We start from the raw sequence: 57,671 nt of genomic DNA on the forward strand, positions 1-57,671 counted from the left end.
ATAGCGCGTGCCTGCTAGCTTGGTGCGTGGGATATACCAGCCATCATTACTTAGCACGATAGTGGGCTTATATGCGCATAGCACTCTCTCTACCTTGTAGGCAAGCAGGGGGCGTAAGAGCTTCTGCCAGAGTTTAGCAAGCTTGCTTAGGTGCTTAGGCGATAGCTTGGGAGATAGGGGAGATTGTGAGTTTATGCTATTTTGTGAGATGTTGTGCGCACGACTTCGAGAGAGAGAGAGAGAGAGAGAGTAGCTCCGCCCTAGAATCTAGCGGATAAATTGGCGCATTATTGCTACTAAAAAGACTTATGACTCTAACCTTAAAGCCGCATTCTATAAAGGCATTTGCTAGATTCACGCCCACGCGCTCGCCTCCGCCTGCTTCTGTGATGTCTTTAGCGATGATGGCTATGCGCGGGCTTGCTTGATGACTTGGCGAGCTTGTGGGGCGTGGCGGTGTCAAAGCCATAGAAGCATCTAGGAGCGTCTTGCCAAAGAGTATGATCGTCTTGCGGTTTTTAGTCAAATGCAAGCAGAATTTATCTGCCCTCCACTCTCTAAAGCTCCTAGTCCTAGCCATAAACTCATCTAGGCTTTTTGCTTGTAGCGCAAGCCTTAGGGGCTTGTTTTGCTCTAGCACACTTGGGCTAAGATCCAAAGAGCGTAAAAACTCCTGCAGCTGCGCAAGATAGCTAGAATCCACTTTTGCGAAGCGATTGGGGCGGAGCAAATCTGTGGGCAAGCGGTAGGACTCTAGGTGTCCGTGTCTCTTAAAAAATTCATACACAAAGCCAAACACTTGGAAAAACTCTTGCGGCGGGTGGGTTGTGCTAGTGAGCGAGCCACTACGCACGCGGTAAAAATAGCGCGCATTTTTGCTTAATGCCACCTTGCTAGCCAAAGCGTGCGCACACACGCTAAAGCCCACATCTTCAGCGAAGCGGTTGGTAGGGAAGCGCAAGTTTTGCAGCAATGCGCGGGTAAAGACACTGCGCGGGGCTTCGATTTTATGCGCGATATTTTTGCTTGTAACCTTGCGGGTAATGCCCTTATCCCTAGGCTGCCTTAGGGCAAACATCGCGCTATCATAGCTAGAATCTAAAAACCGACACACATCGCGCGTGGTCGCCATCTGCGTGGCATTGGACTCTAGGGCGTAGATGAGATTAGCATAGTAATCTACCCCCACCGCATCATCTGGGTCCATAAAGCCGATGTAGCCCACTTGGGGCAAAGCGTCATAGACATACCTAAGCCCTGTGTTTCTAGCAGCCCCTATGCCTTGATTGTCTTGCGTTAAGAGGATAAAGCGTGAGTCGCGCTTGGCATACTCAGCGATAATCTGCGCGCTAGAATCACTGCTGCCATCATCGACACATATCGCTACAAACTCCCCATAGCTCTGCGCACTCAAAGACTCTAAACACTCCGGCAAATACTGCGCGACATTATAGATGGGGATAATTATGGCAAGGGGTTTCATTGGGTCTCCTTTGTGCGTTGGTGGGATTTGGCTTTTCTAAAGAAACCTGCTTGCGTGCCCCGCCTTGCACCGCTGTCGCTGGTTTTGGGCTAGAATCCACTTTTGAAAGCAACCACAGCCTCGCCGCCTTAGAATCGTTTATCTACAAAATTTACTTCAATCCTATAAATCCTTTGCTTGGTATCATAAACATAATTTCTTGCGTTTCTTAGAATCCATTGTTTCAAAAGTGGATTCTAGGCTTGTGCTATGGATCGCCACGCTTTGCTAGCGCAAAGCTCGCGATGACGGAGTTGGGGCTTTGTCGCTAGAATCCACTTTTTCTAAAGAAGCTACGCTTTGTGATTTTTGTGCTTTTCTTTATATGGATTGCCACGCGGATTTTCAATCCGCTCACAATAACAATAAAAAAGCTGACAATTAAAAAGTGGATTCTAGGATTCAGGCTCGCTTGCAAGCGCGATCTAGCCCCTACTACTCAAAATAGCGCAAGATGTTATAGCCATTATCTTGCAAGAACTTTTCCTTTTGCATAAGCTTTATATCACTTTGCATCATATCTTTGACAAGCATTGCTAGATCGTATTTAGGCTGCCAGCCTAAAAGCTTTTGCGCCTTAGTGGGATCACCTAGCAGCAGATCTACTTCTGTGGGGCGGAAGTAGCGAGAATCCACCGCGACCACTTCTTGCCCCTGTGGCAGCTGATATTCACCCCTGCACGCCTTGACTATGCCTACTTCATTTTCCCCCTCTCCGCGAAACTCCACCTCAATCCCAAGCTCCCCAAATGCCAATGCCACAAAGTCGCGCACCTGTGTGGTAACGCCCGTGGCGATGACAAAGTCTTCTGCCTTTGGCTGCTGCAAGATAAGATACATCGCCTCTACATAGTCTTTAGCGTGTCCCCAATCGCGCTTGGCAGAGAGATTGCCTAGATAGAGCTTATCCTGCAAGCCTAGCGCGATCTTGCTCACTCCGCGCGTGATTTTGCGCGTTACAAATGTCTCGCCACGGATAGGGCTCTCGTGATTAAACAAAATCCCATTACACGCAAACATATTATATGCCTCTCGGTAGTTGATCGTGATCCAATAGGCATAGAGCTTGGCGCAAGCATAGGGCGAGCGCGGATAAAATGGCGTGCTTTCACTTTGAGGCACCGCTTGCACTAGCCCATAGAGCTCGCTTGTGGAGGCTTGGTAGATTTTGGTCGTCTCTATCAAATCAAGCAATCGCACGGCTTCTAGGATTCTTAGCGTGCCTATGCCATCGGCGTTGGCGGTGTATTCTGGCGTCTCAAAGCTTACATGAACATGGCTCATTGCCGCAAGATTGTAGATCTCATCTGGGCGCACTTCTTGGATAATGCGGATAAGATTTGTAGAATCTGTCAAATCCCCATAATGTAAGAAAAAGTTGCGATTATCAATATGGGGGTCTTGGTAGAGATGATCGATCCTATCGGTATTAAACAGCGAGCTTCTGCGCTTAATGCCGTGCACCTCATAGCCGCGATTTAGGAGAAATTCTGCAAGATACGCGCCATCTTGCCCGGTGATACCTGTGATAAGTGCCCTTTTCATAAGCTTCCTTAAAAGTAGAGTAGCACGCTAAGGGGCGTGCGTGTGAGGGACACATTATAGCAGACTTCGCATTTTCTAACCCAAATTTAAACCTAGAGAGCCTATAATAACGCCGCCTGAATAATTCGCGTTTCTTTTTTGGTAAGTCCGTTAAATTGTAAGTATTGTAGGCTTGGTAGTGGTTTTTGTGTGTCGGTGTTTTTGCTTGAGCCTGCAAGGGTGAGAATCCGCCGCCTAAGAGAGCTCTCCTGCCTTATTTGTAGCTAGCATTTTGGGCTACACAACACAAGTAGCGGTTATTTGGGTAGTATCTTTTCAAGGGCTTTTATGCAGACACATAATCCACAAGAGAATTTGCACAAGGTTTTACACAAAGTTTTGATTGTAGGGAATGGTGGGAGAGAATACGCCCTAGGCTTGCACTTAAAGCAGGATTCTAGGATACAAGAGCTATTTTTCACCCCCGGTAATGCCGGCACAGCACTGCTAGGCACAAATCTCACACTTCCACACAATCAAGACATTGTAGAGTTTTGCCAAAAAGAGGGGATTTCTTGGGTGATCATCGGCGGCGAGAGCGCGCTTGTAGGTGGGCTTAGCGATGAGCTACGAGCAAGGGGCATTAGCACCTTTGGTCCAAGTCGAGCAGCCGCAGAGCTTGAAGGCTCAAAGGCATTTATGAAAGATTTTGTCGCCTCTTGTGGTATCCCCACCGCACGCTATATCCAAACAAGCGACCCACAAAAAGCCAAAGACTTCGCGCGCTCACTCTCTCTGCCTGTGGTCATCAAAGCAAGCGGACTCTGTGCTGGCAAGGGCGTCATCATCGCACAAAGCTATGAAGAAGCAGAATCCACAATCGATAATATGCTTAGTGGCAAGGAGTTTGGGCAGGCTGGAGAGTGCATAGTGGTAGAAGAGTTTCTATCCGGCTATGAGCTATCTGTCTTTGGGATTTGCGATGGGGAGAGCTTCACGCTTCTGCCCCCCTGCCAAGATCACAAGCAGCTCTATAACGGCGATAAGGGTCCAAACACTGGTGGTATGGGAGCTTATACGCCAAGTCCGCTATGTGATGAAATGCTGCTAGAAAAGATTGCTTCAAGGATTTTTGCCCCTACACTTGCTGGTATGGAAAAGCGCGGCACGCCCTTTAGCGGCGTGCTGTTTGCTGGGATTATGGTCGTGGATGGCGAGCCATATCTGCTAGAGTTTAATGTCCGCTTTGGCGATCCAGAGTGTGAAGTGCTACTGCCACTTTTGCAAACGCCTTTGCTTGATATTTGCCACGCCGTAGAATCTAAGCAAATCGCCGCGCTTCCTATAACTTTCCGCCAAGGCTACTGCGTAGGAGTCGTGCTAGCAAGCCATAACTATCCCTTTGGCAGCTCTACGCCCCACCCTATCACAATCGCGCCTTTTGATAGCACACTAGGGCATATCTGCTATGCAGGCGTGAGCCCAAACAAAGTGGATTCTAGTAAAAAAGTGGATTCTAGCAAAGGGGGTGAAAAAGTGGATTTTAGCAGCCCGCTACTAGCAAGCGGCGGGCGCGTGGCTCTAGCCATAGGAGTCGCCCCCACACTTGCCAAAGCCAAGCACAACGCCTACATAATCGCAAATTGCATAGCATTTGAAGGCAAGGTGCTGCGCACAGACATTGCCGACAAAGCCCTAAAGGCATAATATGGCAAGAGATGAAGCCCTACAAGACACACTTGATAGAGAGGATCTGACCTTAGCCCCACTTGATAAAAGGATTTATGCCTTTTTGATTGACGCGCTGCTGCTTAGCGCGCTTATGATGATGATCAACTTTAGCACCTTTCTTGCCCTAAGCGAGCCGCAAGCACTGCAAGAAATGCGCGATAGCAGCTCAAGTGCCATTATGCTAAAAGATAGTGCCAAAGCCCCACTAGAGCAAAGCATAGAGCAAAAGATACAAGAGCAAATCTCTTCACTCATTATGCAGATTTTCTTGCTAGAGATTATGTATCAAGGGCTTTTTACTTTCTGGTATGGGGCAAGCCTTGGGAAGATTTTGTGCAAAATCCAAGTAGTGAGCATTGATCTGCTGGATTCCCCAAGCTTTTTGGCAAGCTTTTTGCGTGCTGCCTTGCGCACCTTATCGCAAGCGGTGTATTACATACCCTTTATTTTTGCCTTTAGCGATGTCCTTAAGCGCACGCTCTATGACCGCGCCGCACGCACGATTGTCATTATGCAAAAACGCTAGGCAATAGGACAATATGTGTGCAAGCCATCTCCAAAAGACATAGCCAAAGGCACTCGCTACAACGCCCTATCCACAGGGCTTTGCGCATTTGCTTGCTTGCAGCTACTATGCATTACTCTCATCGCCCAGCCACTAGAATCCACTTTTGAAAAAGTGGATTCTAGCACCGCGCAAAAAACGCACAATGAAGCCCCAAAAGCACAAAGCCTAGAATCCACCCAGCCCCACCAAGCAGACCACTCCCTAGAATCCACCCAAGCAACAAACCCCAATCTTGCTCCAAAGCCCAAGCAAACCACCCCAAAAGCAAATACACAAAAAGAAGGCATCGCCCAATACAACAAAGACAATCAAAAAGTCTTTGAGCTACTAGCAAACTCCCTTCATAGCGAGCAAAACACCATACACGCCATAGGCGATGCGATCCTTATCAATCAAGAGCTCTATGTGCTTGCTGATACTATCCGCTATGATATACAAGAGCGGCAAGTGCAAGCAAGCGGTGATGTGCGGATTTATCGCGATGGCAATTTGCTTGTGCGCACTAAAGAGACGCATTTCTCCCTAGATGATAAATACGGCATTATCGAGCCGCTTTATCTCCAAGATACAGAAAGCGGACTATGGGTAAGCTCTGCTCGCGCCACCACACAAGATACTTTCTACACTTTTAAAAAGGCAGTGCTATCTGGCTGCGCTGTGCCAAGCCCAATCTGGCGTATGGAGGCATCTTCTGGCTCCTACTCTGATAGCAAAAAAATCGTATCCCTGTGGAATCCGCGTGTATATATCGGCGATGTCCCGATATTTTACTTCCCTTACTTTAGTGTCTCTACTAATATGTCAAGAAAGACAGGGCTACTTATGCCCTCTTTTGTAACCTCTAGCACAGAGGGCTTTGCCTTTTTCCTGCCCTACTACATCGCCCCAAAGACAAATTGGGACATCACGCTAACGCCACAAGTGCGCACAGAGCGCGGTATAGGAGGGCTGATAGAATTTCGCGCGCTAGATTCTGGGCTAGATCGCACCTATGCAGAGCTTGGGTATTTATACAACTTTGATGAATATATGCAACGCTTTAATCTCAAAAACCAGCAAATCTACGGGCTTCGGCTCTATCACCTAGGCAATCGCCCCTTGCAAAAATACTTCAAGCTAAACAGCGAGCTAGATAATGGTATCTATCTAAACCTTGTGCATATGAATGACCTAGACTACTACCGCTTGCGCCAGATCAATAAACGCGTCTATGATACGACCTACACCTCTAAGGCAAATGCCTTTATCCAAACGCAAAAGCACTACCTTGGGCTAAACTTCAAGTATTTTCTAAACCTTGCCAAGCTTGATAATACAACCACTTTCCAATCTGTGCCAAATTTTCAATACCACAAATATATGGATTCTTTGTTTTTCAAAGAGCTTATGTATGCCATTGATTATCAGTTTAAAAACACCACGCGTCAAACAGGCTATGGCTACATAGAAAATGGCGTGCGTATCCCTGTGGGCTTGCAATTTTCTCTCTTTAAGCAATACTTATCACTTGGCATTTGGAATGAATTTTATGCAGAAAATCTCTTCCTAACCAAAACACAAAACAGCTATATCCCAAGCAACGATGACACAAACAAAAATGGTAATATCTTTTCTGCCAACTACTCCATCTCGCTAAACTCCGATCTCTCCAAAAGCTATAATAAATTTTTCCACACGATCCAGTTTGAAGCCCTTTTCAGCGGTCCTTATCTCTTCTATCATAACGGACTTTTAAGCCAAGCCACCGGCGATCAAGCCGCCCAAATCCGCAAAAAATCTATCGACCTAAGAGAGCAGTTTGGCGCAGCAGCAGACTATCTCAACAAATTCCCCATAGAATCCCCAAGCGGGACGATATATTTCTATGATGATATTTGGGACCCTTCAGGCATTAGTGCCTACACTATTGTCAATCAAACCCTAGACCTAAAGCTCTCCCAATACTTCCTAACTAGCACCGGACGCAATATTGTTGATTGGAAAATCTTTCAGCGGCTAAACTTCGATGAGCTTGCCTATGTGCTAAAAAGCTCACATATAGATTCTAGCGTGATAGCCAAGCGACCTTTGGAAAACAAATTTAGCTTCTCTCCCATAGCTGGGCTAAATTTTTCAGCAAGCTTTTTTTACTCCTTTTATGCTAAAAGAATGTCCGAGCTAGCCCTAGCTACAAGCTTTAGCCGTGGGGCATTTTCTGCTTCTGCAAGCTACTTTTTCAAAGATAAGCAAGCCTATGACTTCTTGTCAAATACCATTCTCTCGCAAACAGGTGCGCAGTATTTGCGCGCTAATGTTTCGCACGATTTTGGCGTGTTTGCTTTCTCGGCTTCTGCGGGCTATGATATTGAGAAAAACACCTTGCTTGATTGGGATATAGGGCTGTATAAAAATATCCGCTGCTTTGGGATCGGGCTGAAGTTTGTCAATCGCCGCCGACCAATTTTGACCAATGATATTAACAATCCTTTCTATGTCCAGCAAGACTACTTTGTGCGGCTTATTTTTAACTTCGCCCCGCTCACAAGCACGGGACTTACGACAAGATTCTAAGCTACCTTAGAATCTAATAAGGCTTTATGCCCTATAATCTCTCATCATTTTACAAAGGATACTTATGGGAAGAGCGTTTGAATACCGCCGAGCTGCCAAAGAGAAGCGATGGGATAAGATGAGTAAAGTTTTCCCCAAGCTGGCAAAAGCCATCACCGCTGCTGCTAAAGAGGGTGGCAGCGATCCAGCGAGCAATGCCAAGCTCCGCACGGCAATCGCCACTGCCAAAGCCCAAAATATGCCCAAAGACAATATCGATGCTGCCATTAAACGAGCAAGTGGGAAAGATGGGGCATTTAGCGAGATGAGCTATGAGGGCAAGGCGGCAAATGGCGTGCTAATCTTCATAGAATGCACTACCGATAACCCCACGCGCACAATCGCCAATATCAAAAGCTACTTCAACAAAACCCCCGGAGCCTCCATAGTCCCTAATGGGAGCCTAGAATTTATGTTTGCTAGAAAGAGTGTGTTTGCCTTTAGCAAGCCAGAATCTATGCCACTAGATGAGCTAGAGCTAGCCTTGATTGACTATGGGCTAGAGGAGCTAGAGTCCTTAGAAGATGGCAGTCTAATCGCCTATGGGGACTACACGGATTTTGGAGCATTAAGCGAGGGGCTAGAGTCCTTGCAGATAACCCCCACAAGTGCCAAGCTCGCTAGAATCCCCACAAGCCCCATAACCCTAGCTGAAACGCAAATACAAGAGCTAGAAAAGCTGCTAGATAAAATCGAAGATGATGATGATGTCCAAGCGGTTTATACCAACCTAGCCTAGATTTACTTTGGAGCATTGTTTGAGACTAGAATCCACTTTTTGCGTTTTTTGTCTTTGCGAGACTTGCGAGCCTTTTTTGTCATTGCGAGCGGACTTGTCAGCGTGGCAAAGCGCAGCTTCTTTAGTATCCATACGCCACGCCAACGCACGCCGAGCAAAGCACCAACGCCAAGCAGCACCCAGCCTAGAATCCACTTTTACCAAGGAGCAATATGCCACGCCCTGATACAACGCCTGATGAAGCCCTAATCGCACGCTTGCGGAAACAGATTGATAGCATTGATGAAAAGCTGCTTGCTCTGCTAGATTCTAGGCTAGAGATTGTCGCCCAAATCGGCGCAGCAAAGCTCAAAAGCAACGCCAGCATTTACCGCCCAGAGCGCGAGCTAGCGATCATCGATCGCCTAAGCAGCCTGCCTGCAAAGCACCTAAGCAAAGATGCCATAGAAGCCATCTACCAAGAGATCTTTGCCATATCGCGCAACCTAGAGCTACCAGAGAAAGTCGCCTATCTAGGACCTGTGGGCAGCTACACCCACCAAGCCGCAGAATCGCGCTTTGGCGCGATGAGCGAATACCTCCCCATAAACACCATTAGCGCGGTTTTTAACGCCCTAGAATCCAAGCAAGCACGCTATGGCGTAGTCCCTATTGAAAACAACACCAACGGCATAGTCGGCGAGTGTATCGACAATCTCGCCAACTCCAGCGTGAAAATCATCGCAGAAATCATTCTACCAATCCACCTAAGCTTTGCCTCACAATGCGAGCATTTATCCCAGATTGAGCGCATTTATAGCAAAGACATCGCCTTTGGGCAGTGTGGCGCATTCTTACACGCGCACAATCTCCTAAATATCCAGCAAATCCCGGTAGAATCCACCGCCAAAGCCGCCCAGCTAGCCACACAAGACCCCAAAAGCGCGGCGATTTGCTCACACATTGCTGCCAAACTCTACCACTTGCCGCTGATGTTTTCCCATATCCAAGACTCCCAAGGCAACAAAACGCGCTTTGTCATCTTAAGCGATTTTCACAACCCCCCAAGCGGCAGGGATAAAACCTCTATTTTCGCTAGGCTTCAGGGCTTTGAAAAGGCAGGGACACTTCTACGCTTTTTAGAGAGCTTCTCTCGTGCTAATATCAATCTCACCAAAATCGACTCCCGCCCGATCCGCTCTAAAAACAGCTTTGATTCTGGATTTTATATGGATTTTATGGGGCATAGAGATGATGAGAAAATCGCCAAAATCTTTGAAGAGTGGGGCGAGCAGATACAATGGCTAGGCAGCTACCCCCACATTGACTCCTAGAATCCACTTTTATGCAAGGACACATTATGCCGCTATCTTTCAAGCCCATAGCCCTAGAATCTAGGAGCGAGATTCTAAGATTTTTGCACAATGATCACTTTTCTATCGCGGATATTAGCTTTGGCAATCTCTACATTTGGAAGCACGCAAGGGCGATTAGCTATGCGATTTGCGGCGACTCACTCATCATACAAACGCGCCAAACGCACAAAGAAGGGCAGAATCCTTACTTTTTCTTCCCCATTGCTGGCGATGAGTCTTCCAAGCTAGAAGCCTTAAAGACACTAGAATCCTACGCGCGTGAAAATGGCTTCCCCCTGTATTTTGAGCGTATAGAAACGCGCAATCTCCCCCTTTTGCGCCAAGCTTTCCCCGCTATCTCCATAGAGGCTACGCCTGATAGGTTTGATTATGTGTATAGCATAGAGGAGCTTATCGCATTAAGCGGACGCAAATTCCATAAGAAAAAAAACCACCTAAACAGCTTTTTGCAACGCTATGAGTGGGAGATTGAGCCTATCACGCAGGCAAATGCAAGCGAGCTAGCCCAAGTAGCTAGAATCTGGCTTGATAGCAATCCTGCTAAAAATGACGATTTAGAGCTAGAGTGGCAGGGGATTTGCGCGGCGTTAGAGAGCTTTGATAAGCTAGGGCTACAAGGCATAGCCGTGCGTGCTAGGGAGAAGCTCGCATTAGGCTCTGGCAATATAGATCCTGCGGAATCTGTGCTGCCTGTCATCGCCTTTAGCTTTGGCGAGGTAATCAGCGATGAAATGGCAGTGATCCACATAGAAAAAGCCGCGCCAAACATCATCGGCGCGTATCAAATCATAAACCAGCAGCTTTTGGCTCGCTGCTTTTCATCGCTGCGCTATGCCAATCGCGAAGAAGATCTAGGCATAGCAGGGCTTAGGCAGGCGAAGAGGGGTTACAACCCTATCTTTATGGTAGAAAAACACCGCGCTGTGTTGTAAAGCGTTGGCTTTGCCGCGCTTTTGCGGGAGTCTGCGCGGTGGGCTTGCTCATTATCGCCTAGATAAATCCCTGCGCCCACCGCTTGACAACCCCCAAAATCATCGGCAAATCCTTCCGCCTGTAAGTTGTTTAGAATCCACATTTGAGCTTTACTCTCCAAAATCCTAGAATCCTTTGCAGGCTCGCTTAGATTTTAAACTTCACTCCTAGAATCCACTTTTTTAAATCCTGCCGCCTGTGTGTTGGTTTAGAATCCACTTTTTTACACTTAACGCCTTTTTCTTGTCATTGCGAGACTTGCGCTAGCAAGTCGTGGCAATCCATTGCTTCACTCCTAGAATCCACTTTTGACACGAGGCGTTTTCTGTCATTGCGAGCGGACTTGTCCGCGTGGCAATCCACAGAAGCAAGGCGTAGCCGTAGCTTCTTTAGTAATCCATAATAAAAAACACAAACCCTAGAATCCACTTGTAAAAACGCTAAAATTCCACACAATTTCTACATAACTTCTGGCGGTGCTGATGAATATGGACAAAAACAAGGATTCTAGGGCGTGTGATTCTACTAGCGCAGTGGCTTGCAATGACAGACAAAACGCCGATAATCAAAAAGTGGATTCTAGGATTTTCACTCAAACCGCCCAAAGTTTAAGTCTAGCCCCCACTCTGTCATTGCGAGCCTTGAAAAAAGGCGAAGCAATCCACAAAGCCACCGCGCAAAAAGTGGATTCTAGCACCACTGCAAATTTAAATGAGCCAGCCAAGGATTCTAAGATTTGCGATGAGAAAACAAGCGATAGCGGTCGGCGAAGCCGATGTTTCTTTAGTAAATCTTTGCTTTGCGAGCGCGTGCAAGGGCGCATACTTGGCGTATGTAACTGCAGCACGCGCGAAGCAATCAAAGATTTATCGCGCAAAACAAGCGAAGCGGTCGGCGATAGCCGATGTTTCTTTAGTAAAGCTGAATCCACCAACAAAGCTGAATCGCCCCAAGCACAAAAAATTCCGCTTATTGATTTACACGCCCAATACCACACCTACAAACACGAGCTAGATTCTGCTATCGCTAGCGTTTTGCACAGCCAACACTTCATCTTAGGCGAGCATTCTCAAGCATTGGAGCGCGAGCTAGCGAGCTTTGTAGGCAGGCGGTTTTGTATCACTTGCTCTAGTGGGACAAGCGCGCTGCTGCTAGCCCTACTCGCGCTTGATATAGGCGCAGGCGATGAGGTCATAACGCCTAGCTTTAGCTTCATCGCCGCGGCAGAAATGGTGGCATTCCTAGGGGCGAAGCCTGTGTTTGTGGATATTTGCCCGCATACCTACACGCTAGATATAGCCCAAGTCAAGCGCGCGATCAGCCCACGCACAAGGGCGATTATCCCTGTGAGTCTCTTTGGGCAGCCTTATGATGTAGCAGGGCTAGAGAGTCTCGCCAAGCCCCACGCAATCCCCATCATCGAAGATGGCGCACAGAGCTTTGGGGCGGCGATTACGCTAGGCAATGAAGCTAAAAGTGCGCGATCTGGGAGCTTTGGGGATCTTAGTGTTACGAGCTTTTTCCCCAGCAAGCCGCTTGGGGGCTATGGCGATGGCGGCGCGGTGTTTTGCGATGATGAAAATCTCGCTACTAAGCTTTATGCCTTACGCAATCACGGGCAAGCCTCCAAATACCGCCATACTATGCTAGGGCTCAATGCTAGGCTTGATGAGCTGCAATGCGCGATTTTGCGCGTGAAGCTAAGGCACTTTGCCAGCGAGCTACACTTGCGCGAGCAAGTAGCAGCGCGGTATTGCACACTGCTAGCCCCACTGCAAAAGCACCTAGCCCTGCCATACATCGCGCCAAATCGCACCAGCGTGTTTGCGCAGTTTTGCCTACGCGTGAAAGATTCTAGGGAGGATTGGGTCGTAGATAGGCATTTGCCTGATTTAGCGCAGCACAATCAATCCTCATCACAAGCCGCGCAAAGTTTAAGCCCTGCCCCCACTCTGTCATTGCGAGCCTTGAAAAAAGGCGAAGCAATCCACAAAGACACCACGCAAAAAGTGGATTCTAGTGTAGAAGTAGATTCTATGGATTGCCACACCGCCGCTCACGCAGCGGCTCGCAATGACGATAAAAAAGTGGATTCTAGCACCACTGCAAATTTAAACGAGTCGCAAGACAAAACCGCCCAAAGCGTGTTTGATAGCCAAGCCGCAGGCGGCAGGATTTTTGATGAAAAAGCGGGGTTGTGCAGCCTTTTGTGCGGAGATAAGACTGATGGTCTATCGCACAAACAAAAGGCAAACTCCCCGCTTTTTCGCAAAAAGCCAACGCCCACAGAACGCCCCAGCGATTCTAAGATTTCGAGGCTAGAATCGGGGCTTTTCAAGCCGTGCAAGGAGATAAGACTTGAGCGTCTATCGACGAAGCGCGGCGAAGAAATCCACGATTCTAGCCCAAAAGCTGAATCGCCACAGCAAAACGAGGATTCTAGCACTACTATAACCCGCACCCACATCATCTCCGCCCTAAACGCCCGTGGCATAGCCACTGCTATCCACTATCCTACGCCCTTGCATTTGCAAGAAGTCTTTAGCCACCTTGGCTACAAAAAGGGCGACTTCCCCATAAGCGAGCAAATCGCCCAAGAGATCTTCTCTATCCCCTTTAGTCCCTATCTCACCGAAGCTGCCCAAGAGCATATCGCTAGGGTTTTACGCGAGATTTTTGCTCAAATTTAAGCAATCCCTGCAAGCCCGATTTTACGCATTTTGCGGGGGGTTCGTTTTTTTTTTTTTTTGTTTTTTTTTTTTTTTTTTTGTTAGGATACGCGTTCATTTTGTCTTTTCAAGGAGTGTGTATGGGGAGGAAAAGTATCTCACAAAAGATCGCCCTAATCATTATGGGATTATTAGTGGCTATTTTTGTAGCCTTTCAAATCATCGGCTACATCTTGGCTAAAAAGGCGATTTTAGAGAGTGTGAGCCACGGCAAGCAAGAGAGTGTGAAAAATGCCCTAAGCTTTATTGATACATATTTTGATGCTAGGCTTGATTTTGTGCAAAGGATTGTGGCAGATATAGGCGATGACCTATCGCAGCAAAATATCGCCCACTGGCTCCACTCAGCCTATACCTTTACTTCAATGGACGCACTCTACCTAGGCTATGCTGATAATGGCTTACTTATAAAAACAGATAAGCAATCTGGCAATAAGCCCTATATCCTAGATAAAAGCAAGGGCTTTGACTCGCGCACAAGAGAGTGGTTCAAAGGTGCGCTTGCCACAGGTAAGCCCGGCTTCACGCGACCTTTCCGCGATATTACGACCAATGAGCTTACTATCTCTGTGTATGCGCCCATTATCCGCGATGGCAAGATAGTCGCAGTCGTAGGGGCAAATATCTTCCTAAAAGATCTGCAAAAAGCCTTTATGAGTCTCAAGACCTCTCCTAGCAACTCTGTCTTCTTAGTAGGCACAGATGATAGAGGCACTTATAATCTCCTGCATTCTGATGAAAAAGTCCTTTTCTCCGAAGATATGCAAAAATACGAAGTCTATGATGATCTCTATGCACGCACGCCCAAAGATCTCAATGTCATCTCTGGGATTTTGCACTATGAGTTTGAAGGTATCTCTAAAATCGCTGTATGTAATATCAACAAAAATGAATGGCTCCTATGCTCGGCAAACTCCGTTACAGACTTTGAAGAAGAGCTACACACCTATCTCATCTCACAAATCAGCTTTGCCACGATAGCGATTGTAATCACTGCTGTCTTGCTGTATTGGATCATCGTCTATCAGCTCCGCCATATCACGCCTATCACCAATGGGCTTATCCGGTTTTTTGACTTTCTTAATCACAAAGCCAGCGATGCGGCGTTGCTGGATATTAAAACCAACGATGAATTTGGCAGAATGGCTCAGGCGATCAATGACAATATTAAGCATACTAAAAAGACTCTAGCCCAAGACAAGCACGCCGTAGAATGCACGCTACAAGTGGTCAAAGCCATAGAAGCAGGCAATATAAGTGCGCGCATAGATGCAGACCCCATAAACCCACAAGTCAAAGAGCTAGTCATCGCGCTAAACAAAATGCTCCAAGTCCTAGAATCCAAAATCGGTGCGGATATGAATGTCATTAGCGCGGTGTTTGCCTCCTACAATCAGCTAGACTTCACCAAGCAAATCCCCAATGCCAAGGGCAATGTCGAGATAACCGCAAACAAACTTGGCGATGAAATTATCCAAATGCTCAAAACCTCTTCAAGCTTTGCCGATGAGCTAACTAGCCAGAGCCAGAGCCTTGAAAGCTCTATGGGTAAGCTGCTTGATGGCACGCAGTCTCAAGCAAGCGCGCTAGAGCAGAGTGTAACAGCAGTGGGACAGATCAATGCTTCTATGCACAATGTCAGCGCACAGACAAACGAAGCCACCGCACAAGCACAGGATATTAAAAATATCGTTAGCGTGATCCAAGATATAGCCGAGCAGACAAATCTGCTAGCCCTAAATGCCGCTATCGAAGCCGCTAGAGCAGGGGAGCACGGCAGAGGCTTTGCCGTGGTGGCTGATGAAGTGAGAAAGCTAGCAGAGAAGACTAGCAAATCGCTAAGTGAGATTGAAGCAAATATCTCTATCCTTGTGCAAAGTGTCAATGATATTTCCGAAGCGGTCAATGAGCAAACCGCAGGGCTTTCACAAATCAATGAAGCTATCAATCAAATCCAATCAATCACACAAGAAAATGTCGGTATCGCTAATGATACTAGCACCATCACCCAGCGCGTGCATACAATCGCCTCTGCGATACAAGATGATGTGCAGAAGAAAAAGTTCTAACACAACAAGCTAGAATCCACTAGATTCTAGCCCACGCACCAAAGAAGCAGCATTTAAGCAATTATCCCCTATAATCCGCGCTTATCCCTAGCCACATAAAGAGAATCTATGCCCCTACTCACTCAATTTAACGCTTTTATCACGCTAATGCGTCCGCACCAATACAGCAAAAATCTCTTCATTTTTGCACCTGCATTTTTTGGCTTTGGGCAGTATGAGCTAGGCGCAGTCGCGCTTGATTTATGTATCGCATTTTGTGGATTCTGCCTTGTGGCTAGCGGGATTTATGCCATAAATGACTGCCTTGATGCCAAGCTTGATGCCTTGCACCCTAGCAAAGCAGCCCGCCCCATAGCTAGCGGACTCATCTCACCTGCTCTAGGCTATGCCTTTGGCATAGCTCTTTTGCTCATAGGGGGGGGGGGGCATATATGATTGTGGGCAGAGATTTAGAGGCAAGCTCGCTGCTTCATCTCTACGCGCCACTGCTTATTTATATCATCATCAATCTCGCCTACTGCCTATATCTTAAGCATATTGCTATTGTCGATGTATTTTGCATAGCTAGTGGCTTTGTGCTGCGGCTTTGGGTGGGGGCTTGTGTGATTGCTATTGGGCTCTCACATTGGATTGTGATCACGACCTTTTTGCTAGCGGTGTTTCTCGCCCTTGCCAAAAGGCGCGATGATATACTCCTGCTAGAGTCTGGCACAAAAGTGCGCAAAAATATCGATGGCTATAATCGCGTATTTTTGGACATTGCTATGGGGATTTCTGCCTCGCTTGTAATGGTGGCATATATCTTTTATAGTATCGATGAAAGCGTGAATGAACGCCTCCACACGCATAATCTCTACCTAACTTCTGTCTTTGTGCTGCTAGGGATTTTCCGCTATATGCAAATCACCTTTGTTTTGCACAAATCCTCTAGCCCATCAAAGATCCTGCTAACCGATCGCTTCTTGCAGCTTGTGATCCTAGCGTGGCTAGCAAGCTTTATCATCATTGGATTTTGGAGGTAAGTATGAGAAATTTTAGAGACAATCTCGCACTCTATGCCCTTATGGCAGTGTGCTTTGCAGTCTTTTGCTATATGGGGTGGCGGTATGTCGATGTGGAGTTTCTAGCTCTAACTAATGGCGATGCTATGCCCCAATTTTTGCAACTACAAAAGATGTCCCAAGGGCTTATCACGCTTAATATTAAGCAGTTTTTCGCCTTTGAGTTTTATAACTATGGCTTTTTCTACTATGTGCTAAATCTCCTTGCCGCCCTGCCCTTTATCATCACAGACAATTACCCCTTGCAGATCTACGCCCCACGCGTGCTAAACGCGCTTTTTAGCATAGCCAATCTTTGGCTACTCTATAAAATAGCTAGAATGTATCTTAGCGCGTGTAACGCACTTTTGCTGGTGGGGGTGTTTGTAGCTATGGCAGGATTCTGGCATTTAGGCTATGTGTTTAAGCCAGATGTCTTTCAAGCCTTTTTCGTGCTGGCTTGTGCCTACTATCTCTTGCGCGATAATTTTAGCTTTGGCAAGCATTACACGCTAGCGTGGATCGCTCTTGGGCTAGGCATTGGGCTGGCGAAGTTTCAGGCGATTTTGTTTATCCCTATGATGTATGCCTATATCTGCCTGCCTGCTCTCTCTATGCAAGCAGGGCAAATACTCCTAGCACTAAAGCGGTGTGCGCTAGGCACGCTAGGAGTTGTCGCGCTATGGATTGCTAGCAATCCTTACCTTTTGCACAAAAGTGGCTTTAACGCGTGGCTTAGTATGTTTGAAGGCAATATGAACTCTAATGCCACTAATCACGGCGCATATACGCAAGTGTCTTTAGGCGATAAGCTTGCGATGATTGATTTCTACTATTTTGAGATGGTTGTGTTTATCGTGCTGCTGGTGTTGTGCTGTTATTTGCTGTGGCTAGGACTTGTGCGCGTTTTTAGGGATTTAGCTTTGGGTGAGATACACAAACAAACAATAGGTCAAAACAAGGATTCTAGTAAAGACTATTATGCTAGCGCAGTGTCTCGCGATGACGATAAAAAAATGGATTCTAGGATTTTTACCCAAAACGCAGAAATTCTACAAAGCAGCAATTCTACAAACGCGACTAGGCGGCAGGATTTGGGTGATAAAAATGGGGCTTTGCAAGGCGAGTCAAGGGCGCATACTTTGGCGTATGTAACCGCCGACTCGCCGCAGCAAAACAAGGGATACCGCTCGCCGCTAGGCGATGTTTCTTTAGAATCGCCATTTTTAGCCCCAAAACAAGCGAAGCGGTGCGGGCGTGAGCTCGCAGGTTTCTTTAGAAAGCCAATGCCAAAACCAAAAAAACCCCAATCTCTCATACCATTTGCCCCACTTGCAGTGGGGTTTTTCATCTCGCTTGCCTACCTGCTCTTTTTTGTCAATAAAGCGTGGGAAGCTTACTACTTTAGCACGATGGCTCTTGGCTGCGTGCTATATATCCCGCTTGCCCTAGCTTGTGCCAAAGCATTTATGAAAACTTCTAAGGGGGGGGGGGGGCAGCACAATGCAAAGCGATCTACACGCTATCAAACCGCTGTGCTATCACTCTTGCTTGCATTGCAGATTCTAGGAGGGTTTATGTCTAGTGCTTATAAACAAGTCTTTACCAAATATCCTATCTCCCTAGATTCTGCGCACGCTCTAGCACAGGAGCTTACTGATCTCGTGCGCCCTTTTATCACTGATCCAAATGCCACCATTTTTAGCGATAATGTGAATTTCTACTACCTATCACTTGGACTAAAGCCCACGCAAATCTATCAAATCTTTGGTCTGCCAAATGCTGATGGCTTTGTCTATGAGCAGTGGAGCAAGAAGCCCCACTCCCTGCCCTTTATCCCCAAAGACTTCATCATCTTAAGCCAAAATTGGTGGCTAGAAAGCTACAAGAAGCGATCCCATAGCGATACAGACACGCAAGCCGTGCTAGAAAAGCTCTTTAGCGGGGCATATCCTTATAAGCAAGTCGCCAAAAGTGCGCATTTCATCATCTTTGCCAATACTGATGAGCAGCATAGCAATATCACTAAACCAAAGGAGTAGTTATGAACCCACAGAAATTTAGCCTTAGAGAATCTATCGTGCTATATGGCATTTTGCTTGGCTGCTTTGCAGTCTTTTGCTATATGGATTGGCGGTATGTCGATGTGGAGTTTCTAGGGCTCGCTAGAGGCGATGAAATGGAGCATTTTTTAGAGCTACAAAGTATTTATAATGGCTTTATCACGCTTAATATCAAAAAGATTTTCACCATTGGTGCATACAACTACGGCTTCCCCTACTATATGCTAAATCTCCTTGCCGCCCTGCCCTTTATCATCACAGAAAATTACCCCTTGCAGATCTACGCCCCACGCGTGCTAAATGCGCTTTTTAGCATAGCCAATCTTTGGCTACTTTATAAAATAGCTAGAATGTATCTCTCTGCTAGGCTTTGCGTGGTTGTCATTGGTATTTTTATCGCGATGAGTGGATTCTGGCACCAAGGCTATATTTATAAGCCAGATGTCTTTCAAGCCTTTTTCGTGCTAGCGTGTGCCTACTATCTCTTGCGCGATAATTTTCGCTTTAGCAAGCACTACACGCTTGCGTGGATCGCCCTTGGGCTAGGTATGGGGGTGGCGAAGTTTCAGGCGATTTTGTTTATCCCTATGATTTACGCTTATATTTTTCTATGTGTGCGAGAGCAGGGCTTTTGGCGCAGTGTCAAGCGCGCGATTGTAGCGAGCTTTGGGGTCTTTGCTATTTGGATTCTCACAAATCCCTATCTCCTGCACCCAAGAGGCTTTAACGCGTGGTATGCAATGTTTGAAGGCAATATGAACTCTAATGCCACCAACCACGGCGCATATACGCAAGTGTCTTTAGGCGATAAGCTTGCGATGATTGATTTTTACTACTTTGAGATAGTTGTGTTTATCGTGCTGCTTGCCGTTGTGGCGTATTATTGCTTCATCGCTGGCAAGCAGGCGTTTTTAGCCCCAAAACAAGCGAAGCGGTGCGGGCGTGAGCTCGCAGGTTTCTTTAGAAAGCCAACGCCCAAATCAAACCAAGTCTCACTACTCCCATTCACACCCATTGCCGCTGGGCTTTTAGTCTCTCTTATTTACCTACTCTTTTTTGTCAATAAAGCGTGGGAAGCCTACTACTTTAGCTCCATAGCTCTTGCTATCCTTGTGCTAAGCACACTTGGCACACTGCGTGTGTCAAAGCTTCTAGGGGGGGGGGGCAGTATTGCTTGCGGTGCTGTTTGTCCAAATTATCGGGGCTAGTATGAGCGGCTCTTATAAGCAAGTTTTCACCAAATACTACGCACAAGCGGATTCCAAAGCGACTATGTATGCCTTAAGCGATGAGCTCATAGAGACTCTGCGTCCGCTGATCCACGATACTCGTGCGACAATTTTAAGCGAGAATACAAACTTCGCCTACCTATCACTTGGGCTAAAGCCCACGCAAATCTACCCGATTTATGGGCTTTCTTATCCTGCTGGGTTTGTCTATGAAGAGTGGGCTAAAGAATCTAGGGCAAATAGCTTTATACCAAAGGATTTTATTATCCTATATAGAGATAAAGATCGCTACGATACGCCCAAAAATGCGCAAGAGCAAGAAGCAAAAGACATCTACCAGAAGCTTATAAATGGCTCCTACCCTTATAAACAAGTCGCTAAAAGTGCGCATTTCATCATCTTTGCCAACACTGACACAGAGCATAGCAATATCCTAACCCCAGCACCAAAGGAGCAGTAATGTCTAAACACCTAGCAAATTTCACCAACACTATCAATGCGCTTATCAAGCGATACCCCAAGACTAGCTTTGTGCTTTTTGCACTTATTATCGCGCGTGCTGCGTATCTTAGCTTTGGCGCAGCGACACTTGGGGAGTGGGCATCACTAGATATGCAGTGGTATCCTACAAAGCAGCTCTTTGGCTTAGGGGAGTTTGAGCAGGCTATAAACCCTTATATCGCTTATCTTAATGGCGATGTATTCCTAGCAAATGGACCTAATTATATGCCCTTGATGTATTATGTGATGTTTCCCTTTGGCTTGCTGGAGTGGGAGGGAGCGAAGATCGCCTTTGCTTTGTGTAATATCGTGCTATTTTGTGGCACGATTTTTCTCTTTATACGCTATGGGATAAATCGCGCCTTTGTCTATGGCGCGGCTATACTTGCGGTGCTGGGCTATTGCTTTGGCAATGTGATTGGCAATGCCCAAAGCGCGATTATGATAGGCTTTTTCATAGCCCTAGCCTACTGCTTTAGGCATAAGCCTATTGTCTTAAGTATCGCCCTAGCTTTTGTGTGCATTAAGCATTCTTTCGGGCTGCCGCTTATGCTTGGATTTTTCCTAGCAGGATATAGGAGAGAAGTCATCGCAGCTGGCGTGCTAGTGGCTCTAGTTATATGTGCCTTTAGCTTACAGACCCACACAAGCCCCATAGACACCCTGCGCCTACTAAGCCAAGTCAATGCCGCCCATTATGCCAGCGGCAGCGCATTAGGCGGTCCAAGCGATCTTTTCTCCCTCTCACAAAAGCTCTTCCACAATCCCATAAGCCCCATAAGTCTTATAATCCTAGTCATTTACGCAAGCTTTGTGTGGATTGTCTATGCGTATAAACCAAGTGAAAGCGCGATCATTAGCGCGAGCATTGTGCTTTCACTCTTCACCCTGCCCCACCTAGGCTATGATGGCTATATGCTCTTTCTCGCCCTACTTATCGCAAAAGACTCTTACAAAGCGTTCAGCCTGCCTATGCTAGCCCTTTTAGCTATCACACTATTCATCTACCGGGGGCAAAAGCTTAAGCCCTATATCGACTCCCTAAGTCAAGCAATTATGCAATTATTGAATGGGGGGGGGGCAGCACACAATACAAGAAACCCACTGGGCTATGAATATGGGCGTGCCATTTTGTATCGCTATGTGTGTGGGCTTTGCGCTTGTGTTTTACCTACTCTTGCTTGGCACGCGCAAAGATAGCAGCGCACAAAGCTAGAATCTAACAGGAGATCCCAATGCTACTGCACCGCACCATATCACTACTGCAAGCCCTAGAATCTAGCTTTGCTAGATTCTATTGTGCTAGGCTTACTTTCACCATAGCTTGCGTATTTCTGGGATTTTTATGCGCACTCTTTATGCTAGCAAGTCTTGGATTTTTGCTCCATATCCCTATCACGCCACTGCATTTGCCCCTTGCCTTTGCCATAAGTCTTATCCCACTATTTTTGGCAAAAAGTAGGGAAATTCTTCTAGGGGGGGGGGCAGCTGTGCTAGGTGGCTTTAGTCTCTCTCTCACACTTAGTGCCCTGCTCTATGACTACTCTTGGGACGGGAGAGCCTACCACCAAATAGGGATTTTATACCTTGCAAATGGCTGGAATCCAGTATGGCAGAAAATGGCAGACATAGAGCCCTTGCTCCCCTACCTAAGCCACGAAATCTGGGTAGAGCACTATCTCAAGTTTAGCGAGGTAGTCGCTAGCTCTATTGTGAGCGCGCTTGCTCCTATCGCTCCTAGTAGCCTTGATACTATCGAGCTAGGCAAGGCACTAAACTTTATCGCCGCATTTGGGGCGTTTTTATATAGTCTCTCTGTGCTAGCCAAATTTATCAGCCCGCTGAGTGCTGCTATCATTAGCCTGTTTGCAAGCTTTTCGCCTGTGGTGGGCGCGCAAATCGCCACTTACTATGTCGATGGGCTGCTTTCTTGCGCGCTTTTGGTGGCATTTTGCGCCATTATTGATAGAGAGTTTTACCGCAGGAAGCTAGTGGATTCTAGCCCTAACGAGATAAAAGCCATATCCCAAGCCCTCTTTGCTCGCTCTTCTATCCTAGCAGGCGCACTGCTAGCAATGGCTAGCATTAAGCTCACAGGCGTAGCGTATGCGGGCTTTATCGGGCTAGGCTATCTTGTCTATCTACTCTGGTTTTATCCCTTCAAAGACTCTAAGCCCATTATCGTGCTAGGACTTATCACAGGCTCTCTTATCATCGCTTGCAATGCCAATCCACTCCTTACCAATCTAGCTAATGGCAAGCATTTTGGCTACCCACTCTTAGGCAAAGAAAAAATCAACATCATCATAGGGCAGCAGCCAAAAATGTTTGATGAGCTAAACTCTGGCACTAAACTTCTCTACTCACTCTTCTCACGCACGCAAAACTGCACCGCGCAATGCACCCCACAGCTTAAAGCTCCCTTTTCACACTTGCACGATGAAGCCCCAAATGTCGATACGCGTATCGCTGGGTTTGGCGCGTATTTTAGCGGGGTGGTGCTGCTTAGTGCGCTTATGCTTGTGCTCTTCCGCCAAGGCTTTAGGCGCAAGGAGATTCTAGGGCTTTTGTTGTTAGTTGCAGGGAGCTTTCTTATCAATCCAGAATCGTGGTGGGCGCGCTATGTGCCACAGATGTATTTCCTCCCACTCCTTGTGCTAGGCGTTAGCTACTATCTATGCAAGAAGCCCCTAGGCAGCTTACTGCGCATAGCTCTGCTAGTAACAATTACGATAAATTTCACCACCTATGCAAAGCAGTTTTACAAGCACGGCTCACACTATAAGCAAGCCACCCTAGCACGCCTAGATTCTGCTAAGACCTACACGCAAGAGCAGACTCTCTATATCTACTCAAATGGCTGGGAGCACTCATTCCTACACAAGCTAGAATCTGCAAAAATCCCTTTCACTAGGCTTATTAGCAAGGATAATGCCCCTACCCCACTCTATGTCGTGCCTAATAGCCTAGGCGAAATCTATTGGAGTATAGAGAGCCTATGAGCAAATCCCCCTTGCAATCACCCTATCAAGCCTTCTTAAGCTTGCTTGCACGATATGCGACATTTTTGCGCTATTGTGTAGTGGGTGCGCTTGCAAGCGGGGTATTCTATGGCGTGGCAAATCTCTCAGCACTGCTTTTACAAGTGGATTCTAGGGGTAGCTATTCTGCTAGCGCAGAATGTATGGATTGCCACGCCGCTAACGCGGCTCGCAATGACAAAAACAATCCTAGTAAAAAAGTGGATTCTAGCGACAACGCCCAAGCCCTAAAGCAGCTAGCACAGGATTCTAGTGCTTTTACTCAAAATGCCCAAAATTTAGAAACGCCAGAGGCGACTAACAGACAACTCCAAAATGCAAGCAAGCAAGCACAGGATTCTAGGATTTTGGAGCTACAAATCGGGGTTTTTCAAGGCTCGCAAGGAGATAAGACTAGTGGTCTATCGACGAAGCGAGCCGATGAAATCCACGATTTTAGCCCGAAAGCCGAATCCTCCAACCAAATATCCACTCAAAACCTAGCTACTCTGCTAGGCTCTCTTGCTAGCTTCATCTTCGGCTACTTCGCGCAAATGCGCCTAGCATTCCGCGCCTACCCCAACCACAGCACAATGCTGCCGCGCTATCTCATCGTGCTAGCTCTAATCGCCCTCTACGCCCAGATCATCGCCTATCTTGGCGCGTTTTTCACGCTCTCCTACTATCTTATAAGCGCATTTATCGCCCTAAGTGTGCCACTCTTCTCCTATCCGTTGCAAAAGTTATGGGTGTTTGCGGGAGCTTCTAAGGGGGGGGGGGGGGCAACAACTTAGGCGCGTAGGCTTTGGGGCTAAAAATGGTGATTGCGGCGCGCGTGCTGCAGTTACATACGCCAAGTATGCGCCCTTGCACGCGCTTGCAAAACACCATTTTTATCACCCAAATCCAACCGCGAGCGACTTTACGCCAAAACACACGCAAAGCACCGATTCTATCTCCAAAATCCTAGAATCCAAAAGCGGTAACAAAAGCCATAAAACAAGGCGCAGCTGCAGTTTCTTTAGTAAATCCACCGCGAGCAAGTTTAAGCTAGAATCCGCGTTTTCTCTGTCATCGCGAGCGAGTGAAGCCTTTTTCCTGTCATCGCGAGCCGATGAAGTCGGCGTGGCGATCCATACATCACGCCTAGAATCCACTTTGACAAAACTAGATTCTAGTATCTCCGCATTCTTAAACCTTATTTATTTCACACAAGCGCATTTTCTAGCGGTCTTTTTCTCTCCGTTTTTGTGGCTCATTGGGCTTACTCCACGCTCCTTTATGCGCCCCTTGCTCCTTGCACCTTGCGGCGCGATTGAAAAAATGGATTGCCACGCGGATTTTCAATCCGCTCGCAATGACAGAAATAACGCCACCACGCAAAAAGTGGATTCTAGGAATAAAGCCCAGCCAACCCTCCACGATTCTAAGCATTGCAGTGGGGCTGTGGTTGCTTTGCGTGATTTTGGGGGCAGAGCTAGACTTGAGGTCTGCGGTTGTCCCCAAAATCGCGCAATCAATCGCATTGCTTACCCAAGACTGAATCGCCGCCAACGCCAAAAACACTTAATCTCATTTTTAAAGGAGTCCCTATGATCGCCTTTATCCCTCTCATTCTTTTTTCCGTCCTACTCAATGCCACAGCCCAGCTGCTATTAAAGCGCGGTATGAGCGAGCTTGGCGAGCTAAGTCTAAGCCTTAGCTTTATCCTAAAAGGCGTGCTAAATCCCTTTATCCTAGGGGGCTTGGCGATTTATGCCATTAGCATTGTGAGCTGGCTTATCGTGCTAGCGCGTGTGAATGTCTCTATCGCTTATCCTTTCCTTAGCTTGGGCTTTATTTTTTCCGCTGTGGTGGCGTATTTCGCCTTTGGCGAGCCGCTCACTTTGCAAAAGATCCTAGGCATTGCGCTTATTTGCGCTGGGCTTGTGTTTTTGACTTTTAGCAGGGGGTAGATATGCGCTATATTGTCCTTGGTGGGAGTGGATTTGTGGGCTCCTACACGATTGCCGCCCTTGCAGAGTCTATGGCTAACAACCGCATACAAAAGGCAGAGATTTTCTGCCTAGATCGCGTGCCAAACCCAGCCCTAGATGCTTTCAGCACCTTTGTGCCTTGCGATTTGCTGCAGGGCTTTGATTTCGCGCTAGATTCTAGCGACATCATTATCCACCTAGCCGCTAGAGCTTACGCGCCAAAGCCGCCTTTAAAGCCCTTTGGCTTGAAAGCTTTAAAGCAGTATTTCTATGAAGTCAATGTCGCTGGCACGCAAGCCCTGCTTACATCAATGCTAGAATCTAGGGCGAGCAAGCTTATCTACTTTAGCACCGATATGGTCTATGGCACGCCAAATTACTTGCCTGTGGATTCTAGGCACAAACGCACGCCCTTTGGCTACTATGGCGCGAGCAAGGTGCAAGCAGAGGATCTCATCACCAAAGCAAGAGAGCAGGGCATAAATGCAAGCATTTTCCGCCCTAGGATCATCGTAGGAGCTGGGCGGTATGGGATTTTGACTAAGCTTTTTGCGCTTATTTCCCACTCTTTGCCCGTGCCACTTATCGGCGATGGCAGCAACTGCTATCAAATGATTAGCGTGCAAGACTGCGCCCAAGCCATCATCTGTGCCATAGAAAAAAGCTTCCCCAACAACGCCTACAACCTAGGCTCGCACAATCCCCCCACGATCAAAGCCCTTTTAAGCGATCTCATCACACAAGCAGGATCAAAAAGCAAGCTTATCCCCACCCACGCAGGCAGTGTGAAGCTAGCCCTAAGTGTGCTAGAGACTCTTGGAGTGCCACTTATGTATAAAGAGCAATACGCCATAGCTGACTGCCAATACATTGTCGATATTCGCAGCACGCAAGCAGAGCTAGGGTGGAGTCCGCAGTATAGCGATGGCGATATGCTCCTAGCGGCGTATAAGCAGTATTTACACACCAAGCTATAAGTGCATTAGCTTTTGAAGTCTCTCTGTCATTGTGAGTGAGTGAAGCCCTTTTCCTGTCATCGCGAGATGATAAACTCCCCTATCGTCATCGCGAGCCAACTCTCCTGCCCCCTCTCTGTCATCGCGAGCCTTGCGCCAGCAAGGCGTGGCGATCCATAAAGGTGCGCAAGCGGATTCTAAGAAAAACGCCCAAAAGGCAACCCCCCTAGAATCCACTTTTGAAAAAACGCAAATGGATTGCCACGCGGATTTTCAATCCGCTCGCAATGACAGAAATAACGCCACCACGCAAAAAGTGGATTCTAGGACAGATTGCCGCACAATCGCTATCGCGTGGGCTTGTAATGACAACAAAGAGTTTGATAAACAAAAGCAGATTCTACTTTAACTGCACTAAAGCCTAGCGCGATATAATGCGAGCCTTAGACTTCTTTACCTTTGGAGATATTTATGGAGACACAAACTTCTAGCAATGCCGCTAATACTTCTGCTAGCAGCGCACTTTGCCCCCCCCCCCCCCGTTTTAGCCAAAGCTCTTACCAAGTAGCCCTAGCCTTTGGTATTTTTCTCTTTCTCTACGCGCTAAACGCGCTCTTTCCACCCCAAAGCGATGACCTAGGCAGGGGCTTAGGACTGCTGCAAGGCGCACTTAGTGTGTATATGAATTGGCTAGGGCGTTTGGGCGAGCTGCTAGCGGCAGGCTTTGGCAGCCACTTTGCTACCACGCCCTACTTCGCCCCGCTAAACGCGCTTGTTGGCACTTATGTGATCTATGCCTTTTTCTTTATCGTCTTTGGGAGAAAGCCCAGCGATACCCTGCAAGATCTAGGCACAATCGCGCTTATATTCTTTATCCTTATGGTTGATGGCTCTTCATCATTTGGTGGGATTTTTATTGTCGTATTTGGTGCATTTAATTACCTCTGGGCATATATGCTTATCTTTAGCTTCCTTATCCCTTATAGAATCTTGCTTAGCTACATTCTAGGCAGGCGATCTACCCCACCAAAGCTCTCATTTATCTGCGGGGCGGGGCTCTTTGTGCTAGGGATTCTAGCTGGCTGGAGTAGTGAGTTTATCATCGTGGCTATTGCGTTTTTGCTAGGGCTATTAGTGTATATGCTCTATCAAAAGCAGCGAGTCCCACTTTGGTATATCGCTGGGATCGCTGGGCTTGTGGTGGGGTTTCTCATCGTTTTCCTAGCCCCGGGTGCGCTAAAGCGTATCGCAGTGTTTAGGGAGCTTGGCATTCCCTTTCATAGCTTTAGCGAGCTGCTATCTATGAATCTAGGCGAGCTAAAGGCGTGGCTGAAATTTGTCTATGGCAAGGCAAATATTTTTCTCACACTAAGCATTATCCTAGCAAGCACACTCTATCTCCTAGAATCTAGTAAAGCGCAAAAGCTCCTTTTCATCGCGCTTGTAGCTATTGCCGCGCTCATCTTGCGCCAGCACACAAGCGGAGCATTTTTCCTGCTAGCTCTTGCGTGGGCGTGGTATTTGAGCTTCCTAGCCCATAGGCAAAGCAAGCTTCCTTTGCGCAATATGCTTTTGTGCATTGGCTTTTGCTTTTTTGCTGTATTTATGTATAAAAGTGCCAATATCCAAATGGGCTGGCTACCTAAGCGCACTTCGCTGCCTTTCACACTTTTGCATATAGCTATGGTGCTAGCGTTTTTACACTATCTTACTTCACGCTATCCGCATTGGCGTAAGCCCATTGCGACACTAGGGATTGCAAGCTGCATAGCCTATGGGAGCTTCGTGCTTATCGCGTATGTGGATATGCGGATTAAGTGGCATACAATGCTTTCATCAATCGCCACGCAAAAAGCCCTAGGGCAAGTGGATATAGTCGTGGATTCTGCAACCTTCGCTTTCTACTACAAGGGCTATGGCGACTTTGGCAATCCGGGCGAAGACCCAAAAGTGTGGCCCAACAACACCTATGCTAACTATTTTGGGGTCAAAAGCTTTACCGCCAAGCCTATGCGCCCATAATACGCTATAATCGCTCCTTTTAATCCAACACTAAGGAGCATTTATGGGCTTTAGCAATAGCTATGTAGAACGCTTGCGCAAAAAGGCGCGAGGCGTGATCCTCCCTACCCAAGAGATCTGCGCGATCTTAGAATCCACTTTTGACCTTCGCGTGCCTCGCACTATCGCAGACTTTGGCGCAGGGACGCTGTATTTTAGTGAGTATTTTGCTGCAATGATGGCTAATAATGATATTTCTATGGGGGGGGGGGCAGACAACTAAGGATTCGGCTTGTAGCGATAAAGGCTTGATTGCTTCACGCTCGCTGCAGTTATATACGCCAAGTATGCGCCCTTGCGAGCGTTCGCAAAACAAGGGATACCGCTCGCCGCTAGGCGATGTTTCTTTAGAAAGCAAGCCTTTCTCATCTACAATCCTAGAATCCCAGAGCAGTAGTGAAAGCCACAAAACAAGGCGCAGCCGCAGTTTCTTTAGTAAATCCCACCGCGAGCAAACTTCCCTAGAATCCACTTTTCAAAAAGTGGATTCTAGCACCGCCACAAATGTAAGCGAGCCGCAAAAGGATTCTAGGATTTTGGAGCTAGAATCGGGGTTTTTCGAGCCGCGCAAGGAGATAAGACTTGAGCGTCTATCGACGAAGTGCGGCGATGAAATCCACGATTCTAGCCCAAAAGCCGAATCCATCGTTATAGCCATTGACTCTATCTACACCACCCTAACCCCCACCACCACCTACCCCAACATCACCCTAGAATCTAGCCTAGATTCTGCCCTTGCACACTACGCATTTGACCTATTTTTCGCAAGCGATGTGCTGCACCACTTATCCCCAAACTTCACGCAAAAGCTCCTAGAGTCCATAGCCCATATCCCCATAATCATCATCAAAGATATAGATTCTAGGCATATCTTTGGGCATTATGCAAATGCCCTGCACGATCTAGTGTTTAATCAAGAAAAAGTTTGCAAAGTCTATCCAAACAAGCTAGAATCCACCCTACAAGCTCTAGGCTATACCACGCGCTACCACTACCTACCAAAGCTCTGGTATCCGCACTTTTTACTCCTAGCCTACAAAGCCACCAAATAACCCCAACCACCACAAAGGATACAAATGAGAGATGATGCCCTAGATATATTGCGCGGACTATGCGCGCTTGGCGTGGTATTTATCCACACGACATTTTGGAGTGGCGGAAGCTATGTGCCACAAGCGGTGCAGAGTCTCTCGCTGCTTATTGATGTGCCCGCCTTTTTCTTTATCGCTGGAATGGCTCTAGCATATAGCAAAGCTCCAAACCCCCTGCCCGCTTTATGGAAGCTTATTTTCTACTTTGGTGTGTGCATTGCTATTTATGATCTATGCGTAAGTATTGACACTAAGCACATAAGCTTTATGAATACCGCAGCGGCGATCACACTGCACGGCTTTAGCACAAATGCGCTACCTGTGCTTGGGGGGTCGTATTGGTTTGTGCCTGTGTTTTGCGTGGCAATGATTGCAGGCGCACTTATTATAAGCTTTGTGCGCGTGCCGCTGGCTTTGCTAGCGAGCTTTGCGCTAGGGCTTTATATCGCGGCGTTTTTTGGGATCTTTAGCTGGCAGGGTTCTTTCCTTGGCGTGGGGCTGCAGTATCTGGTGTTTTATACTGCTTTGATTGTGCTGAGCTACTACTTTATCCGCTCTCAAAGGCAAAGGCTCATCATCATAGCTTGTGCGAGCGTGGGGGTAGGAGGCTTTGCTATGCTTATAATCTTGCACTCTAGCGGCTCTCTTGCGCACTTGCCTAGTATCTTTGATCTCCAAGCGCATAAATTCCCCGTATCTCTGCCCTATGTGCTTGCTTCTTGTGCGATCTTGGCGGGGCTTTTGGTGGTGTATGTAGCCCTTGCAAAACGGGGGGGGGGGGGGGAAGCTAGAGCGCGTTAGCTTTGGGGCTAAAAATGGCGATTGCTGCGGCGAGTCGGCGGTCATTACCACTCAAGGTAACTCCCTTGACTCACCTTGCAAAGCACCATTTTTATCACCCAAATCCCACCGCGAGCAAGCTTCTTTAGAATCCAATTTTACGCAAAGCCCCGATTTCTCATCTACAATCCTAGAATCCAAAAGCAGTAGTGAAAGCCACAAATCTTTCCGCGAGGAAGTTGCACCAAAAAGCACGCGCTCCCGCCTTGAAAACCGCAATTTCTCATCTACAATCCTAGAATCCTGCGCCAATAGTAAAAATCATAAATCCCTCCGCAAGCAAATAGCCCCAGATAACAACCTAGATTCTAGGCAAATGCAATCGGTGCGAGCTTATGCTTGCGGTTTAAAAATAGCTTGCTGCGATTGTGCATTAAGATTCTTGCGCTTTGCTGGGGTCAATGCGATTTACTTCTACATCGCGCAGGGCATCTCATCAAGCCTGCTCTTCCCCATACTGCGCCACTTTCCGCCGCTTGCGTGGTGGGTGAAGCTACCGCTGGCATTTTGCACTAACCTTGGCTTATGTGTGGTGTTTGTGTGGATTTTGATCGCTCTTTTTTGGGCGATTAGCCATCTAGCGCGCAGACTCTCACGCCAGATAGGCGCAAGCTCTAAACACCTTTAAGCCACAACCTGCTATACTTGCGCTAAAGCCATCTTAGATTAAGGATTGCTATGCGATTTGGCAAGATCCAATACCTAAACCTTATACCCTTTGATGTGTTTTTGAAGTCCTACCCTATCCCCACGCGCTACAAAAGTGCGGCATTTGCTAATCGCTCCTATCCCTCAAAGCTCAATCAGTCCTTTTTGTTTCACCGCATTGATGCGGGCTTCATCTCTACTATCGCTGGAGCTACCGCCCACCGCAAGCACAAAGCCACGCAAGCAGGTATCATCGCAAAAGGTGCGGTATGGAGTGTGCTAAGTCTAGAATCTAGCTTTGCAAATGGAGATTCAGCTTTACTAAAGAAACATCGGCTATCGCCGAGCGCTTCGCTTGTTTTGGGTAGTCATTCCCTAGAATCCACTTTTGAAAAAGTGGATTCTAGGGTGGATTGCCACGCCACAGCTCACGCAGCGGCTCGCAATGACAATAAAACAGCCCAAAGTAAAAACGCGGATTCTAGCCCACAAGCCCAATCGCCGCAAAAGGACTATCAGTCTGACACTTCCAACGCCCTAAGCACCGTGCTAAACCTACACGGACGCGTGCTTATCGGCGATCGCGCCTTACAATATCGCTTCAATGGCGGCAAGGCTATTGATATGGGGCAAGTGTGGTGGGAGAAGCATCGCCTGCCCTTTGTCTTTGGCAGGCTCTGCTACAACAGCTATGGAGAGTTCTACAACAATATCGCGCGCGCCTTTGTGAAAAAGCGCGTTAAAATCCCGCACTACATCTTGCAAGCACGCGCCAAAGCCTGCGGTATCCCGCCCCACTATATCCGCGAGTATTTAGCCCATATCCACTATCATATCCACGCTAAAGAGCGCGTAGGATTGGAGCGATTTTATCGAGCATTACGGCTAAAGGCGATCAAGCCCCCAAGTAGGATCTACCCGCGCAATGTGGATTCTAGTAAATGCACACCAAATACGCCCTACAAAAGGCAGCTCTAATGTATAAAAAAGAATTTGACGCCCTTTTGCGCACGCACACACCGCGTGCGTGCCTACTCTATGGCGAGAGTGAATATCTCATAGAATCCACTATTAAAAGGCTTTTGCAAGCAAATGCCCTAGAGCCTAAAGTCTTTAACTTTGGAGAATATGCCCTAGCCCCCACGCTAGATATTTTGTCTCAAAGTAGTCTCTTTGGCGATGCGCAATGCGTGGTGCTAAAGCTTGAGAAAAAGCCTAGTGATAAAGAGATCAAAGCTCTTTTAAACGCCCTAGCTCATAATCCTGACCACAGCCTAATCGTGGCGTTTTTCCGCGCTGAAAGCAAGACCCCTAGCCAATATGCACGCGATTGCAAAAGCCTAGGCGTGCATTTTAAGCATAAAGATATTTATGCGAGAAAAGCAAGTGATAAAAGCATTGATGAGAAGAAAAATGGCGTGATAGAAGTGCGCTTTTTCAAGCCAAGCCCCACTGAAGCAAAGGAGCTTTTATCCCAAGAGGCAAGGGCTTTGGGGCTTAGTATCGCTGGCAATTTACTAGAGCCGCTGCTTGCTATGCAAGGCTATGATGTCGCCCTAGCAAAAGCCGAGCTTAGTAAGCTTGCCTTGCTAGATCGCGCCATTACGCAGCAAGACATAGCCCAGCTGTGCTATGGGCTAGGGAGCGTGGAGATAGGAGAGCTTTTGCAAACGCTCTTTAGCAGGGGCGATATAGCAAGGGCGTTTGAGTGTATGCTAGATGGAGGGCTAAGTAGTGAGCTATCACTTGTGGGCGAGCTTGAGCAGTATTTTTATAAGATTTTTTTGTTTGGCGTGTATATCCGCTTGCACGGCAAGCCAGATAGCAAGGAGATTTTAGGCTATGCCCTGCCATTTCAAGAGGCAAACACTCTCTCCCAGCGTGCGATGAAGATTAAAGAGGGGGTGTTTGTAGAGATTTTTAGCCTGCTAGGTGCGTGGCGCAATGGCATTATGCAAGGGCAGAAGTCCATATCTCTGCGCTGCTTAATCAAATTGCAAGCTTTAGTAAGCTAGAATCGCGCCTTTATTTCTTGCTCTTGCCTGCCTTGCAGCCTAGATCTAGGTGTATATGGCAAGGGCTATACCACAAGGAGTATGTATGAAGCGTTATGAGACGATGTTTATCCTAAAGCCCACACTGACGGAAGAAGAGATTAGACAAAAAATCGACTTCTACAAAGATGTCATCACCAAAAATGGCGGTAGTATCGAGACTTGCTTAGATATGGGTATGCGCAATCTCGCCTATGAAATTAAAAAGCACAAGAGAGGCTACTACTTTGTCATCTACTTTACCACACAGCCGCAATCTATCCTAGAGCTTGAGCGACTCTATCGTATCAATGAAGACATTTTGCGCTTTATTGTGATCAAGTATGAGAGCAAAAAGGAGCAAAAGCAGTGGCAAGCCCTTGTCGATAGGGCAAACAAAAAGCCAGAGCCAAAGGCTAAAAAGATAGAATCTAGCGTAGAAACAAACGCGGATTCTAGCCCAAGCCCAGAATCCAGCGCAGAGCAAGCGCAGTAGCACAAGCCCGATAAAGGACATAAAATGTTTAACAAAGTCATCATCGTAGGCAATCTCACCCGCGATGTAGAGAAGCGTTATCTGCCATCGGGCACGGCGATTTCGACCTTTGGTCTTGCTAGCACACATCGCTTCAATAAGCAAGATGGCAGTAAGGCAGAGGAGACTTGCTTTGTTGATGTGAAGATATTTGGTCGCTCTGCAGAAGTAGCAGAGCAGTATCTCCACAAAGGCAGCAGGGTGCTGATTGAAGGGCGGCTTGTGTATGAGAGCTGGGTGGATCAAAATGGCGCGAAGCGGTCTAGGCACTCAATTTTATGCGAGAGTATGAAAATGCTTGATAGAAAGGGAGACTCTCAAGGTGGGGGTGAGTATGGAGAGCAAAATCAAGGCTACTACAACCAAGCCCCAAGCCAAGGCTACGCCAATCAGCCCTACCCCAATCAATCCTACTCGCAGCCACAAAGCCAATTTCAAAGCAAGCCCTATCAGCAAGCACCACAGGGACAGAGCAACGGAAACGGATATGAGCAAAATATCCCAAGCATTGACATCAATGATGATGATATACCATTCTAGGAGAACACAATGGAAAGAAAAAAATACTCAAAACGATACTGCAAATACACAGAGGCAAAGATCGAGTTTATTGATTATAAAGACATCGATATGCTTAAGCACTCTCTATCAGAGCGATACAAGATTATGCCGCGCCGCCTAACAGGCAACACAAAAAAGTGGCAAGAGCGAGTCGAAGTAGCGATCAAACGCGCCAGACATATGGCTCTAATCCCCTATGTCATCGACCACAAAAAAGTCGTAGAAAATCCTTTCAAGCTCTAGGTCCTTTAGGCATAGCTGGTCCTGCGATAAACTTTTACCTAGAGAAAGCTAGGGTCTAAAGTTTATAGCCGCCTATTTTGGCAATGTTTAGAAATGTGGATTCTAGGGCTTAGAGATTTTAGGGGTTTTAGAGTGCAGCTAGAATCCACTTTTACAAAAGTGGATTCTAGCCTTTGCGCGTTTTTTCTGCTTGGGATTCTAAGATTGCGTTTGGATCGCCACGCCGTGCTAACGCAAGCCGATGATAAGGATCTGTCATTACGAGCGAGTATAACGAGCGTGGCAATGCAATGCAAGCGAAGCGATGTTTCTTTAGAAAACAAACGCAGTGCAATTTCTTTAGAAAACAACAAACGCGATGAGTGCAACTCTAATAACGCCAAGCCAAACATAAAAACCACTACCGAAAGGGAAAAATGCATAGCATACCACGACTTAGCCTGCTACTTTGTGCTAGCTATACCTGCTGCTTTGCCTACCTTGACCCAAGCACGGGATCACTGCTTTTATCATCATTTATCGCGCTTATTGCCTCAATCATCTTTCTCTCTAAAAGTATCTTTTATAAGGCTGTTCAAATCGTGGTAGGGGGGGGGCGGAGTCTCTAAACCCCTTGCGCAAGCGCGATACCCACACGCTTGTCTTTTATAGCGAGGGTAAGCAATACCACAATGTCTTCTCACCCATTCTTCTTGCCCTAGATCAATTTGACTATCCCTACACCTATCTCACCTCATCACAAGAAGACTACGATCTCTACCACATTAGCCCACCCAAAAATCCAAATGCCACATTTGCCTACATAGGCGATAGCAATAGCAACGCCGCCATAGCCCAGCTAAACAGCCTAAAAGCCGATCTAGTCGTGATGACTACCCCTCAGCTAGATGTGCTGCAAATCAAGCGCAGCAAGGGTGTCAAGCACTACTGCCACATTATCCACTCGCTTCCACATATCGATATTTATGAGATTTTCGCGCTAGATTATTTTGATAGTGTTTTGACAAACTCCCCTATACACACGGATTTTATCCGCCAAGTAGAATCCAAACGCGCCCTTAAACACAAGCAAGTCATCATCACAGGCTGCACCTACCTAGATGTCCTAGCCCAAAAGCTCCAAGACTATCGACAAACACAGGAGAAATTCGCCTTTTTCCCACAGCAAAAAGCCGCCCAAAACCATAATCAAAAAGTGGATTCTAGCCAAAGCCCCAAAGCCGCCCTAGAATCCACTTTTTCAAAGGATTCAGCTTGCGGGCTAGAATCCCAAAGCGGTGATGAAACAAGCCTAAATCTCCTAGAATCCACTTTTGCCACCTCAACCACCCCCACCGCTCCCACTATCCTTATCGCTCCTTCGTGGGGGCGTGAAGCCCTGCTTAGTAAATATGGCTTTGCTATCATAAAGCCCTTTATCAATACAAGATTCCAGCTCATTATCCGCCCCCACCCACAAAGCTACCTAAGCGAGACTAGCATTTTGCAAGAGTTACAAGAGCACACCAAGCAGTGCAAAAATATCGTATGGGATAGCAATAGAGATAATATCTATGCCCTAGATGCTGCTGATGTGATGATTGGGGATTTTTCTGGGGTGTTGTTTGACTTTGTGTGCTTGTTTGAAAAGCCTGTGCTAACGCCAGAATTTACCTTCTGCAACATCGGCTATGATTTAGAAGACATCTACCCTACTCCGTGGGTGCAAAGCGCGCTACCTCGCATAGGCAAGCAATTCCACCCAAAAGATCTCCACCACCTCCCCACAATCATAGAATCTATGCTTGGTGATAAAGACTCTATGCAAGAAAGCTTGCGAGCGATGAAGCAAGAATTGTGGCATTTCCAAGGAAGCGGAGGTAAGCAGAGTGCGCGGGCATTGCTTGCGATAGAGAGCCAGATCCTAGAATCCAGCCTAGGACACAATCTCCCCTTACACAAAAGAATCCTAGCCATACAAAAGATCCTAGCCACACCAGCCCTAGAATCTAGCACACAAATAAGCTTAGATCCTATCCCCCTCTCCGCACACCAAGCCAAAGTATCCAAAGCACATAAGCCTAATAAGCAAGGAGCATAGATAATGGGCGAGTATTTGTATTATCTCTTCATTTATCCTTTGCAGCAAGTGCTTAGCTTTGGGCTAGATCAGCTCTATACTCTTACACATAATTATGGACTAAGCATTATTGCTCTAAGCCTGCTTGTCAATCTCTTTTTACTCAAGCTCTTTCTCTACACTGATCAAAAGGCAAAAGAAGAAAACGAGCTAAAAGCTATGCTAGATACTAGGATCAAAGCGTGGAAGCGCGTGTATAGTAGAGCCAAGCTCTATGCCTTTACGCGCACGCTTTACCGCCAGCATAGCTACCACCCTATCTACGCGCTAAGGGGGCTTTTGGGCTTGGGGCTGCAGCTGCCATTTTTCTGGGCGATGTATGAGGTCATCAAGTCTGCTAGCTATTTAAATGGCGTGGGCTTTTTGTGGATTAGCGATTTAAAAGCACCAGATAGCGTGGAGATCTTTGGGCTTAGTGTGCATATTTTGCCACTGCTAATGACCCTCCTAACGCTTATCAACGCCCTATATAGCGCGAAAAGTCTAGGCGCAAAGATTCAGGGCATAGCCATAGCCTTGCTTTTTTTACTGCTGCTTTATGATATGCCTAGCTCTTTGGTGCTGTATTGGACTTGTAATATGGGCTTTGCCCTATTAAAAGAGCTATACAAATCCGCCAAAGCAAAGAATCCACCAGCTAAAAGCACACCAAGAGTGCTTGACACACAAGCCCTAGCCCCCTATCGCAGCACTATCGCCCTAATCCTTAGCAATCTCTGCTTGCTCGCGTGTGTTTTCACGCCTTTTGGGCTTTATACAAGCGATCTAGGGAGCTTTAGTCTAGCGGATATACTCCCCACGCTTCTTAGTCTCTGTGGATTCTACTTGCTCGCTAGCTTTGTGCTTATTTATCTATGCAATCACATCTTCTCTCTCCCAATGCTTGCTGTAAAGACTCTAGCCACACTGCTGCTAGCCCTGCTTTTGCTAGCTCTTAGCTATACCTTTATTTTCGTGGGGGATTATGGGGCGATGAGCTTTTTTATCTTCGATCGCCCAGTGATCGCCACAGATACTCAAAAGCTCATCGACTATATCGCAATCCCCACAACCATTATCTTAGCAATCTTTGCCATACGCTATCAGCGCGCCATCATCTCTGCCAATAAGATTCTAAGCATAGTGCTAGTAGTTAGCGCGCTTTTTTATGCAAGCAAGGCAGCTCTTTATGCGCAGAAAAACGCCGCCTTTGCTACCCTTGCTACAAAAACCAGCGATAAGATTTTGGACTTTGCTAAAGAGCATAGAAATATCTTAGTGCTATTGCTTGATCGCGCCGATGGCTACACGATACACAAGCTTCTAAATAATGAGCTACGCTCGCACTTTAGTGGGTTTGTTGATTTTAGCAATGCCATTAGCAGTGGGGAAGATACCCTACCCACCCTTACAAGCGTGATCGCAGGGGAGTATTATGCAGCATATCATATCAACGCCCGCCAAGAGCCTTTAGCCAAAGCCATAGCCCAAGGCTATGCCAGCACGCTAAATAGCTTCCATAAAGCAGGCTTTGATACACGCGCCTTGCTTGATTTCCCCACAGACCCAGCCCACCTCTACCCGCTCCTTGATAGCACGCAAAATATTCTCTTTGATAGCCCATATCGAGGGCTATATGCCACCCAAGAGAGCCAGACTCTCCCGCTGAATCAGCTCATCTCCTTTGGGATTTTCCGCTTATCGACTTTCAAGCTACGGCGCGATGTGTATCGGCGTGGGGCGTGGCTCTTTATCCCAGCGCATTTGCAGACCAATCACTCCCAGATCTACTACGCGCTTCGCCCAATTAGCGAGATGAAAGCCCTAGCAGAGCATAGCAGTGCCAATGCCACAGCCCCGACCTTTACCTTTATCCACAACTCTATCACACACAATCCCTATGCCCTAAATGCGCAATGCAGCTTTGACTCCACAGACTTCATCTCGCCAAATGATGAAGCTTTTGGGCTGCCACAAGGGCATTATAATAGTGAAAAATGCGCGCTTATGTGGGTCGCGCAAATGCTAGATCGCCTAAAAGAGCTAGGCGTATATGATAATACAGAGATTTTCATCACAGCCGATCACGGCGCGCAAAAAACCTTTCTCCCCACTAAAAGCAAGCACCATATCCCGCTTTTTTATAAACCTTTTAATGCCAAGGGAGCTATGGCACAAGACTCTAGGCTCATTGCTAATTATGATATTCCTACGATTTTTTGCGCCAATCTTGAAAAAGGCTGCCCAAATGTCGCCCCAAATATTTTAGAGCATTACCCAAATGATAGAGAGATCATCACATTTAGCACACAAGGCTGGCGATTTGAAGACCATAAGCCTAATGCCTTTATCCTCTATAATTTCCATAAAGTTAGAGGCGATATGTATAATCCACATAATTGGCAAAAAGTGGATTCTAGCCCCACAAGCCTAGAATCCACTTTTCACTCCCATACTCCAAAAAAGCGCGAGCGATGAGAGCCATAATCCTAGCAGCTGGCAAAGGCACGCGCTTAAAGCCTATGACACTCACCAAGCCAAAGCCACTTTTAGAGATCCGAGGTGTGAGCCTGCTAGAAAATATGATTATGCACCTAAGACAAAGCGGTGTAAAAGACATTATCCTAGTAAGCGGCTATAAACACGAGCTTTTTGCCCCCATAGCAAAAGCACAGGGCTTGACACAGCTTGTCTTCCCAGACTATGAGCTATGCAACAGCTCTAAGTCCCTACTCTTTGCCAAAGACTATATATGCAAGGGGAGCATTATCCTAAATGGCGATCTCTACATCACGCAAGGATTTTGCCACTTGTTTAAGAAAAACGCCTGTCAATTCCTAGCGCAAAAAATCCCCCCAAACACCACCGCGTGGGGCTATATCACTGATGAAAACTACAAAATCCTAGATATAGATACAAATGCCAAAGAGGGCTATGGCGATGGGATCGCGTATTTTGATAATGAGCGCGATATAGGTATTTTTACTCACGCCTTGCAGCAATGCCACAAAGATGACTATTGGGAGCAAGCGGTGCTAGATACACTAGGGGCAATCAACTACTACGCCTTTTGCCACGATGATCTCTACACAGAAATCGATAGCTTTAGTGATGCACTCTACCACGCCTTGCTAACCCCAGAGGAGATCGCCTGCCAATGCGCCGATGATGGCAGAGCCACGCGACTTGCTGGCATTACTAATACCAACTACCTAATACACTTCCAAAACACCGCCCAAGTGATACGAATCCCCGGGCTACACACCGAGCAAGTCATCAACAGAGACAAAGAAGCAAAGATTTTAGAGCTTATCGCGCCCTTGCACATCACACCAGAATCCAGATTTTACGGCAGTGGGATAAAAATGAGTGATTATCTAAGCGATCATAAGCCCCTAGATTTTGCGCAAATTAGCGATGAAATTTTAGAGCAAATCGCAAGCAAGCTCCTAGCACTGCATAGTATAAAGCACACCACCTACCCGCATTTTGAGCCTATTTTGCTCTGTGATGAGATCGCTAAATATCAAGCCCTAGCCCATATCAAGCTCACCACCCCACAAGAGCATAAAAGGCTTATGACTATCGCCAAGACTCTTGATAAGCGCGAGCTAGTGCTATGCCACAGAGATTTGCAGCTGCCCAATATCCTCTATAACGCCAGCAATGGCGAGCTACTTTTGATTGACTTTGAGTATGCTGGATTTTCTTGCATAGAGTGGGAGCTTGGGAATCTAGCCGCCGAGCTAGAGCTTAGTCAAAGCCAGATTCTAGCCCTTTTGCACCACTACAACACTAGCGCAAAAAGAATTATCACCTACACAGATGTGCTATATGGCAAGCTAATGGCTAATTATATCTGGGCGTTATGGGGCTGGGTGTATCACAGGATCGATCTAGGGCGAATGTATCTTGCTAGATTCTCGCATAATCTTGCAGAACTTGAAAGCCTAGAATCCACTTTTGAAAAAACGCCCTGAATTGTCATTGCAAGCGAGCTTTGATACTACACAACGCAAAAGTGGATTCTAGTATGAGATACATTGCAAACAATTCTGTGGGCAAACAATCTATGGCGGGGTTTAATGCTATTTTAAGACTAAAGCCCATAAAGGAGTAGCGATGATAAAGGGACATATTTTTGCGCTAAGTAGTGTGTTTTTCTGGTCGGCTTTGTATGTATGTGTGAAGATCCTGCTAGGGTATTTCTCACCCTTTGAGCTGCTGATTTTGCAATTTGGACTAGGCTATTGCTTCTTGCTACTCTATCGCCCAAAATACTTGCATTTGCCACTTCAAGATGAGCTAAGGATCGCCTGTGCTGGGCTATGTGGGATAGCTATATATAACTTATTTTTAAATCTTGCTATGGAGCAAACGACCGCTTCAAATGTGAGCATTATCATCGCTACTGCGCCGCTATTTACGGGGATATTTAGCTTTATCTTGCAGATAGAAAAGCCTTATATTAACTTTTTCTTAGGCTTTGTGCTGTGTATCGCTGGGGTAGCACTGCTTAGTCAGGGCTTTAGCATTAACCCTGTGGGCGATGTGCTAGCACTGATCTCTGCGCTGGGCTGGGGGGCATACTCGGTGCTAATAGTTAGGATCTTAGCTAGAGGGTATGATTTGGTGCTTATTACAAGGCGTATGATTTTTTATGGGATAGTGTTTTTGCTCCCGGGGTTTTTGCTCTTTGACTTTTCTCCAAACCTAGCAGCCCTAAGCGATCCAAAAGTCTCTATCAATCTTTTGATAGTCGCTTTTTTTGCCTCTGGGCTGTGCTTTATCCTGTGGAATCGCGCGACCACGCTCATTGGCGCGATACAGACAAATATCTATGTCTATCTAACCCCCATTATCACCATCTTTGTGGCGATGATCTTACTAGGTGAGCGCATAGGGCTTATGGGCTTTGTGGGAGTCGCGCTTACCTTGCTTGGTGTAGCCCTTAGCGAGTGGCGCAAGAAACAAGCTTGCTAGAATCTAGATCTAGTGGGATGCAAGTTGGGTGGATTTAGATTATTTTTAGTTTATAAAGCTAGAATTACGCCTAAGTTATCACTTGTGATAACACATTTCACCCAAAGGAGTTATTATGGGAAAACGCGTAGAACACGATTTTATAGGAGAGCTAGAAATTGCTGATGATGTGTATTATGGAGTGCAAACTTTTAGAGCTTTGCAAAACTTCAACATCACAGGTGATAAACTCAGTGGCTACCCAAGCTTTATCAAAGCTTTTGCACAGGTAAAAAAGGCAGCAGCTCTAGCAAATAATGAGCTAAAACTACTAGATGATAAGAAAAAAGATGCTATTTGCAAAGCGTGTGATAGGCTTATCGCTGGGGAATTACGCGATCAATTTGTCGTAGATATGATCCAAGGGGGCGCAGGGACTAGCACAAATATGAATACAAATGAAGTGGTAGCAAACCTAGCGCTAGAAATTATGGGGCATAAAAAGGGTGATTATCAACACTGCCACCCAAATGACCATGTCAATCTCTCTCAATCTACAAATGATTCTTACCCAACAGCTATCCATGTAGCCCTGTATGATGAGCTTTCAGCCCTTGCAAAAGATATGGAAGTGCTGAAAAAATCCTTTGAAAATAAATCAAAAGAGTTTAAAGATGTGCTAAAAATGGGACGCACACAGCTCCAAGACGCTGTGCCTATGACTTTAGGGCAGGAGTTTCACACTTTTGCAGTGATGATGGGCGAAGATATTACTAGAGTGCTAGAAGCAAGAAGCCTTGTAACAGAAATCAATATGGGCGGCACAGCAATCGGCACAGGGATAAACTCTCACCCAGACTATCCAAAAATCGTGCAAAAACACCTTTGCGAAGTTACAGGACACCCTTTCAAAACTGCTGATGATTTGATTGAAGCCACCCAAGATACAGGCGCGTATGTGCAAGTAAGTGGTGTGCTAAAAAGAGTAGCGGTAAAACTCTCTAAAGTATGTAATGACTTGCGTTTATTAAGCTCTGGACCGCGTGCTGGGCTAAATGAGATAAATCTACCTAAAATGCAACCCGGAAGCTCCATTATGCCCGGAAAAGTAAATCCGGTAATTCCAGAAGTGGTCAATCAAGTGTGCTATGCGGTTATCGGTAATGATGTAACTGTGAGCTTTGCAAGTGAAGGCGGGCAATTGCAGCTCAATGTATTTGAGCCAGTTATCGCCTATGGGCTCTTTAACTCTATCTCTATGATGAGAAACGCAATGCTTACTCTTGCGAGTAAATGTGTAGATGGAATCACAGCAAATGAAAAAGTATGTAGTGATTTTGTGTATAACAGCATAGGTATCGTTACTGCGTTAAACCCATATATCGGCTATGAAAACTCTGCGTCTATCGCTAAAGAATCTTTGCAAACAGGCAAACCGGTAAAAGAAATCGCATTAGAAAGAAAGCTTTTAAGCAAAGAGCAGTTAGATGAGATTTTCCAACCAAAAAATATGCTAAACCCTCATATGAGTGCGGAGGATAAAGCGAAGTTTCAAAAGAATTCGCCATTTGTGTAAAATCTCAAGCATAAAGGTGAAGCCTAAATGTGCCCTTGTGCTTTAGGAAACTCTCACGCTATAAGCTTTAAGCAGCTTGTGCGTGAGAGCCCAATGCACCAAAAGCAAAATTATTAAAATCTGGATTCTAAAACACTTGTCATACTTAAGCGCAGCGAAGTATCTTAATGTAATCTAAAACAGATTTTCGCTTTTTCAAAAGCTCAAAGACAAAGAGACAACGCAGTTAAATAAGATTCTAGATTTTAATCAAATGGCGTGGGCTACGAGATTAGGGCGTATTTTAGAATCTAGGGCTTTTCAATATAAAATAACCAAAGGATTACAATGGAAATGTTAGTGCTTATACTTCAAGTTGCCGTGCTACTTGGAGCTATTTTTATCGGTATTCGGCTTGGCGGTATGGCGATAGGCTATGCTGGTGGATTTGGTGTCGTTGTGCTTTGTCTCTTTTTAGGTATGAAGCCCGGAGCCATTCCTTGGGATGTTATCTTAATCATTATGTCCGTTATTGCAGCTATTGCAGCTATGCAGCTTGCTGGTGGGCTAGACTATATGGTGCAAGTAGCTGAAAAGATTCTAAGAAAGAATCCAAAATATATTAACTACCTTGCCCCAACGGTTACCTACTTTTTGACATTTTTGGCAGGGACTGGACATACGGCATTTTCTATGATACCTGTGATTGTAGAAGTGGCAAAGGAGCAAAATATTAAGCCCTCTGCCCCGCTTTCAATCGCTGTGGTTTCTAGCCAAATCGCCATTACCGCAAGTCCGGTAAGTGCGGCTGTGGTGTATATGACCGGTGTGCTAGAGCCACTTGGCTGGAGCTATCCTACTTTGCTTTTAGTGTGGCTTATCACAACCTTTAGTGCGTGTATGCTGACTGCTTTTGTAGTAAGCAAGTTTTTCCCACTTGATTTGAGTAAAGATCCTGTATATCAAGAGCGGCTAAAAGCTGGGCTTGTGAAACCCACAAGCGGTGCAGCACATATTGAGCTAAGAAAGGGTGCGAAGCTAAGTGTTGGGATATTTCTTGCAGGTGTGCTTTGCGTGGTGATTTATGCGACTTCAATATCAGATGTCGTGCGTAAGCCTATGCTAGATTTTGTAAGTAAAAATATCCCTGTGTATGTCAATAAAGAGCTAGATTCTATAAAGAATGAAGCAACTTCACTTTTAGCGTTCAAAGATAGTGGGCAACTAAAGCTAGAAAAGCAAAACCTTGTTGCACCGCTAGAATCTTTGAAAAAAGCTTATGTGGATTCTATCCCTGCGATTAAGGCAAATCCAAGTGATACACAAAATTTACAAAATGCCTTTGTTACGGCAAAAGATGAGATTGCTGCCATTACTAAAAATGAGCAGAATGAAAAAGCCCTTGAGCTTATAGAATCTAAGCTAGATTCGCTCAAGAATGAGCTAAACACTATCTTGCCTGATTTCGCACAAAAAGATGGAATGTTGGCAAACTTATCGGCAATAGTGAAAAGCTACATTGACCCTGTGCGATTGCCACGCGATGGGGCGATTATGAGCTTTATGCTGATGATTGCGACTTTGATTGTGATTTTCTGCAAGGTAGAAACGGGCAAATTGCTTGATGCAAGCACATTTAAAGCGGGGATGACAGCGTGTGTGTGCGTTTTAGGCGTGGCTTGGCTTGGCAATACTTTTGTTGATGGTTATAGGGCAGAGATTGGTGATTTAGCCGGTAAGCTTGTGGGCGATTATCCCGCACTTTTAGCAGTAGCCCTTTTCTTTGCGAGTATGCTGCTTTACTCACAAGCAGCTACGGCTAAGGCGATTATGCCGGTGGTGATTGCTGCACTTGGTATCACCGCTACAAACGCAGATTCTGCGTATATTTTGGTAGCAAGTTTTGCGGCTGTATCGGCATTATTTGTGCTTCCTACTTATCCAACGCTTCTTGGTGCGGTGCAAATGGACGACACCGGCTCTACTCGCATTGGCAAATTTGTCTTTAACCACAGCTTCATACTTCCGGGCATTATAGCCATAGTATTTGCTGTGGCTTTAGGCTTTGCCATAGCTCCGTTATTCTAAAATCTTTGCATAGAATCTTTTTAGATTCTATGCGCCTTTTTTATGCTATTTTGCACTCATATCTCCGCTTCTTATTCACTCAAGCAGATCCCCAATCTCACTTAAGCTAGAATCCACACCAAGCCAAACCCCAGCCCACTCACAAGCACAAAAAGCAATAGCCCAAAGCCAAACACCCCCTTAGCACTGCCCATAGTTTTTATATCAATCTGCAAGCCAAGTGCGCACATCGCCATACTCAAGCACAGCATACAAGCAAACTGGGCAAACCCCACAATAGCCTCTGGGATCGCGACAAAAGAGTGCAAGATCACCACCGCCACAAAGCCTAGCGCGAAATAGGGGATATAGAGCTTTTTAGCACTTTTGCCTTGCCCATATCTATCAAACAAAAACGGCACGATAAACAGCACAGGAGCCAGCAGAGCCACGCGGATCATCTTTTCAATAAGAGCGATATTCGCACCCTCTTGCCCTAGCACATCACTTGCTCCCACGACATTTGCCACTTCATACAAGCTAGCCCCCATATATAAGCCCATTTGCGAGACACTAAAGGGCAAAAGCCCAGCACTATACACAATCGGGTAGGCAAACATCCCCAAAAGCCCAAATACCACCACACTGCCTATGGCTATCGCGCTTTTTTGGGCATTAGCACGCAAGGCGGATTCTAGAGCTAGCACCGCAGCTGCCCCACAAATCGCACACCCAGCACTCATCAAAATCGCTAGCTCCCTATCAAGCCTAAAGATTTTCACCCCTATGACAAAGCCTGCTACAAGTATCCCAGCTACCACAGCTACCGCCACGCCCACGCCCGCAAGCCCCACGCTCTGTATATCTGCTAGAGAGACAAAAAACCCATACAAGATAATCCCCAAGCGCAAAAGCTTTTTACCGCTAAAATCCACTCCACTCCTACACTCATCAATGATCCTAACCCCAAAGCCACGCAGCACACTTGCCACAACAATACTTAGCACGATCCCCAAAATAAGCGGCGAAATATGCCACGCACTAAAGAAGCTAGTCTTTGCCAATGCGATGCTACACACTGCTAACACCAAAGTAAAAGTGATCCCTAAAACAAACGAGGTATAAGCTTTTTTCATCATTGTCCTTTATAATTGTTCTGCCACCACCAAGCCAAAGGCAAAGCGCGATTGCAATTTGATTAAGCGCGGCATTGCAAGGCGCATTGTAAGTCAAAAGTTATAAAGCTAGCATAAATACCGCGCATACATACACTAGTTTAAGGGCTAGATAGCTATAATGCACTCTTTACTTACTTAAAGAAGGTTTAGGATTTATGGATTCTACACTTGCGCCAATCGTGCTTTTTACCTACAATCGCCCACGGCACACTAAAGCCACGCTAGAAGCCCTAAAGGGCAATCTCTTAGCCAAGCAAAGCCACCTATATATCTACCAAGATGCACCTAAGCAAAATGCCCCACAAGAGCAAAAAGACTCCGCCCTAGAGGTTACTAAGCTTTTGCAAGAAGTCATTGCTAGCAATGAAAATGGCATATACTTTAAGACAATCACCCTAATCCAACGAGAGCGTAATTTCGGGCTAGCGGATTCTATCATCGATGGTGTTACAAGCATTATCAACAAACACGGCACCATTATTGTGCTGGAAGATGATATTGTTGTCTCTCCTGTGTTTTTAGACTATATGAATACTGCCCTTAAAGTCTATGCAAATGAAAAAAAAGTATGGAGCATAGCAGGCTGGGGATACCCCATTGATACCCAAGGCTTAGGGGATTGCTACTTTTGGAGAGTCCCTCACTGCTGGGGCTGGGCTAGTTGGGGGGATCGATGGCAGTATTTTAAGCGCGATATGTCTTTGAATTTTAAAAACTCTTTTAGCAAGAGTGATATTGCTTATATCAATCTTGATAGCGTGGCTGACTACTTTAGCCACTTTACGCTCAATCATAAGGGCAAGATAAAAACTTGGGCGATATTTAATTATCTTATCGCTTATAAGCACAATGCCCTAACACTCTGCCCAAGCCTTTCATACATCAAGCAAATAGGTTTTGATGGAAGTGGGGTGCATTGCGGTGACAATGGCAATATTTTAAATGCTTCCAAGATCAATACAAAATTCCCCATTCTCTTCCCTGATACAATCGTAGAATCCACTTTAGCACTACAGAGGATAAGGGATTTTGAGCTAACTCACAAAACAACTATAACAAAGCGCATAGCACACAAAATACAAAAAATCTCCACAATAATGCAAAAAAGCTTATCTGTGATAGCTCATAGGGGGGGGGGCAGCATATAATCTAAATTATGCACTCATACACACAAATACCGCTTATTGTAATAATGTGTGTGCAAGTAGGGCAGCATAATGCAGCCCCCTATCTATCGCTGTCAAAATGCTGTATTGCTACTCTTTTTCAATCGCCTAGACACCACGCTTGCTGTGCTAGCACAAATTGCCAAAGTCCAGCCCAAAGTCATCTATCTAGCCCAAGATGGTGCTAGAGATGATAAAGAGCTAGCGCAAGCTGCGCTATTGCGCAGACGCGTTATAGAGCATATTACTTGGGAGTGTAAAATCCACACGCGATTTTTGGATACAAATTTAGGCTGCAAGCTCGCTGTAAGCTCGGCTATATCGTGGTTTTTCTCGCAAGAAAAGCAGGGTATTATCCTAGAAGATGACTGCTTGCCTAGCATAAGCTTTTTTAGATTCTGTGATGAGTTATTAGAGCGATATAGCAATGAACAGAAAGTCTTTATGATAAGTGGCTGGAGCGGACTTGATTTTGCTAAAAATACTTCGGTAGAAACATTGCACCCAAAGGCACAGCTGCAAGAAGACTACTTTTTTTCTAAATACCCACATATTTGGGGCTGGGCTAGCTGGGCTAGAGCGTGGCAAAAGTATCAACTAGAATTTAGCGACTTTGAAGCAGAATTTAGATTGCTTGATAATTTCTACTCCGTTAAAGAAAAACGCTATTGGTATAAAATCTTAAAAGCCTATGCACAAGGCAAAATAAATACTTGGGACTATCCTTTGGCATATAGTGTATGGAAACACAAAGGGCTTTGCATTTATCCTAAGAATAATATGATCAAAAATATTGGATTTAATAGAGATGATGCCACGCACACCACAGGAGAATCTAAATTTGCCACAATGCCAAGCTATGAGCTAGCTTTCCCCATCATACACCCAAGCTCTACCCAAGCCCACGCCATAGATACCACAGCTTTCCACATAGCCTTTCATCAGCCATCTATATATGCAAGAATCGCAAAAAAACTTACCAAACTCTTCAAAGCTTCAACAATCCCCAAACATTAGCCTAACGCACGCCCATTGTGCTATAATCGCACAAATTTATCAAGAAAGCCCACTATAATGGATACAAGCACGCAAGCACAATCCCCGCTTATTTCTGTCATCACCATTGTTTATAATGATATAGCCCATATTATAGAAACAATGGATTCTGTCATCGCGCAAGACTATCCGCAATTAGAATACATCATCATCGATGGCGCAAGCAGTGATGGCACAAAAGAAGCAATTATGCGCCACATACAAGCGTGCGCAAAAGTGGATTCTAGGGGCAAAGGGGTAGCGAAAACAACCCACGCGCACAATGAAAAAAGTGGATTCTACCTTGAAGCCACGCATAAAGAGAAAAATCTCACTTTTAAATTCCTAAGCCAAAAAGACAGCGGGATCTATGAAGCGATGAATAAAGGCACAGAGCTTGCCACAGGGCAGTGGTGCAACTTTATGAATTGTGGGGATAGATTTTATAGCCCAAATGCATTAAAGGAGTTTTTCGCTTATTTTTCTCACCAAAGCACGCAAGGTTCGCTACAAACACAGCCCCAAATCACTCCCCAAATCCTTTATGGCGACTCCCAGCTTATCTATGATGACACCCACTCTAAAATCCTCTATGCCTCCACCAAATCGCATAAATACCGCCACCACTTTATCCATCAATCCGCCTTTATCGCCACCCCCCTTATGCAAGCCTACCGCTATGATACAAGCTTTAAAATCGCAGGAGATACGGACTTTTTCGCCAAGGCTTACAATAATGGCGTGAACTTCTATCATATCCCGCTTGTGGTCTCAAGCTTTAGCCTAGAGGGCGTAAGCTCACATCTCTCGTGGCAGATGTTTAAAGAAGACTGCCAAATCGGCTATAAATACAACCGCCTTTTCCCCTTGCTCCACGCACTCAAATATCTTTTTTGGATTATTCCGCGCGTGTGTATCCGCGAGCTTATCCCAGCAAGATTCCGCAGCCAAGCTAGAATCCTACTAGGTAAAAAGACAAGCTAATCCCAAACTACAAGGAGTTTTTATGTATCTTGACACCCCTGCAAAAAAGCCCACGCTTAAAAGCATTTTACGCAAGTGCTACCGCAAAGCCCAAGCTATCTTTGGGCAAGTAGATTTTGTCCCAAGTGGGCATTTCTACTCGCCCATTGCCAATGCCAAAGAGATAGAAGAAGGCATTGCCAATCGCTCCTATGATCCACGCGATTTAATCGGCATAGACTTAAAGCTAGAATCCCAAAGGACATTACTGAAAAAATTTGCTACGCTTTATGCAGAAATGCCTTTTAGAGATTCTAAGCAGCCGCATTTGCGTTACTATTTTGACAATCAAGCCTACTGCCACAGCGATGGAATCTGCCTCTATGCGATGATACGCCACTTGCGACCACAAAGGATTATAGAAGTAGGCTCTGGCTTTAGCTCCGCGCTTATGCACGATGTAAGAGAGCTTTTCTTCACAGGTAAGAATCTAATGGGGGGGGGGGCAAAATAAACTCTCTGCACATTACCCACATTGAGCCCTACCCCGCCCTTCTCCACTCTCTCTTAAAACAAAGCGATATAGATTCTCCCCTCACACGCATTTTGCCTCACCGCCTACAAGAGATAGATGAAAAGCTTTTTGAAGAGCTTGAAGCCAATGACATTTTATTTATAGATTCTACACACATTGCCAAAATCAACTCCGATGTCAATAGAATCTTTTTTGAGATTCTCCCTAGGCTTAAACGCGGCGTATATATCCACTTCCACGATATTTTTTATCCCTTTAGCTACCCAAATGATTGGCTAAGGGACAAAAACTCGTGGAATGAAGCCTATCTCTTGCGTGCATTTTTAAGCTTCAATCCTGCCTTTGAAATTGTCTTTTTCAACACTTGCTTAAATCATCTCTACAAAGATGAGTTTGCCGCCGCACTGCCCCTAAGCCAGAAAAATACCGGCGGAAGCTTATGGCTTAAAAAGCTATAAGCCAAGCTGCCTGCCCTGCAACACAATGTGGAGCAATTATGCAGACTCTATGCCAGCCCCCTACTCCATAGAATCCATTAAATCCACTTGCCCTAGAATCCACTTTTTATCGTCATTGCGAGTGGTGCTTGGCATCCAAACTAGAATCCACTTTTGCAAAAGTGGATTCTAGTCTTTGCGCGTTTTTTCTGCTTGGGATTCCAAGATTGCGTTATGGATCGCCACGCCTTTTTCAAGGCTCGCGATGACAATGGGGAGCTGTCATTGCGAGCGAGTATAACGAGCGTGGCAATCCAATGTAAGCGAAGCGGCGCAAGAGCAATCCACAAAGCGAAGGTTTTTTAGAAAACAAGTAAAACGCTCGGCGTTAGCCGATGTTTCTTTAGAAAACAAGCGATAGCGGTGCGAGCGTGAGCTCGCAGGTTTCTTTAGAAAACAAGCGAAGTGCAGTTTCTTTAGAAAACAAGCGAAGCGATGTTTCTTTAGAAAACAAGTAAAATGCATTCTTAGTAATCCATAGGTATTTTGCTAGAATCTACAATGTCTTAAAAAGCTCTTCCCACTGCTGCAAGACCGCAGATTTAGAAAACTGCTCTTCCACGCGCTCTCGCACGCTAGCCCCACACTCTTCGCGCAAGCTGCTTGATCGCATAAGCTCCTTTAGGCGCGTAGCATAAGCTTGCATATCATTATCGTGTATCAAATTTTTAGGACAAGGTATCACATCGCTAGGTCCGGTATTGACATCAAAAGCGATGAGAGCAAGCCCAATAGAGCCTGCTTCTAGCAGCACCATAGGCAGGGCTTCATAGTAGCTAGTCATCGCGTATATGCTGGCTTTGGCGTATTCTTCTTGGATTGTTTTGCTAAAGGGCTTTAGGATAATGCTAGATTCTAGCCCTTTTTGCGCGATTTTTTCTTCTAGCTCACACTTAATCTCGCCATCGCCTATGACACAGAGCTTCCAGCTAGCAAACTCTCCACTACACTGCACCATCTCCCATATATCAATAAGCCGTGAAAAGCCCTTTTGATCGCCCTCTTCCATACGCCCCACAGATAGCACCACCTGTGCGGAGCTATCACACTCCTTTTTGCTAGCAAATTCTGTGATGAAATTTGGGATCACGCTCACGCGCTTATAGTGCTTGCGCCACAAGTCATACTGCTTATTTGATAGCACTACAATGCCATCAAAGCTTTTGGCACGCGAGCGTGGGCGAGAAAATGGCAGATGAAAGACTTTGATTGTCTTTGGAAAGGCATTAAAACGCAATAAGGGGGGGGGCAGATAGATATGATCATTGTCAATAAGAAAGTCAAAGCCCCTAGCAAGTGCGCAAACCTTATGGCTTAACACACGCTCAAAGATATTGCGATAGTAGAGTTTATAGAGCTTGCTTTTTTGGGCTTTTTGGTGCATTGGCGCACCGCTAAATTCATAGATATAGCTAAGGCGCACGCGAGAGTCTAGCACATAAGGCAACTCATCATACCGCTTAAAACAACTACAAACCCCAACCTCATAGCCCAGAATCTGCACAAAGGCATTAGCAAGATTTACCACCACGCGCTCTATGCCGCCTTTGCGCGTGATGTCGCCTATGACAAAAAGCACTTTAGTTGTGGTGGATTCACCAACCCTAGAATCCACTTTCACACTAGAATCCTTTTTTGCGTCTTTGGCATTGCTTTGGGCTACATCTGTGTCTTTGCCTCTATGCCAAGCAGATCTAGGGCTTGGCATAGGGCTTGGCTTACCAGCATAGAAGCTTTAAGAAGCGGGGCTTGAAAAGTGGATTCTAGGATTTTATGCGCATTGTAGAATGCGTGGAACTCTCCAGCAAGGGATTTGGCGTATTCGCAGATTTTCTGCAAGCTTTTCTCCTCCCACGCCATTTGCGCCACTCGCGGCAGTAGCAGAGCTTCAAAGACTAGCTCCCTAGCCGCCACTAAAGCCGCACTAGAATCCACTTTTTGAGCCAAATCTGCTTGGAGTATGGCACTAGGCTCTAGGGGGGATTTTTTCAGCAAAGTGTGGATTCTAGCATTGGCATAGTTGATATAAAAAATAGGATTGCTAGAATCCTGCTTGCTTAGTGTGGCGACATCAAATTCTAAATGCGTATCAGGCTTTTTAGAGAGAAAGACAAAGCGCAGCGCATCAGCTCCAATATCCGCTAAAACATCGCGCATAAGGATAAAATTCCCCGCGCGCTTGCTCATTTTATAGGGCTTGCCATCTTTAAGCAGGCTTACCATTTGGGCTAGAAGCACTTGTAGCTTTGAAGAATCATAGCCCAAATACTCGATACTCGCCTTTACTCTAGCGATATAGCCGTGGTGGTCAGCTCCCCAGATATTGATATAGCGCGAAAAATCGCGGGAAAATTTATCGCCGTGGTAGATAATATCTCCCGCCAAATATGTCGGCTCGCCATCTTCACGCACGATCACGCGGTCTTTCTCATCGCCCTTTGTGCTTGAAGCAAGCCAAAGCTTACTATCTTGCTCATAGACGCCTTGATGAGCCTTGAGCCGCTCTAGCGTGCTATCCCAGCGTGTGAAAAGCTCTTTTTCACTCACATAGTTATCAAAGTGGATTCCACACGCCGCGAGATTGTCCTTGATCTCTTGAAGCATTAGATCCTTGCCAAAATCACTTAGGACAGGGATTTGCTCCTTGGTCATTATCTCTTGCCCAAAATGCGCGATAGCAGACTTAGCAATATCGATGATATATTCACCCTTGTAGCAGTCATCATCGTATTCCACGCTATCGCCCAGCAGCTCCCTGCCCGCTAGGTAGATCGATTTCCCCAGCTTGCCAATCTGCGCGCCTGCGTCATTGACATAGTATTCACTGCTAATGCTATGCCCAAGATAGCTCCCTAGCCTCTGCAAGCTATCGCCTAGCACCGCCCCACGCGCGTGTCCTATATGCAAAGGACCTGTGGGGTTTGCGCTCACATACTCAAGCAAGATTGTCTCGCCCTGCGCCAAAGGCACGCTAGAATCTATATGCTTTTTGCCCAAAGCAGAGCTAGCAAAACTCTCTAGCAACGAATCTTTCAACAAGAGATTGATATAGCCCCGAACTTGAGTAACTTTGGCAAACGCGCTATGCCCTTCTAGCTGTGCGCATAGCTCTTTTGCGATCACCTCTAGAGATTGCTTGCGTGCCTTAGCTAGCGTAAATGCCACAGGCGTAGCAAAATGCCCAAATTCTCTGTTTTTAGGTCGCTCTAGCACAATCTCGCAATGCGTGATTTGCGAGATAATGGACTTGACATATTCATACATTTCTTGCCTTGCTTTATGATCTACTTGGTGCTTTTTGCTGATTTTGCTTTGGTTGTTTCGCTAGATTTTTTGGCTTTAGTTTGTGTGGATTTCTTAGGCTTGGCTTCTTTGCTAGATTTTGGGCTTTTGGAACTTTTGCTCGATGTATCTTTGGGTTTGTTTGTAGAGCCTTTAGGGCGTCCGCGCTTTTTGGGTGCTTCTGCTGTGCTTACTTCAAGGCGCACCACTTGTGGTGCAGGCGCACTCACAGGCGCATTTATAGAAGCCTGACTTGCTACGACTTTAGCTTCTACGATCTCTTTACTATCACTTTTTGCGATGGTTTGCTGCGTGGGTTGCGCGGGCGTTGGCATATCGCTTTCATCATCATCGCGCACGGCTTTTTTGAAGCCCTTAATCCCTGTGCCAAGCCCTTTTAGAAGCTCGGGGATCTTTTTCCCTCCGCCAAATAGCAACAACACCACGAGTAAAACAATCAGCCAATGCCACCAACTAAAACTTCCCATATTTGCTCCTTGTGTAAAATAGGCGGTATTCTAAGGTGTTTTTATTTAATTGTAAATATCTATCCTAGACTACTGCTTCATATCTTCGCCAACATCTTGCCACAGCGACTGATAGATACTAGGCTGCGGGATAAACTCCAGCGAAGTGGCAATGCCAATAATCGCGCGCTTAGAGCTTTGCAAATCATCATTGACGATAAGATAGTCAAAATGCGAGAGCTGCTGCATTTCATTATAAGCGTGCAATAATCGCAGCTCGATATTTTGCGTAGAATCTGTCTGCCTACTCTCTAGCCTCTTGCGCAAAATCTCCTTGCTCCTAGTTGTGATAAACACTGATCGCGCGAGATTCCCATAATACTCCTTGATACTTTGATGTCCTTGCACATCAACATCAAATATCACAAGCTTACCCTGCTCTAAAGCCAGCGTGATAGGTGATAACGCTGTGCCATAGTAGTTATTATGCACTTGCGCCCACTCTAGAAACGCACCCTGCTTAATATCTGCTATAAACTGCTCTTGACTCACGAAGTGATAATCCACCCCATCGCGCTCACCATCTCTAGGGGCTCGCGTAGTCGTAGAGATAGAGAAGTAAATATCACTAAAATGCTCTTGCAAAATCTTGCACAAAGTAGATTTGCCCGAGCCGGATGGTCCAGATAGGATCAGTATCCGCCCAAACAACGCCCCTTGAGTCGCTTGAGATGCTGGCATACTATTTGTCATATGTATCCGCGAAGCTGATATTGATAGAGATTTTCGCGCCATTGAGCAAAGAGCGGATTTCTTGAGCGGATTTATTTGCCAAAAGCTCACTAAAAAGCTGGGCTTGTGTTTGATTGGCTTGGGTGGAGCCGCCAGAGCGGTTATCTGCGTGGGTATTTTCTGTGCTACCTAGCGCATTATCCCTGCTTTTTCTTTCATTGCTTTTTGCAAACGGATCCAAATCGCCAAGTGATTGCATTTCATCACGCAAGGCATTGATAGCTTGCAAGCTTGAGCCAAACTCACCTAAATCATCAAGCGTGGCTTGATCTTGGATCTCCTCTTGCTCCTCTTGCGCTTCTTCTAGCTCCTGCAAATCGTGCGCCACCATAGAATCTAACGCCCCTGTCAAAGCACTAGAATCTTGCAATGCACTAGCCCCTTCACTAGAATCCTCCACGCCAAACTCTCCCAAATCCCCAGCCAACTCGGAGTTTTGTAGCATAAGATCTTGCGACTCCTGCGCCAAAGCACTAGAATCTTGCATAGATTCTAGCTCGGCTATATCCTCTAGCCCCTGCCCTATTAGCTCTTCTGCTAGATTCTTATCTATATCCTTATGGCTTGATTCATCGCTAGATTCTAGTGTGCTTGCCTGCAAATCGTGCTCTTGCATATCTGCTTCTTCTTGCACGCCTTGCAAATCCTCTTGCACACTCTGCTCTTGCATATCTGCTTCTTGCAAGCCCTCTATATCCGTGCCAACTTCCAAAGATATAGGCAAGTCATCTTGCACGCCTTGCTCTATACTATCTAGCACACTCTCTTGCGCGACAAGATCCTGCGCGCTAGAATCTAGCTTGCCTTGGCTAGATTCTATATCTGCGGATTTTACAAGGTCTGCACTTGGCTCATCTTGGCTAGATTCTAGCTTGAGATCATCACTCATATCACTAAGTGGGTCTTGAAGTGGATCTTGCGGATCTGTAGATTCTGCTAAGCTAGATTCTATGGCTTGCTCGCTAGTAGGTAGATCTTCGCCCAATGCCTCGCAAATCTCACTCTCACTTAGCTGCAAATAATCCTCTTGCATATCTGCGCTAGATTCTTCTGCCTGCTCCACTTGCGCAAGATCATCAAGCTCAATATCAGCAAACTCTTCTTCACCCAAAGCCATATCGTGATCTGTGGCTGTGGCTTCTTGATTAGATTCTAGCTCTTGCATATCTTGTGGCTGCTGTGTCTCTTGCTCTTGCAATGAGTCCTTTGCATCCGTATCTTGCTCTTGTGTCTCCACATCTTGCGTCTCCTGTGCTGCCGTAGAATCCACTCCCTCCTTGCTATCATCAAGCAGAGTTTTGACAAGCTCAACCTCATCTTGCGGGAGGATCTCGCACTCCTGATTAGATTCTAGAGAGTCCTTACCATTTAGCTCGCTAGCTTCTTTAATATCCGCACTATCTTCTTCTGCTAGATTTTGCGCCTGCTTATGTGAAGAATCTTGATCAATCTCTGCGATCACTTCTTGTGTTTGAGTCTCTTTAGACTCTGTCTCTTGCTCTTCATCAGCCTCCAAAGAGTCAGCAAATCTCTCATCTATATCTACACCAAATTCTAGGATCTCATCACCTATGATCTCATCATTTAGCTCTAGATTCTCTTGCATATCCGCTTGAGTATCGCCTTTTTGACTATCGCCATTATCTAAGGCAGTGTCGCTCACAAGATTATCTACCATACCTAAGTCATCTAAGTCGCTCTCTTTGCTACTTGACTCGCTGGATTCTAGAGATTGCACTTTGTCTTGCTCCAATGTCTTAGCACTAGAATCTGCAATAGATAAATCCAAAGGATCTGGCGTATTTTGTGCTATCTCATCACCGATCTTATCTACTGCCTCGCCCGTATCTTTTGCTACATTTGGCTCTAAATCATTGGATTCTAGGATGTTTTCAAGCGTATCTTGATCTGTCTCTTGCACATCTTGTGCTTCATCGCCTAGATCGATCGGCTTGGCACTATCTGCTGCACTCTCAGCTAGATCTTGTCCAGAATCTAAACTCAAATCACCCAGATTACCCAGATCTAGCGGTATTTCATCACTGCTATCATTTGCAGTCACATCAGCACTAGGTTTATCCCCACCCAGCTCATCTAATGCCCCTACATCAAGATCCTCCATATCTCCATCTTCTAGGAGATTAACCTCATTGCGCCCATTACTCATCTCATCTATCATTGCACCTACATCACTAGCACTGCTACTCTTTGTATCTTCCCCACTATCTTCTTGCCCTATATTTTGTTCATCAATTTCTTGCGCAGCTTGTGTTGTGGATTTCTCACTAACACTAGAGAGATCTAAACTATCTGGGAGTGATGGAAGCGCAGAGACATCATCAAACTCCTGTGTAATATCAAAATCCCCCAATTTATCTAGCGCATTCATATCTAGCTCCGGCATTTGCACACTATCATCAACTTGGGCAATCTCATCTTGTGTAACTTCAGAAGCATTGTGCAAATCCTGCCCAACTTT

At 46.1% G+C, this 57,671-nt stretch carries 55 protein-coding genes and 3 pseudogenes (2 of these 58 cut by a window edge); 46 read left to right on the top strand and 12 right to left on the bottom strand.

What is annotated here, in order from left to right:
* Both NYG90_RS04940 and NYG90_RS04945 read right to left on the bottom strand, forming a co-directional pair.
* Positions 1-84: the beginning of a glycosyltransferase gene (locus NYG90_RS04940; protein WP_285264771.1), read on the bottom strand. The gene continues 735 nt to the left of window position 1, outside the view; 84 of the gene's 819 nt are visible here — the first part of the coding sequence; the start codon lies at positions 82-84; its stop codon lies beyond the left edge, outside the window.
* A 112-nt stretch (positions 85-196) separates the two neighbouring features.
* A complete protein-coding gene (locus NYG90_RS04945) occupies positions 197-1,483 on the bottom strand; it encodes a glycosyltransferase family 2 protein (protein WP_285264772.1) in 1,287 nt (428 codons plus the stop codon).
* Here NYG90_RS04945 and NYG90_RS04950 point away from each other — a divergent pair.
* Positions 1,483-1,695, top strand: coding sequence for a hypothetical protein (locus NYG90_RS04950; protein WP_285256856.1), 213 nt, complete (start codon positions 1,483-1,485; stop codon positions 1,693-1,695). The genes NYG90_RS04945 and NYG90_RS04950 overlap by 1 nt on opposite strands.
* 262 nt (positions 1,696-1,957) lie before the next feature.
* Here the strand turns inward: NYG90_RS04950 and gmd are convergent, their stop codons facing one another.
* Positions 1,958-3,067 (bottom strand): GDP-mannose 4,6-dehydratase, encoded by a 1,110-nt coding sequence (gene gmd / locus NYG90_RS04955; RefSeq protein WP_285264773.1) that lies wholly within the window; start codon positions 3,065-3,067, stop codon positions 1,958-1,960.
* Positions 3,068-3,394: 327 nt separating this feature from the next.
* On the opposite strand from gmd, the gene purD reads away from it, so the two are divergent.
* From purD to NYG90_RS04975, 4 genes are all read left to right on the top strand, one after another.
* Positions 3,395-4,753 carry a phosphoribosylamine--glycine ligase gene (gene purD / locus NYG90_RS04960; RefSeq protein ID WP_285264774.1) on the top strand — a complete coding sequence of 453 codons (1,359 nt, stop codon included), beginning with the start codon at positions 3,395-3,397 and terminating at the stop codon, positions 4,751-4,753.
* Between the two features lies 1 nt (position 4,754).
* Positions 4,755-5,303 (top strand): RDD family protein, encoded by a 549-nt coding sequence (locus NYG90_RS04965; protein ID WP_285256853.1) that lies wholly within the window; start codon positions 4,755-4,757, stop codon positions 5,301-5,303.
* Between the two features lie 15 nt (positions 5,304-5,318).
* Complete coding sequence (locus NYG90_RS04970) at positions 5,319-7,895, top strand: LPS-assembly protein LptD (protein ID WP_285256852.1); 2,577 nt, start codon at positions 5,319-5,321, stop codon at positions 7,893-7,895.
* 64 nt (positions 7,896-7,959) lie between these two features.
* A complete protein-coding gene (locus tag NYG90_RS04975; RefSeq protein WP_285256851.1) occupies positions 7,960-8,673 on the top strand; it encodes a YebC/PmpR family DNA-binding transcriptional regulator in 714 nt (237 codons plus the stop codon).
* Here NYG90_RS04975 and NYG90_RS04980 read toward each other — a convergent pair.
* Positions 8,665-8,892: a hypothetical protein gene (locus tag NYG90_RS04980; protein WP_285256850.1), complete on the bottom strand. Its 228-nt coding sequence runs from the start codon at positions 8,890-8,892 to the stop codon at positions 8,665-8,667. The two genes, NYG90_RS04975 and NYG90_RS04980, sit on opposite strands and share 9 nt — an antisense overlap.
* On the opposite strand from NYG90_RS04980, the gene pheA reads away from it, so the two are divergent.
* The gene (gene pheA / locus NYG90_RS04985) at positions 8,886-9,986 is read left to right on the top strand and encodes a chorismate mutase (RefSeq protein WP_285256849.1); all 1,101 of its coding nucleotides are present in this window, start codon (positions 8,886-8,888) and stop codon (positions 9,984-9,986) included. The genes NYG90_RS04980 and pheA overlap by 7 nt on opposite strands.
* 26 nt (positions 9,987-10,012) lie before the next feature.
* Complete coding sequence (locus tag NYG90_RS04990; protein ID WP_285256848.1) at positions 10,013-10,960, top strand: DUF2156 domain-containing protein; 948 nt, start codon at positions 10,013-10,015, stop codon at positions 10,958-10,960.
* Here NYG90_RS04990 and NYG90_RS04995 read toward each other — a convergent pair.
* Positions 10,915-11,121, bottom strand: coding sequence for a hypothetical protein (locus tag NYG90_RS04995; RefSeq protein ID WP_285256847.1), 207 nt, complete (start codon positions 11,119-11,121; stop codon positions 10,915-10,917). The genes NYG90_RS04990 and NYG90_RS04995 overlap by 46 nt on opposite strands.
* Positions 11,122-11,246: 125 nt before the next feature.
* Positions 11,247-11,456, bottom strand: a complete 210-nt coding sequence (locus NYG90_RS05000) for a hypothetical protein (RefSeq protein WP_285256846.1) — start codon at positions 11,454-11,456, stop codon at positions 11,247-11,249.
* Positions 11,457-11,482: 26 nt separating this feature from the next.
* Here NYG90_RS05000 and NYG90_RS05005 point away from each other — a divergent pair, with 26 nt between their 5' ends.
* The 32 genes and pseudogenes from NYG90_RS05005 to NYG90_RS10535 form a co-directional block, all read left to right on the top strand.
* Positions 11,483-13,690, top strand: coding sequence for a DegT/DnrJ/EryC1/StrS family aminotransferase (locus NYG90_RS05005; RefSeq protein ID WP_285256845.1), 2,208 nt, complete (start codon positions 11,483-11,485; stop codon positions 13,688-13,690).
* A 119-nt stretch (positions 13,691-13,809) separates the two neighbouring features.
* Complete coding sequence (locus tag NYG90_RS05010) at positions 13,810-15,798, top strand: methyl-accepting chemotaxis protein (protein ID WP_285264775.1); 1,989 nt, start codon at positions 13,810-13,812, stop codon at positions 15,796-15,798.
* Between the two features lie 108 nt (positions 15,799-15,906).
* Positions 15,907-16,233, top strand: a complete 327-nt coding sequence (locus NYG90_RS05015) for a UbiA family prenyltransferase (protein WP_285264776.1) — start codon at positions 15,907-15,909, stop codon at positions 16,231-16,233.
* Complete coding sequence (locus NYG90_RS05020) at positions 16,230-16,820, top strand: UbiA prenyltransferase family protein (protein WP_285256842.1); 591 nt, start codon at positions 16,230-16,232, stop codon at positions 16,818-16,820. Before NYG90_RS05015 ends, NYG90_RS05020 begins: the two co-directional genes overlap by 4 nt.
* A 2-nt stretch (positions 16,821-16,822) precedes the next feature.
* Positions 16,823-18,880, top strand: a complete 2,058-nt coding sequence (locus NYG90_RS05025) for an ArnT family glycosyltransferase (RefSeq protein ID WP_285264777.1) — start codon at positions 16,823-16,825, stop codon at positions 18,878-18,880.
* Positions 18,881-18,882: 2 nt separating this feature from the next.
* The gene (locus NYG90_RS05030; protein WP_285264778.1) at positions 18,883-20,109 is read left to right on the top strand and encodes an ArnT family glycosyltransferase; all 1,227 of its coding nucleotides are present in this window, start codon (positions 18,883-18,885) and stop codon (positions 20,107-20,109) included.
* Between the two features lies 1 nt (position 20,110).
* Entirely contained in the window at positions 20,111-20,590 is a 480-nt protein-coding gene (locus tag NYG90_RS05035) for a hypothetical protein (protein WP_285264779.1), read from the top strand.
* Positions 20,590-21,831 carry a glycosyltransferase 87 family protein gene (locus NYG90_RS05040; protein ID WP_285264780.1) on the top strand — a complete coding sequence of 414 codons (1,242 nt, stop codon included), beginning with the start codon at positions 20,590-20,592 and terminating at the stop codon, positions 21,829-21,831. The genes NYG90_RS05035 and NYG90_RS05040 overlap by 1 nt, the downstream gene beginning before the upstream one ends.
* Positions 21,832-21,866: 35 nt before the next feature.
* The gene (locus NYG90_RS05045; RefSeq protein ID WP_285264781.1) at positions 21,867-23,633 is read left to right on the top strand and encodes a hypothetical protein; all 1,767 of its coding nucleotides are present in this window, start codon (positions 21,867-21,869) and stop codon (positions 23,631-23,633) included.
* Positions 23,630-24,445: a GtrA domain-containing protein gene (locus NYG90_RS05050; protein ID WP_285264782.1), complete on the top strand. Its 816-nt coding sequence runs from the start codon at positions 23,630-23,632 to the stop codon at positions 24,443-24,445. Before NYG90_RS05045 ends, NYG90_RS05050 begins: the two co-directional genes overlap by 4 nt.
* Positions 24,405-25,247, top strand: a complete 843-nt coding sequence (locus NYG90_RS05055; protein WP_285264783.1) for a hypothetical protein — start codon at positions 24,405-24,407, stop codon at positions 25,245-25,247. Before NYG90_RS05050 ends, NYG90_RS05055 begins: the two co-directional genes overlap by 41 nt.
* On the top strand, positions 25,244-25,606 hold the full coding sequence (locus NYG90_RS05060; protein ID WP_181814211.1) for a DMT family transporter: 363 nt from the start codon (positions 25,244-25,246) through the stop codon (positions 25,604-25,606). Before NYG90_RS05055 ends, NYG90_RS05060 begins: the two co-directional genes overlap by 4 nt.
* Positions 25,607-25,608: 2 nt before the next feature.
* On the top strand, positions 25,609-26,604 hold the full coding sequence (locus NYG90_RS05065) for an NAD-dependent epimerase/dehydratase family protein (protein ID WP_285264784.1): 996 nt from the start codon (positions 25,609-25,611) through the stop codon (positions 26,602-26,604).
* A gap of 130 nt (positions 26,605-26,734) precedes the next feature.
* Complete coding sequence (locus tag NYG90_RS05070; protein ID WP_285264785.1) at positions 26,735-26,992, top strand: hypothetical protein; 258 nt, start codon at positions 26,735-26,737, stop codon at positions 26,990-26,992.
* Between the two features lie 62 nt (positions 26,993-27,054).
* Complete coding sequence (locus NYG90_RS05075; protein WP_285264786.1) at positions 27,055-28,605, top strand: DUF6056 family protein; 1,551 nt, start codon at positions 27,055-27,057, stop codon at positions 28,603-28,605.
* A gap of 43 nt (positions 28,606-28,648) precedes the next feature.
* A complete protein-coding gene (locus tag NYG90_RS05080; protein WP_285264787.1) occupies positions 28,649-28,867 on the top strand; it encodes a hypothetical protein in 219 nt (72 codons plus the stop codon).
* The gene (locus NYG90_RS05085; protein ID WP_285264788.1) at positions 28,833-29,696 is read left to right on the top strand and encodes a hypothetical protein; all 864 of its coding nucleotides are present in this window, start codon (positions 28,833-28,835) and stop codon (positions 29,694-29,696) included. Before NYG90_RS05080 ends, NYG90_RS05085 begins: the two co-directional genes overlap by 35 nt.
* A gap of 24 nt (positions 29,697-29,720) precedes the next feature.
* Positions 29,721-30,536 (top strand): acyltransferase family protein, encoded by an 816-nt coding sequence (locus NYG90_RS05090; RefSeq protein WP_285264789.1) that lies wholly within the window; start codon positions 29,721-29,723, stop codon positions 30,534-30,536.
* Positions 30,496-31,203 (top strand): hypothetical protein, encoded by a 708-nt coding sequence (locus NYG90_RS05095; protein WP_285264790.1) that lies wholly within the window; start codon positions 30,496-30,498, stop codon positions 31,201-31,203. Before NYG90_RS05090 ends, NYG90_RS05095 begins: the two co-directional genes overlap by 41 nt.
* 50 nt (positions 31,204-31,253) lie before the next feature.
* On the top strand, positions 31,254-32,201 hold the full coding sequence (locus NYG90_RS05100; protein ID WP_285256826.1) for an MqnA/MqnD/SBP family protein: 948 nt from the start codon (positions 31,254-31,256) through the stop codon (positions 32,199-32,201).
* Positions 32,201-33,238: a hypothetical protein gene (locus tag NYG90_RS05105; RefSeq protein WP_285256825.1), complete on the top strand. Its 1,038-nt coding sequence runs from the start codon at positions 32,201-32,203 to the stop codon at positions 33,236-33,238. The genes NYG90_RS05100 and NYG90_RS05105 overlap by 1 nt, the downstream gene beginning before the upstream one ends.
* 85 nt (positions 33,239-33,323) lie before the next feature.
* On the top strand, positions 33,324-33,752 hold the full coding sequence (rpsF, locus tag NYG90_RS05110; protein WP_285256824.1) for a 30S ribosomal protein S6: 429 nt from the start codon (positions 33,324-33,326) through the stop codon (positions 33,750-33,752).
* Positions 33,753-33,776: 24 nt separating this feature from the next.
* Positions 33,777-34,331, top strand: coding sequence for a single-stranded DNA-binding protein (locus tag NYG90_RS05115; RefSeq protein WP_285264791.1), 555 nt, complete (start codon positions 33,777-33,779; stop codon positions 34,329-34,331).
* Positions 34,332-34,340: 9 nt separating this feature from the next.
* Positions 34,341-34,595 carry a 30S ribosomal protein S18 gene (gene rpsR / locus NYG90_RS05120; RefSeq protein ID WP_023930631.1) on the top strand — a complete coding sequence of 85 codons (255 nt, stop codon included), beginning with the start codon at positions 34,341-34,343 and terminating at the stop codon, positions 34,593-34,595.
* 93 nt (positions 34,596-34,688) lie between these two features.
* Positions 34,689-35,183: a hypothetical protein gene (locus tag NYG90_RS05125; protein ID WP_285256822.1), complete on the top strand. Its 495-nt coding sequence runs from the start codon at positions 34,689-34,691 to the stop codon at positions 35,181-35,183.
* Positions 35,184-35,208: 25 nt separating this feature from the next.
* The gene (locus NYG90_RS05130; RefSeq protein ID WP_285264792.1) at positions 35,209-36,675 is read left to right on the top strand and encodes a CDP-glycerol glycerophosphotransferase family protein; all 1,467 of its coding nucleotides are present in this window, start codon (positions 35,209-35,211) and stop codon (positions 36,673-36,675) included.
* A 3-nt stretch (positions 36,676-36,678) separates the two neighbouring features.
* A complete protein-coding gene (gene yidC, locus NYG90_RS05135) occupies positions 36,679-39,171 on the top strand; it encodes a membrane protein insertase YidC (protein WP_285264793.1) in 2,493 nt (830 codons plus the stop codon).
* Entirely contained in the window at positions 39,168-40,673 is a 1,506-nt protein-coding gene (locus tag NYG90_RS05140; protein ID WP_285264794.1) for a sugar phosphate nucleotidyltransferase, read from the top strand. The genes yidC and NYG90_RS05140 overlap by 4 nt, the downstream gene beginning before the upstream one ends.
* Positions 40,674-40,815: 142 nt before the next feature.
* Positions 40,816-41,676: a DMT family transporter gene (locus NYG90_RS05145; RefSeq protein ID WP_285256818.1), complete on the top strand. Its 861-nt coding sequence runs from the start codon at positions 40,816-40,818 to the stop codon at positions 41,674-41,676.
* Between the two features lie 115 nt (positions 41,677-41,791).
* Positions 41,792-43,231, top strand: coding sequence for an aspartate ammonia-lyase (gene aspA / locus NYG90_RS05150; RefSeq protein WP_285256817.1), 1,440 nt, complete (start codon positions 41,792-41,794; stop codon positions 43,229-43,231).
* A 327-nt stretch (positions 43,232-43,558) separates the two neighbouring features.
* A pseudogene (locus NYG90_RS10530) lies at positions 43,559-44,323 on the top strand (anaerobic C4-dicarboxylate transporter family protein); the annotation flags it as partial.
* Between the two features lie 402 nt (positions 44,324-44,725).
* Positions 44,726-45,298: pseudogene (locus tag NYG90_RS10535) on the top strand (anaerobic C4-dicarboxylate transporter family protein); the annotation flags it as partial.
* A 101-nt stretch (positions 45,299-45,399) separates the two neighbouring features.
* On the opposite strand, the gene NYG90_RS05160 reads toward NYG90_RS10535, so the two are convergent.
* Positions 45,400-46,413 carry a YeiH family protein gene (locus tag NYG90_RS05160; RefSeq protein WP_258552217.1) on the bottom strand — a complete coding sequence of 338 codons (1,014 nt, stop codon included), beginning with the start codon at positions 46,411-46,413 and terminating at the stop codon, positions 45,400-45,402.
* 197 nt (positions 46,414-46,610) lie between these two features.
* Here NYG90_RS05160 and NYG90_RS05165 point away from each other — a divergent pair, with 197 nt between their 5' ends.
* The 7 genes from NYG90_RS05165 (at position 46,611) to NYG90_RS05195 (ending at position 50,957) form a co-directional block, all read left to right on the top strand.
* Positions 46,611-47,603: a glycosyltransferase family protein gene (locus NYG90_RS05165; RefSeq protein ID WP_285256815.1), complete on the top strand. Its 993-nt coding sequence runs from the start codon at positions 46,611-46,613 to the stop codon at positions 47,601-47,603.
* 69 nt (positions 47,604-47,672) lie between these two features.
* On the top strand, positions 47,673-48,638 hold the full coding sequence (locus NYG90_RS05170; RefSeq protein ID WP_285264796.1) for a methyltransferase FkbM: 966 nt from the start codon (positions 47,673-47,675) through the stop codon (positions 48,636-48,638).
* 57 nt (positions 48,639-48,695) lie between these two features.
* Positions 48,696-49,640, top strand: a complete 945-nt coding sequence (locus tag NYG90_RS05175) for a glycosyltransferase family 2 protein (protein ID WP_285256813.1) — start codon at positions 48,696-48,698, stop codon at positions 49,638-49,640.
* 22 nt (positions 49,641-49,662) lie between these two features.
* A complete protein-coding gene (locus NYG90_RS05180; protein WP_285264797.1) occupies positions 49,663-50,133 on the top strand; it encodes a hypothetical protein in 471 nt (156 codons plus the stop codon).
* A gap of 20 nt (positions 50,134-50,153) precedes the next feature.
* Positions 50,154-50,612 carry a class I SAM-dependent methyltransferase gene (locus NYG90_RS05185; protein WP_350338548.1) on the top strand — a complete coding sequence of 153 codons (459 nt, stop codon included), beginning with the start codon at positions 50,154-50,156 and terminating at the stop codon, positions 50,610-50,612.
* Between the two features lie 49 nt (positions 50,613-50,661).
* Positions 50,662-50,784, top strand: coding sequence for a hypothetical protein (locus NYG90_RS05190; protein ID WP_285264798.1), 123 nt, complete (start codon positions 50,662-50,664; stop codon positions 50,782-50,784).
* A gap of 41 nt (positions 50,785-50,825) precedes the next feature.
* Entirely contained in the window at positions 50,826-50,957 is a 132-nt protein-coding gene (locus tag NYG90_RS05195) for a hypothetical protein (RefSeq protein WP_285256809.1), read from the top strand.
* A 190-nt stretch (positions 50,958-51,147) separates the two neighbouring features.
* On the opposite strand, the gene NYG90_RS05200 is transcribed toward NYG90_RS05195, so the two are convergent.
* The 5 genes and pseudogenes from NYG90_RS05200 to NYG90_RS05220 all read right to left on the bottom strand — a co-directional run.
* Entirely contained in the window at positions 51,148-52,359 is a 1,212-nt protein-coding gene (locus NYG90_RS05200; RefSeq protein WP_285256808.1) for a glycosyltransferase, read from the bottom strand.
* A complete protein-coding gene (gene argS, locus NYG90_RS05205; protein ID WP_285264799.1) occupies positions 52,311-53,915 on the bottom strand; it encodes an arginine--tRNA ligase in 1,605 nt (534 codons plus the stop codon). The genes NYG90_RS05200 and argS overlap by 49 nt, the downstream gene beginning before the upstream one ends.
* 308 nt (positions 53,916-54,223) lie before the next feature.
* Positions 54,224-54,421 (bottom strand): annotated as a pseudogene (gene tatA / locus NYG90_RS05210) (twin-arginine translocase TatA/TatE family subunit); the annotation flags it as partial.
* Between the two features lie 69 nt (positions 54,422-54,490).
* Positions 54,491-55,141, bottom strand: coding sequence for a guanylate kinase (gene gmk / locus NYG90_RS05215; protein WP_285256806.1), 651 nt, complete (start codon positions 55,139-55,141; stop codon positions 54,491-54,493).
* A gap of 1 nt (position 55,142) precedes the next feature.
* Positions 55,143-57,671, bottom strand: partial view of a hypothetical protein gene (locus NYG90_RS05220; protein ID WP_285256805.1) — the 3' portion only. 315 nt of this gene lie beyond the right edge of the window; only the last 2,529 of its 2,844 coding nucleotides appear in the window; the start codon falls outside the window, past its right edge — the gene reads right to left on this strand; the stop codon is at positions 55,143-55,145.

It is taken from the genome of Helicobacter zhangjianzhongii, assembly GCF_030249855.1.
In the GTDB taxonomy this organism is placed as follows: domain Bacteria; phylum Campylobacterota; class Campylobacteria; order Campylobacterales; family Helicobacteraceae; genus Helicobacter_B; species Helicobacter_B zhangjianzhongii.

Bases quoted from the DNA above. Each gene is read 5' to 3' on its own strand.
- NYG90_RS05020 (WP_285256842.1), top strand. From the start codon at position 16,230: ATGATTGTGGGCAGAGATTTAGAGGCAAGCTCGCTGCTTCATCTCTAC.
- gmk (WP_285256806.1), bottom strand. From the start codon at position 55,141: ATGCCAGCATCTCAAGCGACTCAAGGGGCGTTGTTTGGGCGGATACTG.
- NYG90_RS05060 (WP_181814211.1), top strand. From the start codon at position 25,244: ATGATCGCCTTTATCCCTCTCATTCTTTTTTCCGTCCTACTCAATGCC.
- NYG90_RS05115 (WP_285264791.1), top strand. From the start codon at position 33,777: ATGTTTAACAAAGTCATCATCGTAGGCAATCTCACCCGCGATGTAGAG.
- NYG90_RS05140 (WP_285264794.1), top strand. From the start codon at position 39,168: ATGAGAGCCATAATCCTAGCAGCTGGCAAAGGCACGCGCTTAAAGCCT.
- pheA (WP_285256849.1), top strand. From the start codon at position 8,886: ATGCCACGCCCTGATACAACGCCTGATGAAGCCCTAATCGCACGCTTG.
- yidC (WP_285264793.1), top strand. From the start codon at position 36,679: ATGGGCGAGTATTTGTATTATCTCTTCATTTATCCTTTGCAGCAAGTG.
- NYG90_RS05160 (WP_258552217.1), bottom strand. From the start codon at position 46,413: ATGAAAAAAGCTTATACCTCGTTTGTTTTAGGGATCACTTTTACTTTG.
- NYG90_RS05100 (WP_285256826.1), top strand. From the start codon at position 31,254: ATGCGATTTGGCAAGATCCAATACCTAAACCTTATACCCTTTGATGTG.
- aspA (WP_285256817.1), top strand. From the start codon at position 41,792: ATGGGAAAACGCGTAGAACACGATTTTATAGGAGAGCTAGAAATTGCT.
- NYG90_RS05040 (WP_285264780.1), top strand. From the start codon at position 20,590: ATGTCTAAACACCTAGCAAATTTCACCAACACTATCAATGCGCTTATC.
- NYG90_RS05165 (WP_285256815.1), top strand. From the start codon at position 46,611: ATGGATTCTACACTTGCGCCAATCGTGCTTTTTACCTACAATCGCCCA.
- NYG90_RS05010 (WP_285264775.1), top strand. From the start codon at position 13,810: ATGGGGAGGAAAAGTATCTCACAAAAGATCGCCCTAATCATTATGGGA.
- NYG90_RS05005 (WP_285256845.1), top strand. From the start codon at position 11,483: ATGAATATGGACAAAAACAAGGATTCTAGGGCGTGTGATTCTACTAGC.
- NYG90_RS05085 (WP_285264788.1), top strand. From the start codon at position 28,833: ATGATATTTCTATGGGGGGGGGGGCAGACAACTAAGGATTCGGCTTGT.
- NYG90_RS05015 (WP_285264776.1), top strand. From the start codon at position 15,907: ATGCCCCTACTCACTCAATTTAACGCTTTTATCACGCTAATGCGTCCG.
- purD (WP_285264774.1), top strand. From the start codon at position 3,395: ATGCAGACACATAATCCACAAGAGAATTTGCACAAGGTTTTACACAAA.
- NYG90_RS04965 (WP_285256853.1), top strand. From the start codon at position 4,755: ATGGCAAGAGATGAAGCCCTACAAGACACACTTGATAGAGAGGATCTG.
- NYG90_RS05175 (WP_285256813.1), top strand. From the start codon at position 48,696: ATGGATACAAGCACGCAAGCACAATCCCCGCTTATTTCTGTCATCACC.
- NYG90_RS05030 (WP_285264778.1), top strand. From the start codon at position 18,883: ATGAACCCACAGAAATTTAGCCTTAGAGAATCTATCGTGCTATATGGC.
- NYG90_RS05045 (WP_285264781.1), top strand. From the start codon at position 21,867: ATGCTACTGCACCGCACCATATCACTACTGCAAGCCCTAGAATCTAGC.
- NYG90_RS05090 (WP_285264789.1), top strand. From the start codon at position 29,721: ATGAGAGATGATGCCCTAGATATATTGCGCGGACTATGCGCGCTTGGC.
- NYG90_RS05075 (WP_285264786.1), top strand. From the start codon at position 27,055: ATGGAGACACAAACTTCTAGCAATGCCGCTAATACTTCTGCTAGCAGC.
- NYG90_RS05025 (WP_285264777.1), top strand. From the start codon at position 16,823: ATGAGAAATTTTAGAGACAATCTCGCACTCTATGCCCTTATGGCAGTG.
- NYG90_RS05195 (WP_285256809.1), top strand. From the start codon at position 50,826: ATGGATCGCCACGCCTTTTTCAAGGCTCGCGATGACAATGGGGAGCTG.
- gmd (WP_285264773.1), bottom strand. From the start codon at position 3,067: ATGAAAAGGGCACTTATCACAGGTATCACCGGGCAAGATGGCGCGTAT.
- NYG90_RS05065 (WP_285264784.1), top strand. From the start codon at position 25,609: ATGCGCTATATTGTCCTTGGTGGGAGTGGATTTGTGGGCTCCTACACG.
- rpsF (WP_285256824.1), top strand. From the start codon at position 33,324: ATGAAGCGTTATGAGACGATGTTTATCCTAAAGCCCACACTGACGGAA.
- NYG90_RS05190 (WP_285264798.1), top strand. From the start codon at position 50,662: ATGCCAGCCCCCTACTCCATAGAATCCATTAAATCCACTTGCCCTAGA.
- NYG90_RS05180 (WP_285264797.1), top strand. From the start codon at position 49,663: ATGTATCTTGACACCCCTGCAAAAAAGCCCACGCTTAAAAGCATTTTA.
- NYG90_RS05035 (WP_285264779.1), top strand. From the start codon at position 20,111: ATGAGCGGCTCTTATAAGCAAGTTTTCACCAAATACTACGCACAAGCG.
- NYG90_RS04990 (WP_285256848.1), top strand. From the start codon at position 10,013: ATGCCGCTATCTTTCAAGCCCATAGCCCTAGAATCTAGGAGCGAGATT.
- NYG90_RS05125 (WP_285256822.1), top strand. From the start codon at position 34,689: ATGTGGATTCTAGGGCTTAGAGATTTTAGGGGTTTTAGAGTGCAGCTA.
- NYG90_RS05170 (WP_285264796.1), top strand. From the start codon at position 47,673: ATGCAGCCCCCTATCTATCGCTGTCAAAATGCTGTATTGCTACTCTTT.
- rpsR (WP_023930631.1), top strand. From the start codon at position 34,341: ATGGAAAGAAAAAAATACTCAAAACGATACTGCAAATACACAGAGGCA.
- NYG90_RS05105 (WP_285256825.1), top strand. From the start codon at position 32,201: ATGTATAAAAAAGAATTTGACGCCCTTTTGCGCACGCACACACCGCGT.
- NYG90_RS05080 (WP_285264787.1), top strand. From the start codon at position 28,649: ATGGGCTTTAGCAATAGCTATGTAGAACGCTTGCGCAAAAAGGCGCGA.
- NYG90_RS05050 (WP_285264782.1), top strand. From the start codon at position 23,630: ATGAGCAAATCCCCCTTGCAATCACCCTATCAAGCCTTCTTAAGCTTG.
- argS (WP_285264799.1), bottom strand. From the start codon at position 53,915: ATGTATGAATATGTCAAGTCCATTATCTCGCAAATCACGCATTGCGAG.
- NYG90_RS05200 (WP_285256808.1), bottom strand. From the start codon at position 52,359: ATGCCAAGCCCTAGATCTGCTTGGCATAGAGGCAAAGACACAGATGTA.
- NYG90_RS04975 (WP_285256851.1), top strand. From the start codon at position 7,960: ATGGGAAGAGCGTTTGAATACCGCCGAGCTGCCAAAGAGAAGCGATGG.
- NYG90_RS05145 (WP_285256818.1), top strand. From the start codon at position 40,816: ATGATAAAGGGACATATTTTTGCGCTAAGTAGTGTGTTTTTCTGGTCG.
- NYG90_RS04945 (WP_285264772.1), bottom strand. From the start codon at position 1,483: ATGAAACCCCTTGCCATAATTATCCCCATCTATAATGTCGCGCAGTAT.